This is a genomic window from Pseudoalteromonas agarivorans, assembly GCF_024518735.1.
Classification (GTDB): Bacteria; Pseudomonadota; Gammaproteobacteria; order Enterobacterales; family Alteromonadaceae; genus Pseudoalteromonas; species Pseudoalteromonas atlantica.
Genome location: NZ_JANIGJ010000004.1, coordinates 57,672 through 115,342 on the forward strand (window position 1 = coordinate 57,672; position 57,671 = coordinate 115,342).

Here is a 57,671-nt window from a genome sequence, read left to right on the forward strand (position 1 = left end):
TGTATTCTAACCAACTTACCTTCTGATTTAAGATAAGCATCACCTTTACCATTCAGTACTTCCGCGCCTTGCTCATCGAGTATTACGCGGCTTTCAGTACCATTTTTAACTCGCAATGCGAGCTGTGCAGGGAGGTTAGAACGTAAATTAGTGCTGATTACATCACCGCTTGGTTTTTGCGTGGCAATAATTAAGTGGATACCGGCAGCACGTGCTTTTTGCGCTAAGCGCTTTAGCTCACCTTCAATATCCTTTTTCATATCTTTATCTGATGTTAAATCGGCGTATTCATCAAGCACCAATACCCACCACGGAATACGCTCTTCTGCCGAAACTTTAGCGTTGTAGTCTGGCAGTGAACGTACACCTTGCGCTTTAAATTGCGCATAGCGCGATTGCATTTCAGCTACTGCTTGAGTTAATAGTTCTAGTGCGTCTTCGTCATCAAAACCTATGCGCCCAATTAAATGCGGGTAACGTTCAAAATCGTTAAGTTCAGTCCCTTTGGGGTCTATTAGCATCAGCTTTAATTCACTTTGTGTGTAATGCTCAACCATCCCATATAAGATAGTGTTTAGGGCTTCAGATTTGCCACTACCAGTTGTACCACCAATAAGTAAATGCGGGCAGTTAGAAGATGAAAAGTTAAGTTTTATCACCTCGCCAAAGCGGTCTTCACCTAGCGGCACTTCAAGCGCATTTTGCGGGCGTTGCCAATTTGGCCAAATATCGTTTTGATCTACAAAGTAACGTTGCTCTTGGCTTTTTGGAACATCAATCGTAATGCAGCCTTTATCAATCCCAAAACCTACATCTTGTTCTTGCTCTAGTTTTAACGCGAGCTTAAGTGATTGCGATTTGGCAAATACGCTTTCAGGCTTGTCACCTAAATTTAAGCCAACTCTAAATAAAATAGAGGCAGGGCCTTCAATAAAAGGTTCAACATTATCAGGTTTGAGTAACGTAATGTTATGACTGTAGTAACAATCAATAATTTGCTGATAGATAGCGCTTAAATCGCCCTCACTCATTTTTTTACGTGACGATGGTGCAGCTACAACTAAGTTGTTTGTGCTTGCCTCTTTAACCTCTGTAGGGTTTGTTTGCTCTGCACTTTTACTATTGCTACTAGTTGGTGATATATCATCTAACGCGGTAATTTTTGTACCTTGCGTTTTTGTAAGCTCAGTTTGCTCATCAGCTTTGGCATTTTGTTCAAGTACCACTTTTTGCGTTGTTGCGTTTTTAGTTAAGATATATTGCGCATCAATGTGGTGTAATTTAGCAGGGGTTAAGTCGGCTAATAAATTCTGCATAGGTGTTTTAACCCAGTGAGATAAATTACCTGCTGGTAGCTCTATTTTGAGTATATTGTGCACTTTTAAAAATGATGCTTTGGTAAAGTTATCATCTTCTACATTTACAAATAAGAACCCTGCCGGATAGTCTACAAGCTCTGCAAGTTCATAATCGCCCTGCAGCCACTGCGCACTGCGTTGCTCAATGCTAGTGAAGTAACCCTCTTTATACACTTTATAAAGCTTGTACTTATCAATTTGCATTAATACTTGGCGCATAAATAAGCCTCGATATAAATGCCCTGCAAGTGTTTGCTGCCCAAGAAGTGCTTCAAAGTATTGCTTTAGCTCTTTGGCTTGCTCTACACCTTTGCTATGGGTTTGGCGCTTACCTGTTTTAACTTCAACTGGCAGTAAAATCATTTGTTGGTCTTTAAAGCCTACAAATAAAATATCGTCTGATATAACGCCTTTTTTAAAGCCTTGTGCATGGCGCGATAAGTCGCTATCAGCCATATTTAGGCCTAAGTTACCTGCCACACGAATCACCTCCGCGATAGAAAGTGGTACCCACGTAATATCAGAGTATGCGACTAAACAGTTAACGTATTTATAGGCACAGATAATGCCGCGCTTTTCTTTTCGCTCGTTTTCATTTGCGGTTACAAGGTTTAACAACCACTCACCATTAAACGCATTAAACTCTTCGATAATACCTCCCTCGTCGTTTTCGAGTACTTTATGGTATAGATCGGTTTGTTTAGTGACCGTTATTGCATCGTAATTAACTGAGTTTGTGTAGTTATCAGAATAATGAATAAGCACCATGTTTTTTTGATTTTCAAAAAACTCTAATGTTACTTTAGGATCGATTATTGTGGTCCAGATTGAGTTTTCGTAAGAGCGCTCTAACAACGTTTTAAAGTTTTCTGTAACTACAAGTGCTTGAGATTTAGACTCGCTATACTCTTCATGGTGGCGCTTTGCTGGCTTTATTAATCCGCTATATTTAGCAACTAGCTTTAATTGTGGAGTGCTATCGACATCAATGCCTTTTAAGCCAAACGATGTGTAATAGCTGCCATTTTTGTTTGATGCCGATTCGCCTGGCATTAGACCATGACAAACAACACCGGTTTCTTGTTTTAATAAATCAACGTCTGTTGCTTGCACACGTTCGTTATTTTTAAAAAATGACATGTGTGCATAGTGCTGCTCTTTTTGGCCTTTTTCATGCTCAAATTTACTGTACGTTAAACGTGTTCTTAGTAAATCGATTATGCTATCAGCCTGCTCACGGGCAGCCCCTTTGTTTAACTCACATAGCTCTTTTAAGTCATCATAGCTTGCCATATCAGCAAACTTGTCGAACCAGGTATAACACTGCGCTTCGTCGTATAAATTTACATGAATATTGGTAACTTTATTTTTTTTGAGTTTGATGTAGTCAATTAAGCCTAAAAACAACTCTTTATTTTGCTGATTATTCACAGAGTTAATAATCAGCGTTGTTTTACTACCTGCTACAAATAAATGTTTAAAGGCCGTGGTGAATTTGCCTACTTTGTCTTTTACGAGCGTGCGCACAAAGTCATAGCTACTTTCTTGTTGTGGAACAAGTTTGGACCAGAATACATTTTCTTTTTCGGCGTGATTATATGAAAAGTCATGTACAGGGTCGTACACAAAAGGTAAAAGCCCTTGCGCAGTTAAGCGCTGAATAGTAACTGGTGGTAATTTTTTAAAGCTGCCTGTTGCCTTTTTATCTTTACTTAATACATCTGCCAAATTGCAATTATAAGCAAGTACCAGCGGGTGATATGGCGTAATATAAGTTTGCTCATCAAAATCTGCAAAGCCTATATTTACAAGTAACTTGTGCTGTTCTAAAAGTGGTGCGTGATAGGGTATTTCATCAATAGCAGCCTGATAAGCTTCAACCACCTGAGTGGCAAGCGCTCTAAGTTTTTCGCCCCAGCCCGATAAGCTCAATAACGATTTTGTATGCGCTAAATAATCAAATAAATCACTGTAAGCAAAGTACAAATTAGCATAATTTGCTTCTAAGTCTTGTAGTTTAATATCACTGCTATTAGCAAGTTTAGCTAAGGTTAAGCTATCCAGTAGCTCCGCTTCGTTTTGTAATAACGTGAGCCGCTTGGCTTTAGGTGCTACTTCCTTTCCGTCTATAAGTACTTTATTTTTACTACGATTGAATTGCCCGAAGTATTCATCGTTAAACAAATGATTAAAACGGCCTTGGTCTAGTAATAAAGGTAAGGACAAAGTATCGGTTGATACTTCCCCTTCAACATTAAATGTTAATTGGCTAATCGCACCTTGTACGGTGAAGTTTATTTCATCAGATTCAGTTGCTAGCTTTTTAAAATCAACAATGCCTACTGCATTTGAATCAAATACTTGGTTGTTTTCTGCCAGAACACTAGCATTTGTTAAATCGCTTATTTGTAATGATTGCTCATCAGTTTGCAGCGTTAACCATTGTTTTGCGGGATCAACTAAGTAAGTGTGCTTAAAGCCGTCAATGTAAAAATCGTTTTTACTAATTACTAATACTTTGAAATTGTGAGTTTCTTTTGGTTTGTCGGTTTTAACACGGAAATTAAAGTAGCGAGCTTGTCCGTCAAAACTACTCGTAAGTACTGCCCGACTTCTTATTCCGCCTGGGTTTTTAATTGTTATATCAACATTTGGCAGCTCTTTACTTTGTTGAATTTTACAAAAGCTATCTTTTAACTTTTGATTGATAAAGCAAAGCTCTAATTCGAATGTGTGTTGCTCTGGCTCTAAAACTAATATTAAGTGACGCTCTCTTACACCTGCACCTTTTTCTGACTTTGCTTTTGCAAGTAGCTCAATGTATGGGGCTTTTTCGCTTTCAAGCTCTAACAGGTTAGTACGGTTTTTTTGCTGTTCAGTAAAGCATTCACCTATGTCGAGGCTTTCCTTGTACTTTTCTACATTCCCCTCAGGAAAATGCTCTTTAATAAATTTTTCACTAAAATCTAAAGCGGCTAATTTGTCTTGCAGTTCATTTGGAAAATGATGAGTGATGAAGTCAAGTTTATCGCTTAGCTCTTTATTTTCTTTTAAGCGCAAGCTAATTTGCTCGCCTTCCCAGCCTTCTTGCGAAAGTTGGTCATCGTTTAATAAACCAAGCTCATGGAACTGTAAATCGCCATCTGCAATTGCGTAATATAGTTTTTCAAAGCCAAACATAGTGGCTTCGTCTTCAACTATTTCATCAAAGTGATAGTCGAGTAAACATTCAGAAACTTTCGCTTTTTCATCAGTTTGATCTATTTCTTTATGCAGTAATAATTTTATGTTTTTTGGGTCCCAAACAACGCCAGGCTGCGCTACGTCTTCTGTCGAATTTTTTAACGTATCTAGCATAGAGTTATGGATGATTAATAAAGCTGTGCCTTTTGTTTCACCTTCCATAGCTGAAACAACATCACGTAAATGCGCTATATAGTTTTCTGTAAAGTTTTCACCTTCGTATACAGGAATTAATTCGACATCACCGTACTGCACCGTTTTTAACTCAATACCTTTTACAGTTACGCTATTGTCTGCAATTTTCATAAAGGCTTGATAAAGTGCAAAACCCTTATCACTATCAGGACTTGTGAACTGATAACGAAAACCAACTTTTAACTCTTCAGCTGCCCAAACATTAAAGTGGCTAACTAAAAATTCTTCAAACTGTTTTTCTAACATATACTGCATCTCCGCTATCACTCATTCTTTCTACGTTACCCATTCGCTCATAAAAATCGATTAAAGATTGCTGGCTTTGTTTATCAAAAAACACGCCTCTTGCTTCAAATTCTTTAATAATTTCGTGAAAACGTAATTTATCGCGCTCGCCAATGGCTAGGTTTGTTAGTAGCACTATGTAATCTTGGTTAAACGTAAGCACTTGACCTGCACGGCCTCGTCGCTGAATAAATGGGTCTAAAATATTACTCAAGGTGCCTTTGACCACAGTGTCGTTATATTCAGTTAAGCGGCCCTTTTTATTATCGAACTGCGCATGAGAAAAGCTAAGTAATTGCTGTAATACTTCTTTTTTATCGCTTGAATCTAGCCAGTTTTGCTCGGTGTTGTACCATTTGCGTTGCATTCGGTCGTCTACAAAATCACGGCCGAATTGATTTAATTTAGTTACATCGTTTTCGTTGATAGATTCAAATAGCTGCCAAAGGGGTTTAACTTCACCTTTGGTTTGTATAGCTTCATTCATAAATAAATAAGGAAACAGATATTCTAAGTATTCATGAAGCTGGCTATAGCCAAAGTTTTTAACTTGAGAACGCTCGTCGCTTGCCTTTTCGTTATCAATAATAAAAAAGCAGGGCTTGCTTGATGGAGCCCCATTTGCCCAATTTTTTATATTGAGCGCCATTTGCGAGATATATAAAAACCCATATAACCGAATAACAGAATTAAAGTTGTTGAGTAAGTAGTGAGGCCTTTTATTTAAAAATTGTAAATCTTGTTTAAACAACTCACTTAAAAATGGCAAATAGGCGGGCTCTGTTTTAAGCGCTGTTTTTGATTTTCCTGATACATAAAAACTATCAAATTCAGCCTTTATTTCTTTTTCTAAAAAATTTAAATCGTTAACTGAGGAGCTATCGAGAGTTAAACCATTTAATAGACCAACAAACATGTCACCCAACTTTTTACTGTTGGTATCTACTTCATCTTTAAGGGCTTTAAAAATAAGTAGCTCTGGTGATATTTTAAATAGCTGCTCATTTTCAAAATACATTTTTTCCAATACCGTCCAAAATTCAGGTTCGTCTAATTTTGTTGAAAAGCGCTTTTCACATAAACCTTTGAAATGCTCTATGTCGCCATTTACCAATGACTTTGCGTATAAAACATGTACGAAATAACCTAGTACGGTGTCCCAGCAAAACTTATAGTGCTTGTCTTTTGTTCTTAAGGGTAAAAATGTATTAAATGCATTATTGTTAGGTGGTGTTAAAGTTTCTTTAATCATTTTATAGCCCACTCACTTCAAACTCTTCGTCATCAATATTTTTGATAGTAAAGTGTTTATTTTCTTTGATTATATGTAACGTTGAAACTTGATTTGCCACTTGTGCAATTTCATCTATCAATTCATCTAAGAGTACAACGGTATTTTTATCGTGTTTATTTGGTCGGTAACCATCGGCAATTCTTTTCATCAACCGTAATAAGTTGATGTTTACTGGGATTGCTAGTGAGCGCTCTTGAACTTTAATAAAAGCCGTAAAACTTGCAGATGACTTTGGTAAGAAGTTTGAAATACTCTTTAAATCGGCCTTAATTTCTAACTCTGAAACTAACTGGAAGCCGTTTAGCTCAGATATTAGATAATGACTTTTATCTAGATTAGGCGCGTTACGGTTATTGTATTTTCGAATAGCAGTGCGAAGCGTATTATTGTAAAAGTCTTTAATCTGTCTTTTATGCTCTGTGCTATTGTCAAAATCTCTGTGTAATTGATATACATTTATGTACTGTTCAATCAGGGATTCATTGAAATCTTGTTCGAATTTAGCATGATAATCATTAGAGAAATGACCACCTTTAAGAATATAAAATAAACGTAAGTAAGAAAGACTGCTATCTAACGTCTCTATTCCTAAGCTTTTTAAAGACTCTTTGAACTCTGTAAACTCTTGATCTGGTAAGTGCAGATCATTAGCTAATATAAAACGATCTATTTTTTTTGTTCTTAAATGGGCAGGGTCAAACTCAATTATTTTATTTGCCAACTCATTATCGCCACCGGAAAAAAGGTTATCGAAGAGGTAACCAGGACCAGCCAATAACATGAAAATAAAATCGAGTAACGCACGCGCAGTTAAAAATTGATCCCGCATTAATCGCGCTTTAAACAGAAGTTCAATTATAGTTTTTTGTACTTCAGGGACACTTAAAAGCTCATAATTAGCTTGCAGCCTTTTACTAGCTTGGCTCGTTTGTTCTGATTTTTCTTTATCGAAAATCTGACGAATAATATTGTCATCTTTTGCTGTTAGTTTTTGAAGTAACTTTTGCGCGAACTCAGAAGTATATCCCTCTTTATCTATAAAAAATTTAGGGTAATCTTCAAAATTTATAAAGGTTATGTCTTCAGTTAAACTTTTATTTAATAAATAATTTTTTATTACTTGTTTGAATTTTTCGTTCGAGCCTTCTTCAGCGTAATTTCCTAGCATACCGGTATTAATACCAACGATGAGTGGCATAGTACCTGACTCAAATTCTTCAAACACTTTATCTAAGGTTTGAATCGCATTTTCACGAGGATCAAAGCTGTGCGTTGCATCTAAGTGGAAGTGAGCTCGATTACTAAAACGCTTCTTACAATCAGTCAGTATTTCTGATTTACCATCGCCGCTGCTACCACACAAAAATAACACTTCAGGTTTATTTGATGAAAAACTCGAAATTCTTTTCTCTACATCAATAGCTATTGGCATCTTGATGTACAAATACTCTTTTACATTATCAAGCTGACTTTTATTTTTGCTATCGCGCTCTGTAGATACAGCATAAGGGGATGACTTTGATAAGACGCTGAGGGCTTCTTTCAACCGCATAATAATATTCCCAATACAGAGCGGCTTTATTAAACCGCTCCTTGGTTTGTCTGTTTAAAACTAACTTACCGTTAAGTTAGTATTCATTTAGAAACAATTTACATGATAAAACTTTAAAAATATAGGCTTTTTAGGTAGATACGGTATGAAAATAGTACGCCTATATCATTAATTATTGTGATTGCTCAAATTATCGATAATACGTGCTCATTATTTAAACTTTGTTTATAAACAATAAGCTACTATTGAATATTACCAGTATTATTAGCAGTAGCGCTTTAGCACAGTGCTGTAGTTAGCAATAATTATCTCCTTAAAACCTTTAACCCCTCCTTTTTAGATACATTTTTTTACAACTTTAATGATTCCTTCACCATTATATTATTTTGCTAGGTTATACTGTTTTAATAACGTACAAAAAAGCTTACCTCAGAGACTTAATGAATAAATTAATAACCTTATTATTGTGTGTGTTGTTTAGTACCTCTTGGGGTGTGTTTGCCTGCGAAAGAACGCTTAGCGTTGGCGCACATGATGCTTTTTGGCCGCCGTATGTAATGGGCATTAGCGGCCAGTTACAGGGTAAAGAGGTGGATGCGTTAACTGTTATTTTTAAAGACTCGCCTTTTTGTTTTGAAATAAAAATGCTGCCTAATTCTAAACGGGCTTTTACCGAGCTGCGCCATGGCCGAATAGACATAGGCTGGGCGGCAAGTTACACCAGTGAGCGCGCTAAATATGCTCATTTTACAAAGGCCTACCGCACCGAGGTAATGCGTTTATACGAAAACAAAAACAATCAACACAAGGTTAAAAACTTAGCTGATATTTTTAACCAAGGTTTAACCATAGGCGCTAACTTTGGTAGTTATTACGGCGAAGAGTTTGAGCAGTATAAAAAAAGCCATAAAAAACAAATAGAATACACCAGCGCAACCAGTAAGCGCTTTGAAATGCTTAATAAACAGCGTATAGATTACGCAATAGAAGACGAGCTAGTAGGCAATTATTTAAGTAAGCGTGGTAACAGCTTAATGAAGGCGCCTACCATACCCGCTATTAATAAAGACCAAATACACTTAATGCTGAGCAAAAGAACAGTAACGCCTGATGAGGTTAAAATTATTAACGCGCATATAACTAAAAATAAAGCGGCACTTAAGGCGCTGTTTGAATGAATGTTTTGAGCTGTACGCGTGTGTTTTTATTGATGTGGGTAACGTGTTTGGGGTTATTTAGCGCTAAAGCCCAAGCATGCGATAAAACCATTAATGTAGGCACCAACGAGCGCTACTGGCCGCCGTATGTGGTACTAAAAAACAATACGTTAACGGGCATTGAAATAGATATAATTAAAACCATTTTTAAAGACTCCCCTTTTTGTATAAATTTTACGCTACTCCCTAACTCCTTACGCGCCTTAGAAGAACTAAAACACGGCCGGGTAGATTTAATGTTTGCAGCAAGTAAAACCCGTGAGCGCCAAGCTTACGCCCACTTTAGTTTGCCTTATCGCGAAGAGGTAATGTTGTTGTACAAACATGCTGGCTCGGCAAGTATTAGTTCGTTAGAGCAGTTATTTAAAAAGGGCTTAACAGCCGGCGTTAATCGCGGCAGCTTTTTAGGGCACTCGTTTAAAACGTTAAGTGATAAATATAGCAAGCAAATAGTACTTACCAGCGATGCCGATAAACGCTTTGCTTTATTAAATAAAAAGCGGGTAGATTTTGTAGTAGACGATTCGTTAGTGGCGCACCATTTTGCTAACAAATACACGGCTATTTTACCCGTTGAGCAAGTAGCGCCTATTAACGTAAATAATGTGCATTTTATGATGAGCAAAAAAACGATTTCTTTAGAAGAAGTTAACACTATTAATGCGCATATTGTAAAAAATAAAGCGGCGATTAAGGCGTTATTTAAGTAATAATACCAACCCACATTAATACTTAATCATTTTCAGGGGCTAAATGTGTCGCTATCTGCGTTAAAAAATTCTCATTTAGAACAACTAAATAGCGAATTTTTTGCCTTGCTATCAACACGTTTATCCATCCTCAAAATAGATCACTTAATTATGCGGATTGGTATAAAAGGACGTTTTATGAAGATGTTTCTGTTAGCGCTTATATTTTTGGTGGCGCAATTTAATGTACTGGCATGCACTAAAACATTAAAAATGGGCACCAACGAAACCAACTGGGCGCCCTATTTAATTAAACAAGGCAACGCCTTTGTAGGCGCAGAGGTAGATACGGTTAACGCTGTTTTTAACGATTCGCCTTTTTGTATTGAGTGGGTTTATTTTCCGAGCTTATCGCGGGTTCAGCAAGAGCTAAAAACAGGCCATATTGATATTACCTTTGCGGCAAGTTATACAAAAGAGCGCGCCGAGTACTCTTATTTTACTGATGTTTATCGCGATGAAGTTATGCTGCTTTATAAGCATGAAAACGCCAAAGATGTAATTAACTTAGCGGCGCTTTTTGAACGAGGCTTTATTGTTGGCGTTAACAGAGGCAGCTTTTTTGGCGCTGAGTTTGAAAAAATAAGAAAACACTACCCCAACCAAATAGTACTTACCGCAGATGCAAATACGCGCTTTGGTATGCTTAACAAAAAGCGAGTTGATTACGTGATTGACGACTCTGTTGTCGCAAAATATTTTGCTAAGCGCTACAACACTATTTTGCCGGTAAAAACGGCGCCAGCTATTAATGTTAATGGCGTACATTTTATGATGAGTAAACAGTCGGTCAGGCTTGACGAAGTAGCTGTAATTAATGGCCTTATTAAAAATAATAAAGCGGCCATAGAGCGCATTTACAAACCCTATTAACCCGCGGTTTTACACTTATATAGATTCATAACCCAACGTGCTGCCATTTTAGGTATGTATCTTTTACCTTTCATTACCATGGGGGGATCTGTATAATTCGCCAGCTAATTTACCCTATTGCTTGGTCTTGTTTGTGGCGTTTTGCTGCAGTTGGCCCCTGTCAGTACTCATTCTAGGACTAACTTTTTGATCTCCACCGCAAATATTACGATGCAGTTTGGCGCAGAGCCGTTGTTTGAAAACATTTCAGCTAAATTTGGTAACGGTAACCGTTACGGTTTAATTGGCGCTAACGGCTGTGGTAAGTCGACCTTCATGAAAATTTTAAGCGGTGCGCTTGTGCCAAGTGCGGGTAATGTGTCGATTACGCCAGGGCTTAAAGTAGGTAACCTAAGCCAAGACCAGTTTGCGTTTGAACAATACAGCGTTGTAGATGCCGTAATTATGGGCGACGTAGAGCTTTGGAAAGTAAAGCAAGAGCGCGACCGTATTTACTCATTACCCGAAATGAGCGAAGAAGACGGCATGAAAGTGGCCGACCTTGAAAGCGTTTTTGCCGAAATGGATGGTTACACGGCCGAAAGCCGCGCTGAAGAAATACTATTAGAAGCGGGTATAGATAAAGAGTTTCATTATGGGTTAATGGCAAACGTTGCCCCAGGTTGGAAATTACGTGTGCTTTTAGCGCAGGCGCTGTTTGCAAACCCTGACATACTGCTACTTGATGAGCCAACCAATAACTTGGATATTCATACCATTACGTGGCTTGCTAATGAGCTTAATAAACGTAAATGCACCATGATTATTATTTCCCATGACCGCCACTTTTTAAACTCGGTATGTACACATATGGCCGACATTGATTACGGTGAGCTGCGTATTTACCCAGGTAACTACGAAAAGTTTTTAGAAGCGGCGGGCTTACAGCGCGAGCAATTATTAGCCGAAAATGCTAAAAAGAGCGCCGAGATAGACGAGCTTCAAGACTTTGTTAACCGTTTTGGTGCTAACGCGTCTAAAGCTAAACAAGCCAGTTCGCGTGCTAAAAAAATGGATAAAATTAAGCTTGATGAAGTTAAAGCGTCAAGCCGTATGAGCCCATCGTTAAGTTTTGACGAAGGCAAAAAAATGTACCGCCAAGCGCTTGAAGTTAATAAACTTGGCCACGGTTTTGATGGCGAAACATTATTTAGCGGCGGCGACTTTTTACTAGAAGCAGGCGCTAAGCTTGCGGTTATTGGCGAAAACGGTGTGGGTAAAACCACCTTTTTACGCTGTTTAGTAAACGAGCTTAAAAGTAATGAAGGCGAAATTAAATGGTCAGAAAATGCTAGCTTTGGCTACTGCCCGCAAGACAGCACAAAAGATTTTGATAACGATTTAACGTTATTTGATTGGATGTCGCAATGGCGTACAGCCAAGCATAACGATTTAATGGTTCGCGGCATGTTAGGGCGTTTGTTGTTTACTGCCGACGATTCCAACAAAAAAGCACGTAACTGTTCAGGTGGTGAAAAAAACCGTTTGTTGTTTGGTAAGCTAATGATGCAAGACGTAAACGTACTTGTAATGGACGAGCCAACCAACCACATGGATATGGAAGCCATTGAAGCGCTAAACAATGCACTTAAAGACTTTGCGGGTACGCTTATTTTTGTAAGCCACGACCGCGAGTTTGTATCGTCTTTAGCTACACGCATTATTGATATTAAAGACAAGCAGGTTATTGATTTTCAAGGTACGTTTGACGAATACTTAGCAAGCATAGAAGAGAAAAAAATCGCTTAAGTTGTAGCAGCGATTTTATATCGCGTCTGTTTTAGGTATAAGTTTTTGGGTTTAAGCTTTTAGGTTTCAAAAACTAAAAATAGAGCCTAAGCTGTTTTAAAAAGGCGCTGTTTAGCGTCTTTTTTTGTGGCTGTTTAAATAGGTGGGTGCGCATTGTTTTTGTTTAACAGTGATTATGTCACCACCGAGAAGTGAAGGAGAAGAGCAGGAGAAATGGCTCACCAATCACCGTGTTTACTCTGTGTAGCGCAAAGCGCATTTATGTCCTCGGTGGTGGTATTTAATTTACAATTAATGAAAAGCTGTACATCACCCCTGAAAAAGCTTGGTGCCCACAATGTTAACATTAACACCAGAGCTATACCTTACCTTGTAGACCCTCAGCTTGCTGGCGTAACGAGCGGTAGCGCGTAAATATTAAACCAATACAATCACAAAGAGGTGTAGAGGCGCTTCGCTTTAGAGAAGCAACTAACAACTTGCGCGAGCAAGCTTCGCGCCTACAACTTTCACTCCTCATTTTCTCCTCATTTTTTCTCTTTGTGCTATACATCGTTTGAATAATGAGATGCTTTGCCTTCCGTATGAACAAGCTTCGCGCTTGCAAGCCAAATTAACCACCGAGAAGAACAGAAGAAGTGATTAACCAATCCCCGTCTGTGGTGAAATTAATGAGTAGCAGCGGCTTTATGCCGCGAAAAAATTTAATATAAAACGCGAGGTAAACTCGCTGCTACGTGGTTAGCTCATGCTTTCGTTTAAAAGTGATTATGTCACCACAGAGAAGTGAAGGAGAAGAGCAGGAGAAATTGCTCACCAATCACCGTGTTTTCTCTGTGTAGCGCAAAGCGCATTTATGTCCTCGGTGGTGGTATTTAATTTACAATTAATGAAAAGCTGTACGTCAACCCTGAACAAGCTTGGTGCCCACAATGTTAACATTAACACCAGAGCTATACCTTACCTTGTAGACCCTCAGCTTGCTGGCGTAACGAGCTGTAGCGCGTAAATATTAAACCAATACAATCACAAAGAGGTGTAGAGGCGCTTCGCTTTAGAGAAGCAACTAACAACTTGCGCGAGCAAGCTTCGCGCCTACAACTTTCACTCCTCATTTTTTCTCTTTGTGCAATACATCGTTTGAATAATGAGATGCTTTGCCTTTCGTATGAACAAGCTTCGCGCTTACAAGCCAAATTAACCACCGAGAAGAACAGAAGAAGTGATTAACCAATCCCCGTCTGTGGTTGAATTAATGAGTAGCAGCGGCTTTATGCCGCGAAAAAATTTAATACCAAACGCGAGGTAAGCTCCTGCTACGTGGTTAGTTCATAGTTTTTAGGCGCGCATTGTTTTTGTTTAACAGTGATTATGTCGCCACAGAGAAGTGAAGGAGAAGAGCAGGAGAAATTGCTCACCAATCACCGTGTTTTCTCTGTGTAGCGCAAAGCGCATTTATGTCCTCGGTGGTGGTATTTAATTTACAATTGGTGAAAAGCTGTACATCTACCCTGAGCTAGCCGGAGCACACAATGTTAACATTAACACCAGAGCTATACCTTACCTTGTAGACCCTCAGCTTGCTGGCATAATGAGCGATAGATCGTAAATATTAAACCAATACAATCACAAAGAGGTGTAGAGGCGCTTCGCTTTAGAGAAGCAACTAGCAACTTGCGCGAGCAAGCTTCGCGCCTACAACTTTCACTCCTCATTTTCTCCTCATTTTTTTTCTTTGTGCAATACAACATCGTTTGAATAATGAGATGCTTTGCCTCTCGTATGAACAAGCTTCGCGCTTACAAGCCAAATTAACCACCGAGAAGAACAGAAGAAGTGATTAACCAATCCCCGTGTTTTCTCTGTGTAGCGCGAAGCGCCTCTGTGTCCTCGGGGGTGGTATTTAATTTACAATTAATGAAAAGCTGTACATCACCCCTGAACAAGCTTGGTGCCTACAGGCCACGAACTAAAATTTAGACAATAAAAAAGGGGAGCTATGTTGCTCCCCTTTGTGCCTATAATTTTGATTTATTTAAGATCAAATCTGTCGGCGTTCATTACTTTTACCCATGCATTTACGAAATCATTTACAAAACGTTCGTTGTTGTCGTCTTGTGCGTAAAATTCGCTTAGTGCACGTAATATAGAGTTTGAACCAAACACTAAATCTATACGTGTTGCGGTCCATTTTATGGTGCCTGTTTTACGTTCAACAATGTTGTAAACACCTGGCTCAGACGGTTTCCAGTTATTGGCCATGTCGGTTAAGTTTACAAAAAAGTCGGTAGAAAGCGCACCTACGTTGTCGGTAAATACGCCGTGTTTGCTGCCTGCGTAGTTTGTGCCTAACACGCGCATTCCGCCAAACAGTACGGTCATTTCTGGGGCTGTTAGGCCCATTAACTGGCTACGCTCTAAAAGTAGCTCTTCTGGCGATACGCTAAAGTCGCTTTTAAGGTAGTTTCTAAAGCCGTCGTGTACTGGCTCTAACGGTTCGAACGACTCGGCATCGGTCATTTCGTCGGTTGCATCGCCGCGCCCTGGCGCAAACGGTACTGTTATATTAACACCAGCTTGTTTTGCAGCTTGCTCTATAGCCGCTGTGCCACCTAATACGATTAAATCTGCAATACTGATAGGCTTAGCTAAACCTGCTTTAAATTTTTCAAGGGCGCTAAGTACGCTTGCTAGGCGCTCTGGCTCATTACCTTGCCAATCTTTTTGCGGAGCTAAACGAATACGCGCACCATTTGCACCACCACGGCGGTCTGAGCCGCGGTACGTGCGTGCGCTATCCCATGCTGTAGTAATTAAATCAGTTGCGCTTACGCCACAATCAAGAATTTGTGCTTTTAGCTCGCTAATTTCATCATCAGATAGGGTGTAGTCAACCGCTGGAATTGGGTCTTGCCAAATTAGGTCTTCGCTTGGTACATCTTTACCTAAGTAACACGCTTTAGGGCCTAAGTCGCGGTGCGTAAGTTTAAACCACGCGCGGGCAAACACATCAGAAAAATACTCAAAGTCGTTGTTAAAACGTTCAATAATTTTACGGTAGATTGGGTCTACCTTCATGGCCATATCGGCGTCGGTCATCATTGGGTTTAAACGAATTGATGGGTCTTCTACATCTACCGGCTTGTCTTCTTCTTTAATATTTACAGGCTCCCATTGGTGCGCGCCTGCTGGGCTTTTAGTTAGCTCCCACTCGTAATTTAATAGTAAGTGACAGTAGCCGTTATCCCATTTTGTTGGGTGGGTAGTCCACGCGCCTTCTAGGCCCGACGTTACGGTATTGCGACCAAAGCCGCCTTCTTTAGTGCTGTTCCAGCCTAGGCCTTGCTCGTGTACGTCGGCCGCTTCTGGCTCTGGGCCTAAGTGCTCGGCTTTACCGTTACCGTGGGTTTTACCTACCGTGTGACCGCCTACAGTAAGCGCTGCGGTTTCTTCGTCGTTCATTGCCATGCGAGCAAATGTTTCACGTACGTGCTGCGCGGTTTTTTGCGGATCGGGTATACCATTAACGCCTTCTGGGTTTACGTAAATTAAGCCCATTTGTACCGCAGCTAATGGGTTTTCCATGGTGTCGGGTTTTTCTACGTTGTCGTAACGCTCATCACTCGGTGCTAGCCATTCTTTTTCTGCGCCCCAATAAATGTCTTTTTCTGGATGCCAAATGTCTTCACGGCCACCTGCAAAGCCATAAATTTTTAAGCCCATTGATTCGTATGCCATGTTACCGGCTAAAATAAATAGGTCGGCCCACGATAGTTTGTTCCCGTATTTTTTCTTGATTGGCCATAATAGGCGGCGCGCTTTGTCTAGGCTTGCGTTGTCTGGCCACGAATTTAGCGGCGAAAAACGCTGGTTACCGGTGCTTGCTCCACCACGGCCGTCTGATAATCGGTACGTACCCGCAGAGTGCCATGCCATACGGATCATTAAGCCGCCGTAATGACCCCAATCGGCTGGCCACCAATCTTGGCTATCGGTCATAAAGGTTTTTAGGTCTGCTTTTACTGCGTCTAAATCGAGAGATTTGAATGCTTCGGCGTAGTCAAAGTCTGTGCCGTAGGGGTTTGATTTTGTGTCGTGCTGATGAAGAATGTCTAAATTTAGAGTATTTGGCCACCAATCTGTGTTTACTTTAGAAATAACTGAGTTACTACCGTGCATTACGGGACATTGACCCGATTTAGTGCTGCTCATTTTCAGCTCCTTACTTTAAATGAAGAGTTTAACTATTTTACTCAAGCCCCAGCGCTTACATTTAAAGTAACACGCTAAGGTTTATTAATTTTGTGCATAATTTTTATTTACTGCTCAAACAATATAGACCCCTAATATTACATTCGCCAGCGTATTAACTTGAATTAAATCGATTGAAACCATTGGTTTAATGAATACAGTTTAAACTCCACAATTAGTGTGATCGGATTAAATAGATAACGCGTAATGGTATGTGAAGGGTTTGAAAGTGGCTTTTAATTGAGCGCACATTGGAATACCCCCCCTTCACCATGAAATTAAAGTTGTTTATAAAGGTGCATTACTAAGCCCAATGCACCTTTACTTTATAACTTATTGAAATCTATTTTGAATAATTAAGTAAATGTTCAGATTAACTTGATTATTATGACCACTCACTCCTGTTATTTCCCTGCGACAATTTATTGTTGTTTTAAGCAGTTTTGCCAGCCCACATTGGGCTGGTTTTTTTTTGCCTAGAATTTAGAATCCTTTAAGGCTGTGTGAACAGTTGTATGATTTTGTTAAGTTGTTTAATGTTCAAAGCAAACACGCCCTAGTGCCAATAAGCCTTGCATGTTAAAGTGCGATTAGTCACTAATAATTAACTAGGCGTACCCATGCGTTTTTATATAACTATTCTATTTGTTTGTTTTGTTTCGCTTTTAAATACTGTTAATGCCCAAGAATCTGCTGCACCAACAGAAGAGCAACAGCAACAAGCGTTAGCACAATTAAATGAGCCCATGTATAAACCGCTTTTAGAACGCTATATTCTTGATGAGTTAAAAGCCGTTCGCCAAGACCAACAACAATTACGCGAAGATGTGACAAAACAAGTTACACACGCCCAGTTAGACACCGCCGACAGAGCGCTTATATACACCACCGACACTATTAATAACGTGTTTTTTATTATTACTGCTACGGCCTCTATTTTGGTTTTAGTAGGCTGGAACTCGCTGCGCGATGTTAAAAATAAAGTAGAAGATATAGTAAATACGCGTGTCAGTGTGATCACTGACGAGTACGAAGATCGCTTAAAAATTCTTGAAGAAAAACTGCGTGTACGCTCAGAAGAAATACTCAGTAACCAAGAGCGTATATCGGTCACTAACGAGGTGCACTCGTTATGGATGCGCGCAAACCTAGAAAGCGACTTTGCAAACAAAATAGAAATATTTGACGAAATTTTAAAACGTAAGCCAGAAGATGTAGAAGCCATTGCCTACAAAGCCGATGCATTATTAGAGCTAAACGAAACCGCCAAAGCCATTGAGTTATGTAACCAAGCTATTGATATAGATAGCGACTACGGCTATGCCTACTGGCAGCGTGCGTGTGCGTATGCACTTACACACAAACATGCCGATGCATTAGCCGATATAAAAATGGCCCTTGAATACTCGCCAAACTTACGTAATGAGCTACTACACGAAAGTGCATTTGCCAGCCTACACGACAACGACAGCTTTAATACCATAGTAGCGGGTAGCTAGAGTTTTGTAGGCGCGTTTTTAGCGTAAAGTGCGAAGCCCACAATAGCAGTAGCAGCGGCTTTATGCCGCGAAAAAATTCAATATAAAACGCGAGGTAAACTCGCTGCTACGTGGTTAGCCCATGCTTTCGTTTAAAAGTGATTATCTCTGTAGTGAAGGAGGAGAGCAGGAGAAAAACTGAAGAAATAAATCACCATCTGTGTAGCGCGAAGCGCCTCTGTGTCCTCTGTGGTGAAATTAATGAGTAGCAGCTGCTTTATGCCGCGAAAAAATTCAATATAAAACGCGAGGTAAACTCGCTGCTACGTAGTTAGCTCATGCTTTCGTTTAAAAGTGATTATCTCACCACCGAGAAGTGAAGGAGGAGAGCAGGAGAAAAACTGGAGAAATAAATCACCAATACCTGTGCTTTCTCTGTGTAGCGCGAAGCGCCTCTGTGCCCTCTGTGGTGCAATTAATGAGTAGCAGCGGCTTTATGCCGCGAAAAAGTTTAATATAAAACGCGAGGTAAACTCGCTGCTACACGATAAACCCTATTCTGTAGACACGTCTTAAAAGTGATTATCTCACCACAAAGAAGTAACTCACCAATGCCTGTTTTCTCTGTGTAGCGCGAAGCGCCTCTGTGCCCTCTGTGGTGAAATTAATGAGTAGCAGCGGCTTTATGCCGCGAAAAAAATTCAATATAAAACGCGAGGTAAACTCGCTGCTACGTAGTTAGCTCATGCTTTCGTTTAAAAGCGATTATCTCACCACCGAGAAGTGAAGGAGGAGAGCAAGAGAAATTACTCACCAACCCCCATTGTTTCCTCTGTGTCTCTGTGTCCTCTGTGGTGAAATTAATGAGTAGCAGCGGCTTTATGCCGCGAAAAAATTCAATATAAAACGCGAGGTAAACTTGCTGCTACGTGGTTAGCTCATGCTTTCGTTTAAAAGTGATTATGTCACCACCGAGAAGTGAAGGAGGAGAGCAAGAGAAAAACTGGAGAAATAAATCACCAATACCTGTGTTTTCCCTGTGTAGCGCGAAGCGCCTCTGTGCCCTCTGTGGGGCAATTAATGAGTAGCAGCGGCTTTATGCCGCGAAAAAGTTTAATATAAAACGCGAGGTAAACTTGCTGCTACGTGGTTAGCTCATGCTTTCGTTTAAAAGTGATTATGTGACCACCGAGAAGTGAAGGAGGAGAACAGGAAAAAACTGGAGAAATAAATCACCAATACCTGTGTTTTCTCTGTGTAGCGCGAAGCGCCTCTGTGCCCTCTGTGGTGAAATTAATGAGTAGCAGCGGCTTTATGCCGCGAAAAAAATTCAATATAAAACGCGAGGTAAACTCGCTGCTACACGATAAACCCTATTCTGTAGACACGTCTTAAAAGTGATTATCTCACCACAAAGAAGTAACTCACCAATGCCTGTTTTCTCTGTTTAGCGCGAAATGCCCTCTGTGGGGCAATTAATGAGAAAATACGCATCCCCCTGAGCAAACTAGGCGTCTACAGGCAAAATTAGCTACAGGGTAAAACTTGTATTCAGGCGTTTATAATTATCGTTTAAAGTATAAATCGATGGCTTTGGTGAGGAGTTCGTCGAGTTGCTCTTCGAAGGTATCTATATCAATTTCAAAATGGTTTAAATAGGCTTTGGCTTGCACTCGCGATAGGTTGCGGTTTTTTACGCTGTATTGACGCTCATCTTTTTGTTTGTCAAAACGTGGTAAAAACAAAAATTGCCCGTAATAAGGTGATTTAATATGCTTATTAGCATAACGACAAAAGTCTTCTATGTGATCTGCGCCCTGCGGCCCTAAACACCCTGGCTCAACGCGATACATTAAGCGAATTTTTTTGTCGTCTGCTAACTGCATAGTATGCCTTTTATAATTATCTAAAAAATAATACGCGGATTATTTTTCCGTCTTTTATTTGGTAGCTCGATACTAACTCAGAGCGTTTATCTACCACGTTTTCGTCTGTTGAACAGGTTTCTGATAGCTCGTGGTCTATTACTATGTCGCCGTGCACAATACGCTTTATTGGCGAGCTATTAATACACTTTAATTTTTTAAACATTAAGCCATAACGGGCTATTAGTTTTTCTTTTCCTTTAAATAATAGCTCATTAGGAAAAATATAAAACTCTACATCTTCATCGTACATACGAATAAATTGTTCAATATTACGTGCGTTATAGGCTTCAACTAATTGCTCTACAACAGCAAGCGACTCGCGAGATTGCTTAGCTTTAGCTTGCTGCTTAGCGGTTAATGCCTCTTTGGCTTGCGTTACCGCTTTTTCTGCCTCGGCCACAGCTGCTGCTTTTTCTACTTTGTTTTTTGGTTTTTCTACCGGTTTTGGGGTTTCGCTACCCAGTACTTTTGAATCGTCAGGTTTAGTAGTATCTACTGTTGGCGTTTTAAGCTCTGGGGCTTGGTACTCAAGCGTGTTTAACTTTTCATCTTTTGCTTTTGTTGGTGAATTGCTGGCTTGAGTAGAGCTTGACGCTTGCTCGGTACTTTTTTGCTCTTCTTGAGTCTCTTCGGTTTGCTCTGCTGCATAACTGATCAGGGCAACAGTGGCAATAAGCGAGGCAAAAATAATAGATAACGATTTCATAACTTTCCTAATATGAACATATAACGCTGTTAATGCTGCAACATAACAAATTTGAGCGTTTTCGGGTAGCAATTAAATGATTGTTATACACTTTACCAATACTGCTCAACCGTTATGTGCCCTGGGTCTCTGCGACGATTTCGTTTAAAGTTTTTGTCTAAAAGTAACTGTGTGGTGTCTTTTACCATTTGTGGGTTACCGCAAATCATAAATTGCGAATTACTCGGGCTTGGGGTTTTAGAGGCTTTACTAAATAGCTCGCCGTTTTGAATTGCTGTAGTTATACGCCCTTTCAGGCCTTGCTGTGGCTCCTCACGGCTTACAACCGGAATGTAGTTAAGTTGTGTAGGGTGTGCGTTTATTAGGGCGTGTATTAGATTTTGATAGCTTAAATCGGCATTAAAACGTACGCCGTGCACTAAATTAATCTGTGTGTATTTTTGCCATACCTCTTGTTGCTGCAAAATAGATAAAAACGGCCCTATTGCAGTGCCTGTACTTAGCATCCATAACTGCTCGCTTGGCGGTATTTCGTCTAAGGTAAAAAAGCCTGTGGCACGTTGCTCTATTAATACAGTGTCGCCTGATTTTAATTGCGCCAACCTAGGCGATAATAAGCCGCCCTCTACATTGATAAGGTAAAATTCTAAATCGGGGTTATTAGGCGCGTTTACATAAGAGTATGCCCGAGCAATTCGTTTATCGCCCTCCATAATCGAGAGCTTAGTAAACTGCCCTGCCTTAAATGGCTCTACGCTTGCGTTTACTACCAGGCTAAAAAGTGTATCGCTCCACCATGTTACTTTTTTTACGGTTGCATCTACCCAGTTAGACATAGTCAACTCCATAGCTTAACGGTTAAACAACAAAAACAATAAAAACAATAAATGGTTGTAATTTATACACTAGCATTAACTTAGTAAGAGTGACACTGGGTGTAGTGACTTTTTAAACGTAGTGCTTTTACTTTGGGTAACATTGGTTTGTTTAAAAAAGATGAGTAGCAGCGGCTTTATGCCGCGAAAAAAATTAATACCAAACGCGAGGAGAACTCGCTGCTAAGCGGTTAGCTCGTGCTGTACAGACGTGCAGCTTGCTGGCGCTTTAAAAGCAGCACTTTTATAGGTATAAAAAAAGCCGCATAAAATGCGGCTTTGGGGGTTTAGTCTCACTTCACTTTGGGCGTGTCTCCAAAACTTAGTGAATACGTTACCAAGGAACTGTTTGCTAATTTAATAAAATTGCCTTTATTAAATAGACTCTAAAGCAATTTTAACCATTTCGTTAAATGTGCTTTGGCGCTCATCTGCAGGTGTTGCTTCACCGGTGATCACGTGGTCACTTACGGTAAATAGTGCCATTGCGTTAGCACCATACTCTGCAGCTACACCGTATAAACCTGCTGTTTCCATATCTACAGCTAGTACACCTAGTTTATCTAGGTCTTTGTAGAATGTGTCGTCAGCTTGGTAGAAGGTATCGGTAGTAAATACGTTACCTACTTTTGCTTTAATGCCTAGGTCTTTAGCGGCATTAACACCGTTTAAAAGTAGGTCAAAGTTAGCAATTGCTGAAAAATCATAACCACGAACGCGTGCACGGTTTACGTTTGAGTCGGTGCTTGCGCCTTGTGCAAAAATTACGTCGCGAATTTTAATATCTGTACCAATACCACCACAGGTACCAATACGAATAATATTTTTAACGCCAAAGCTTACAATTAACTCACGCGCATAAATAGACATAGATGGTATGCCCATGCCCGAACCCATAATACTTACAGGTTTACCTTTGTATGTGCCTGTAAAGCCGTACATGTTACGTACGCCTGTTACTTGTACTGCATCATCTAAAAAGTTTTCAGCAATGTATTGTGCACGAAGCGGATCGCCCGGCATTAATACTGTTTCAGCGAAGTCACCAACGTTTGCACTAATATGCGGAGTACTCATTAATTGTTTTCCTTTTTATTTAGGCGCGTTTAGCTTATTTAAAAAGCCGTCACCGTATTCAAGTGCAGGTAAGTTAAACCACTGTGCAAGGGTTTGGCCTATATCTGCAAAGCTATTGCGCTCGCCAAGCGGGGTATTTTGCATGCCCGGTTGATAAGCTATAACTGGTACATATTCGCGGGTGTGCTCTGAACCTGGAAAGGTTGGGTCACAGCCGTGATCTGCAGTGATCATTAACACGTCATCTGCATTTAACTGGTTTAGTATAGTTGGTAAGTAATCGTCAAATTCTTTTAACGCTTTTGCATAACCAACTGGGTTGCGACGGTGGCCAAACTTTTCGTCAAAATCAACTAAATTGGTAAAAATTAAGCTGTTATCTGGCGCACTTGCTAATACTTCGCTGCTTTTTTCAAGCAAATTCATCAGCCCTGGGGCTTTGTGTTTTTGAGTAATGCCTTGGTGTGCATATATATCTGCAATTTTACCAATGCTTATTACTTCACCACCGTGTTTAGATAGCACATCTAATAGGGTCGGTGCTGGCGGCAATACTGAATAATCGCGACGATTACCAGTACGGGCAAAATCTGCGCTGCTTGTGCCTAAAAATGGCCTAGCAATAACACGGCCTATATTTAGTTTATCAAGTAATTCGCGGGCAATTTCGCACACTTCGTAAAGGCGCTCGAGGCCAAAAGACTCTTCGTGTGCGGCAATTTGAAACACGCTATCTGCTGAGGTGTAACAAATTGGTTTGCCTGATTTTACATGCTCTTCGCCTAGCTGCTCTAATATGGTGGTGCCTGACGCATGGCAGTTGCCTAAAATGCCAGGTATACCGGTAGCGGCTATAAATTCGTCTACAAATTCTTGTGGAAAACTCGGCTGTGTTTTAGGGAAGTAGCCCCAATCAAATAACACAGGTACGCCGGCCATTTCCCAGTGCCCTGATGGCGTATCTTTACCGCTTGAAAGCTCTTTTGCATAACCCCATGCACCTTGCGATGCTTGACGCTCAGAAACTAAACACGTTTCACCGCCCGCGGCTTCACAGGCATCGATTAAACCTAATTTAGATAAATTAGGTAACGATAACGCTTTACCCGTTTCGTCGTGGTATGCTTTTAATAAGTGGGCGAGTGTATTTGCTCCAACATCACCAAATTTGTCTGCATCGGGTGCTGCGCCTATACCTAGGCTGTCTGCCATTAAGATGATTGCTCTTGCCATGTTGACCTCACTTTGCTTCTAGGTGGTTACTTTATCCGCTGATCGAATTTTCCGTACAGGACATAAGTCCTGTTTCATAAAAGCTAAACATTATAAATTTGCGTTCTTAAGCAAAGCAAAAGAGATTATTCGTGTCTTTTTTGCTATTGTGATCAACCAAACAACTTTTCCTTTCTGTGTGGGTGAGAACTTTAGTGACACGAACTATTATAGCTATTGCTGGCGCATCAGCGTCGGGCAAATCTCTTTTTAGCCAAACTATTTACAATGAGTTGGTTAATGAGCTTGAACCAGGCGCTATCGCCATTATTGAAGAAGATGCTTATTACAAGGATCAGTCGCATTTGCCTATGGAACACCGTACGCAAACTAACTACGACCATCCTGATGCATTTGAACATGAGTTAATGCTTGAACATTTAACTCAACTTCGTAGTGGTAACTCTGTCGAAGTACCTACTTATGATTATGCACAACACACACGAAGCGATGAAACTCGTCGCGTTGCTGCAGCTAAAATTTTAATAGTAGAAGGTATTTTATTATTAAGTGATAAAGCACTTAATAAAGAATTTGATATTAAGGTATTTATAGATACACCCCTTGATATTTGCTTAATGCGTCGTATGCAACGAGACATGGAAAAAAGAGGCAGAACATTACAATCTGTTGTTGAGCAATATCAAGCAACTGTTAGACCGATGTTTTATCAATTTATTGAGCCTTCAAAGCATAACGCTGATTTGGTTGTGACTCGAGGCGGAATGAACCGCGTTGCGATTGATATTATTAAAAGTAAAATTAAGTATTTACTACAAGAATAATAACGGGAAACATCTGTATGACAACATTTATGAGCTTAGTAGGCATGTTTGTACTACTAAGTATTGCTTTTGCGGCTTCGACTAATCGTAAAGCAATAAACTTACGCACCGTAGCGATAGCCTTTGCTATGCAAGTAGTTATTGGTGGGTTTGTACTGTTTTTTGAAGCAGGTAAAAATGTGTTAGCAAGTATGTCTAGTGCCGTCTCTTCGGTAATTAGCTTTGCAAACGACGGGATCGGGTTTTTATTTGGCCCACTTGCATCGCAAGATACACTCGGTTTTATTTTTGCTATTCAAGTTTTACCGGTCATTGTGTTTTTCTCAGCTCTTGTTGCTGTGCTTTACCACATTGGCATTATGGATTGGATAATTAAAATTCTGGGCGGCGGTTTACAAAAACTATTGAAAACCTCGCGCACAGAATCGCTCTCAGCAACGGCTAATATATTTGTAGGCCAAACTGAAGCACCCTTAATAGTTAAGCCGTTTATAGCAACCATGACTAAGTCTGAGTTGTTTGCAGTAATGGTAGGTGGTTTAGCCACGGTAGCAGGCTCTGTAATGGCAGGTTACGTAATTATTGGTGTAGAGCTTAAGTATTTAATTGCCGCCAGCTTTATGGCTGCACCAGGTGGGTTTTTAATGGCCAAAATGATTGTGCCAGAGACCGAAACACCTAAAGATACGCTTGCTGATTTAGACACCGATGAAGACAAGCCAGTTAATGTTATTGATGCAGCAGCATCAGGCGCAGCTAACGGCATGCATTTAGCGCTAAATGTGGGCGCAATGCTATTAGCTTTCGTAGCATTAATAGCGTTATTAAACGGTTTACTAGGCGGTATTGGTGGGTGGTTTGATTACCCTACTTTAACGCTACAAGAAATTTTAGGTTATGTATTTGCCCCTGTTGCATGGTTACTTGGCGTACCATGGGATGAGGCAATCATAGCAGGTAGTTTTATTGGTCAAAAGTTAGTAGTAAATGAGTTTGTTGCTTACTTAGACTTTATAAATTATCGCGATACGTTAAGTGCGCACACTCAAGCAATTGTAACATTTGCGTTATGTGGGTTTGCTAATCTATCGTCGATAGCTATTTTACTAGGTGGATTAGGCGGTATGGCGCCTAGTCGGCGAAAGGATATCGCACGCTTAGGGCTCAGAGCAGTGTTAGCAGGATCTATGGCTAACCTTATGAGCGCAGCAATTGCTGGGTTTTTCCTCTCGCTAGCTTAGAAACTTAATGAGATGAACACCGGTGTTGCAAAACAAGAAGATAGTACTTTAAGGGGTTAAAGCACTATTTGACTTGAACGATACTTCACCAAGGGCCGCAAGGCCCTTTTATCGTTTTAGGGCCCTTATAAACATTCTTCCTTTTAATAACAACTTTTTCTTTCTTACCTTTAAGTACATATACGCGCATGGCTTTTTATATTTTTGCGATAAATTTGTATTATTGAAAAGTGGTAAATTATAAATTTTAGGCCACACTTAGGTTTATCCTAATGTAACCTACTGTTTTATTGATGTTCTACCTTTAAGCACACTCATAAAATAGCCGCTGTTGATAAGTCGATTTATATAAATGCGTAAACTTTTATTAGTATTGTTGTTTGTTTTTTTTAATAGCTACGCAAGCTCAGACCCTCTTTTAGTTGTCACGGAACTCTCGCCGCCCGATCAAATACTTGTTGATGGAAAAGTGACAGGCAAAGGCACTGAGTTTATAAGGGCTATTTTTGCAAAGGCGAACCTAACGCCCGACATACAAATGTATCCATGGGCGCGAGCATTTAGACTTGCCAGCACTATTCAAAACACCTTTATTTACAGCATAGCGCGCACCAAAGGGCGAGAAAACGACTTTCATTGGATAGGCCCAGTTTCGCATTTTGAGCTTGCTTTTGTTGCGCTTAAAGAGCGTGACGACATAATTATTAACAATACTGAGGAGGCAAAAAAATACAAAATAGCGATGCAACGTAACGACTTTTCTACTGATATATTAACCAACTTGGGGTTTGAGGTTGTGCTAACCACCGATATACAAAAATCGTATGCGTTACTGGTTGCCAAAAAAGTAGACTTAATTGTTGATGACCCCGAACTAATACACCAAATTAGTCAGTATTTGCCCACCCCTGACGCTGAATTTAAAGCCATATATAATGTAGAAGAACTCAAGGTAGATGCCTATTTGGCAGCAAATAAAAACACCGATATGCGCTATATAAACGCGCTACAAAAAGCCTTTTACACACTTAAAAATACCCAAGGGCTGCCCTAGCCCCTAAGCTAAACCTTGCTTTTTTAAGCGCAACTTTAACGCTTAGTTACGTTAATTAGTACCTAAGTAATGAAGTCTAAAATAGGGGCTTAGTGATTAATTATTGCTATATGGCGCTATGAACGAATCGAGACTGCGCTCTTGTTTTAGCACTTTAAAGGCACGTTGAAAGCGATCTACTATGTGCTGCGGCACCGCTTTATTAAACGCTAAATAATTATCTTTAAGGTCGTTACTTACAGGTAGTTCAGTAAGTTGCTCTACATCAAGTAAGCTCACGTTATAAGGCTTTAATTGGTTATAAATAACGTGCTCGGAGCCTAAAATAAGATCTATTTTATTGTTTATAAAAAGCTGAATATATTGTTGCTCTTCACCAAACGTCATTAAGTTTTGCCCGTTTACAAACCCTATTTTTTTGACCAATGATTGATATATATCTCCCCTTACCATGCCTAACGAATAAAGAGTGGTGTCGTTAAGGGTGTTTACAGTGACATCAGGACGGCTTTTTAACTTATAAAAATAAGTTCGTGCAGTAGTTAACGGGCCAAGCCAATTAAATAAAGGAATTCGGTTAGTATGTTGCGCCATTGAAAAAATGGCTGAATAAGGCTTTTTATGCACAAGCATTGCGGCACGCTTCCAAGGCATGACTTTAAAGTCGCACTCTACTTCTGCTTTAATACACAGTGCGTTGACTATATCGTAGTTAGCACCAACAAGTTGGCCGTGCTCGTTTATAAAATTGTAAGGTGCAAACTGATCTGTATAAATAACTAACTTAAAATGGTTTGCATAAGTAAACGTGCTTAAGAAGAAACAAGCAATAAAAGGAAAGAGTTTTAGAATAACCGCACCACTACATTAATTTATATTATTAAATGATAGATGGCGCTATTTAACAGTCAAATTTTAGGCACAAAAAAAGCGCCTTAAGCGCTTTTTTTTATTTTTACTTTAAAAGTAAAAATTATAACGGAGTGATGTTATCCGCTTGAGGACCTTTTTGACCTTGTGAAAGAGTGAACTCTACACGTTGGCCTTCAGCTAAAGTTTTGAAACCTTCGCTTTTGATTGCTGAGAAATGTGCGAAAACGTCTGGGCCGTTTTCTTGCTCGATGAAACCAAAACCTTTAGACTCGTTGAACCACTTAACTGTACCTGATACGATGTTAGACATTGTAATATCCTGATATAAAAATAAAAAATATGCTCATAAGAGCGGGTGTAGCAAAAAATGAGATGGTACTTAAAAACTTCAGGACGGTACTACAAGTATTACTTATACAACAACGAAATAAAGATTTATAAACTATCATGCTTTCTTTCTAGCTGCGGCCTACTATATAGAGTTAACTATATATGTCAAGCCTTTATAGTAATGCAGGCAATAAATAGTGTTTGTGCTTAGCCTTTAATAACTCCCGTGGCTAGCCTATAGCTTAACCCCTACACGGCTTTAACAGTTAACTGGCCAATTAAAACAATGAACTATTTAATCTTTAGTTTTTAAAAGCGGTGGCAGTGAGTACAGCTAATTTAAGGCCTACTCACCATTTAGATAAAACGTATTCAGCCATGATACACGCCTTACAATTTACCCTGTGTATACAAACAGCTGCACTTTGCAGTTGTACACAAAAATAGATAAGCTACTGCCACTTATCTATTTAGCGTTGGAGTGTGTTTTGCTAAATAAATGCTTTATTTCGTCTGTTGTTTTTTTATCTGGGTGTTTAATGCCATTACAATCTTCTTTTGCTAAGCCTACACTGTCTCTTGAACAACAATTGGGGCAAAAACTAATTCTCGATTTACGCTATTTTTGTCAGCAAGGATCAAGCAAACAATGCAGAACACCGGTTACTACCCTACCTGATGAACTAGCAGCGGCCATTGCTAAGCATAATATTGGTGGTGTAATTTTATTTTCTGAAAACACCCAATCTATTGAGCAAACCATTACCCTTAATAGCCAATTACAAGCTGCGGCGAGTAAATCAAGTTCAAAGCTGCCGTTATTTATTTCGATAGACCAAGAAGGCGGCCGAGTAGCGCGTTTACCACGCGATGTTGCCACTTCATTTACTGGTAATATGTCTATTGGTGCAACCTATAAAAAGTATGGCACTCAATACGCAACCCAAACTGCCACTGTTATAGCTAAAGAGCTTAATTCGTTAGGTATTAATGTTAACTATGCCCCTACGGTAGATGTAAACATGAACCCCGATAACCCGGTAATTAATGTTCGCTCGTTTGGTGAAAACCCAGCGCTTGTCAGTAAATTAGGCGCAGCACAAGTGGCAGGATTTGAGAGCAACGGCGTTATTACATCGTTAAAGCACTTCCCAGGGCACGGCGATACCAACGTAGACAGCCACACAGGGTTACCACAAGTAAATCACTCCAAAGAAGACATATACCAACAAGACTTAGCTCCCTTTAAACACATAATTGCCACGCAAAACCCAGGTATGATTATGACGGCGCATATTCAATACCCACAACTCGATAACAGTACGTTTGTAAGTGTTGATGGCAAAAGCATGATAAAACCCGCCACTATGTCGCGTACCATAATTACTGACATTTTAAGAGGGGAGTTAAATTATCAAGGTGTGGTGGTAACCGACGCTTTAGATATGGCCGGCATTAGTCATTTTTTCACCCCAACCCAAGCGGTAATCAATACCTTTTCAGCAGGCGTTGACCTAGCGCTTATGCCAATAGAGATCAGAACACCAGCTGATTTAAACGCACTCGACAAACTAATGGATGAATTAGTCGCATCTGTTAATAATAAACAACTCAGTAAAGAAGAAGTGGCTCAATCGGCTGCGCGTATAACCGCTTTAAAAAATAAATTTAAATTAACCACTCAGCTAGACCCATTAAGCACTTTGGCTAAAGCAAAAGATATTATTGGCTCTCAAGCACATCGCAAAATAGAAACTGAGCTTGCCGTAAATGCTATTACTGAGGTTAAAAATAACAATAATGCATTGCCTCTTAATTTAAGCAAAGGGCAACACATCCATATTATTATGCCCGATACCCGAAAATGCATGGCTATGCAGCAAGCGCTTAGCGCTATAAGTAATGCGGCGCTTAAATATAGTTGCAGTAGTTTACAAGGGTTTGACCCTTTAAAGGCGCATAGCTTAATTAAAAATGCAGATGTTGTTATTGCAGGCAACGCTACGCCTAATCAAAGCGCTGTAGAGATTGGCGGAATGGATGATTTAAAAGACGACCCGCGCTTTGCACTCAATACCGCTGAGCAACCAAAAGCGCTGTCATCATTACTGGATATAGCTGCATCAGCGAATAAAAAAACAATATTTATAAGTTTGCGTGCCCCCTACGACATAGCGCAGTTTGGCAGCAGAGCTAATGCAGTTCTTGCTTCTTATGCGTATAATATAGATACAGATAAAAACAATGCTGTTGCAGGGCCTGCGTTTACAGCGCTTGCTAAGGTATTGTTAGGCAATGCACACGCTCATGGCGTACTGCCAGTTACCATAAAATAATAATAACAAGGGATAAAACATGAAACTTAATTGCGATTTAGGCGAAAGCTTTGGCGCATGGAAAATGGGGTTAGATGATGAGGTAATGCCTCATATTGATATGGCAAATATTGCGTGTGGTTTTCATGGTGGAGACCCAGATGTAATAGCCGATACGTTGTATTTAGCAAAGCAGCACAATGTACAAATAGGTGCGCACCCAAGTTACCCCGACCAACAAGGCTTTGGCAGGCGCTCTATGGCGCTTAGCACACAAGAACTGACCAATTGCTTACATTACCAAATTGCCGCCCTTGATGGCATGGCTAAAGTACAAGGCTTAACACTTAGCTATGTTAAGCCACATGGTGCTTTATATAACGACATGATGAAAAACGACCATATTTTACAAACAGTTATTACTGCTATAGCGCACTACCCTGCACCATTAAAGCTTATGCTATTAGCCACAAAAGACTCTGCAAAACACACCTTTGCCGCCAATAGTTTAGGTGTAGATCTTATTTTAGAAGCCTTTGCTGATAGGCAATATACAGACGAAGGGCATTTAGTATCTCGCCACCTTGATGGCAGCGTTCACGACAAGCCAGCACTTTTAGCACAAGTAAAACAGCTATTAACCGAGGGTTGTGTAACCACTCGCTCAGGAAACACCTTAAACTTAAATGCCAACAGTTTGTGCGTACATGGCGATAACGCAGCCGGTATTGCACTTATTAAAGAAATTAAATCACTGTGTGCATCAGCAACCTAACCTTGCTTTTAGCTCGTTATTAAGCCTCAAGCTACAAAACGCATGTTTGCTTTACTTTAAAAACTATTTAGCTGTAAAGGGGCTTTACAGCTATAACCTCCATTAAGTTCAATCACGTAAAACCTAATATTGCTTTAAAAATGCGCAACAACACAGCACAGTAACAAAGCATAAGTAACACAGCGCTGAAATACATGGCGCTGCATATAAAAAATTTAACGCAGTAAGCCCGCTATTTATTATTCTAAAGTAACCATGTTTTACTTAAACAGGTATTAAATTACAGATTCACCGCATCGCGCTTTTCATCCCTTCCCTACTGACATATAACTACATATACAAAAACCACAACAGGGAATACAAATGAAGACGCTTTTAGCACTTAGTTTAAGTAGCAGTTTATTACTTGGTAGTAGCCAGTTAGCTTTTGCAAAGGACAACATATTACAGCTACAAGATGTGTTTAATCTTGAATACGCCAATCAAATTGATATAACAGACGATGGTAAAACGGTGTACTTTGTACGTAACCGTATGGATATAAAAACGGACCGTAAAGTCAGTAATATTTGGTCAGTTGATTATAAAACTAAACAACTGCAACCGCTTACCTCGGGCGTGCATATGGATCACTCCCCGGTACTATCGCCAGATGGGCAACGCCTTGCATTTATATCTAACCGCGATGGCAGCAGCCAAATTTATATGAAGTGGCTTAAAACAGGTGCTGTAGCAAAAATTAGTAACCTAACCAGCAGCCCACGCGCAATTACCTGGCATCCCGACTCTCAGCAGCTTATTTTTAGTATGTTTGTACCAAGTAGCAGTGCACCACCTGTTAACTTACCTGGCAAGCCTAAAGGCGCTACATGGGCAGAGCCAGCAAAATTTATAGACGATGTATACTACCGTGCCGACGGAGGCGGTTATAGCCAAAAAGGATTTAGTCAATTATTTGCAATAGATGCAAATGGCGGCAATGCAAAGCAGCTCACACACGATGAGTTTAATAACGCCGGCGAAGTAAGCTTTAGTAAAAACGGCAACAGCCTTTATTTTTCGGCCAATCGGCATGAGCAAAATCAACTAAAGCCCACTAATAGTGAAATATACCAGCTTAATTTAAGCACCTTAAAAATTGCTGCCATTACCAATAGAAACGGCCCTGACCAACAACCTAAAGTATCTCCCGATGGGCGTTACCTAGCCTTTACAGGGTATGATGATAAACGCACCAATTACGAAAACACGCAGCTTTATATTCGTGATTTAAAAACGGGCGATACAAAAAGCCTAACCCCTAATTTTGATAGAAGTGTGGGGCAAATTAAATGGAGTGCCAATTCAAAAGGAGTTTACTTTAGCTACGCAGACGAAGGCCAAACCGCCCTTGCCTACCAACCACGCAGTGGTAAGCGTAAAGTGCTCACCGAGCAAATAGGTAGCGTTGCGTTTGGTCGTCCTTATTCGGGCGGCGATTTTGATGTAAGCGAAGATGGCGAAATTGCTTTTACACTTGCCGATACTCAGCGCCCTGCAGATATAGCCACTATAAAACGAGGCAAAGCTCGTCGCCTTACTACACTCAATGCCGATGCGTTAGACGATAAAGAACTTGCCAACGTAGAAGAAATTTGGCTTAAATCGAGCCACGACCAGCTGCCAATTCAAGGTTGGATTGCATACCCACCTGGGTTTGATAAATCAAAAAAATACCCTCTTGTTTTAGAAATTCATGGCGGCCCTGTGGCCAATTATGGTCCTCACTTTAGTACCGAGGTGCAATTGTTTGCAGCCAAAGGGAATGTGGTTTTATACATGAACCCACGAGGCAGTGACTCATACGGTAAAACGTTTGCCCAAACAATTCATCATAATTATCCAAGTAACGATTTTGACGATTTAATGACCGGCGTTGATGCACTAATAGCGAAAGGCTTTATTGATGAGTCTAAATTATTTGTAACCGGTGGCTCGGGCGGTGGTGTATTAACCGCATGGATTGTAGGGCACACCGACAGGTTTGCAGCAGCAGTGGTGGCTAAACCCGTTATTAATTGGATCAGCTTTGTACTAACTGCCGATTTTTATCCATTTTTTGCCGATTACTGGTTCCCTGGTAAACCTTGGGACCATATTGAGCACTATATGAAACGCTCACCTATTAGCTATGTAGGTAACGTAACAACGCCCACTATGCTTTTAACAGGGGAGGCAGATTACCGTACCCCTATTTATGAAACCGAGCAGTTTTACCAAGCCCTTAAGCTGCAAGGTGTTGATACCGCCATGGTGCGTATTCCTAATGCATCACACGGTATTACGGCGCGCCCTTCTAACTTAATGACCAAGGTTGCCTACATTCAATGGTGGTTTGATAAACACTCAAACAAAAAATAAGCTCCGTGTTTAGGTTTAAAAATAGCCACACCTAAGTGGCTATTTTTGTAATTACCAACGCTTAGGTTAATTAATGCCAAACTGTAAACCCCCTTTACAGTTTTGAGTTTTTCCATATCGGACTTAGGCGTTTTTCAGTTAGTAAAATTTCGGTTTATTGTAATTTTAATCGTTTGAGTTGGTAAAAAATCGGTTTGAGCCACTGTTTATAAGCACTCAGTTAGTAAAAAATTGTTTTATAAAGGCACCAGGTTAGTAAAATTTCGGTTTATTATTTTACTTATACTTAGTACAACAGCTAAAAATAGCCTTTTATAAGGCGGATTTTGCACTTTAAAGCGGCTTTACAGTAAAAAAGCTGCCATATAACTGCACTTAATATCTACCTAGTTAAATTGTGATCCAAACTAAATTCAACCGAGTCTGATTTATATTAATACAATAAAAAAAGGGCCTTACGGCCCTTGAGTAACACTATCTAGAAAAGTTAAAACTGGTTCATGGTGTTATCTTCACCACCGGCTTTAAGTGCGTTTTCACCAGAGAAGTACTCTTTGTGCGTATCACCAATATTAGACCCAGCTAAATCTTGGTGCTTAACTGAGGCTTGTTCGCGGCGAATTTCTTGGCGTTGTACATCACGTACATATGCAAGCATGCCCATATCACCAAAGTAACCTTCTGATAAAATATCGGTGCTTAGTGCAGCCGTATGGTATGTAGGCAGTGTTATTAAGTGATGGAAAATACCCGCTTCACGTGCACCATCGCGCTGGAAGTTTTGCACTAATACATCCGCTTCGGCAGCAAGCTCTGTATCGTCCATTTCTGGCGCCATTAGGCCTTTATTATCACCTAGGCTTGGGTAAGCGCTCAAATCGCGACCCGCTTCTTGCCACTCTTGGTACACTTGCTCACGGAACTTAAGCGTCCAGTTGAATGACGGCGAATTGTTATAAACAAGCTTAGCATCAGGTACTTGCTCTTTAACGCGGTTTACTAGCTCTGCAATTTGCTTAACATGTGGTTTTTCGGTTTCAATCCACAATAAATCAGCGCCCGATTGTAAGCTTGTTACACAATCAAGTACTACGCGGTCTTTTTCAGTGCCTTCGCGGAACTGGTATAAACCGTTTTCTAAACGCGTTGGTTTACATAATTGGCCATTAATTTTCATTGCCGTATCACCTTCGTTTAAATCATCTACACCGTTAATAGGTGTGGTTTCTAAAAACGCGTTGTACTGGCTAGCTAAGTCTCCTGGCGTTTGAGACACAGGCACTTTTTGCGTAAGGCTTGCACCTAATGAGTCGGTACGCGCAACAATAATACCGTTATCAATACCGAGTTCTAAAAATGCGTAACGTACAGCATTAATTTTTGCTAAAAAATCTTCGTGCGGTACAGTTACTTTACCTGCTTGGTGGCCACATTGTTTAGCATCAGACACTTGGTTTTCTATTTGAATGGCACACGCACCTGCTTCAATCATCTTTTTAGCAAGTAGGTAGGTTGCTTCTTCGTTACCAAAACCAGCATCAATATCGGCAATAATAGGCACTACATGTGTCTCAAAATTATCAATTTTATCAAGCACCGCTTGCACATCGCCGCCATTGGCTTTCGCTTCGTCTAGATCATTAAATAAGTGGTCTAGTTCACGGGCATCGGCTTGTTTTAAAAACGTATAAATCTCTTCAATAAGCGCAGGCACTGAGGTTTTTTCGTGCATGCTTTGATCCGGTAACGGGCCAAATGCAGAGCGAAGTGCAGCAACCATCCAACCACTTAAGTAAACATAACTGCGCTTAGTTGTTTTTTGATGACGCTTTATTGCCATCATCATTTGTTGCGCAGTAAAACCATGCCAACAACCTAAAGACTGTGTGTATTGGCTGGTGTCTTTATCGTAAGCGGCCATATCTTCACGCATTACATCTGCGGTGTATTGTGCAATTTCAATCCCTGTACGAAAGCGGTTTTGTAAACGCATGCGGCTTGCATATTCAGGGTTAATGGCTTTCCATGCGCTACCTTGAGATTGGCAAAGTGTTGCTAGAGTATCGGTTTCACGTGTGTATGTTGTCATAATAAAATCCTTCGAACGGGTCTATAAATTATTTAAATTATTGTGAGAGTGGCTAGGAGTGTGTGCTCCGTATCGCTTAATTCAACATTAGGCTTATTTTTTAGATTTAGTAAATTTATAGTTGTTATTGCCGCTATATTTTTTGTGAATGGCTAAAAAGCACGCACTGAGCCTTTTTTGCGTTATTGTTGTTTTAACGCACACAACAACACCGCGACCGTTTAAGGAAGGTAAATATGGCACACACTCTCACACACTCAGGGCTAAGCGTAGATACACAGCTGGCCAACTTTGTAAAAACACAGCTACTCCCAGGCACTCATTTATCTGAGCAGCAATTTTGGCAAAGCTTTGCAAACATAGTACAAACGCTTACCCCGCAAAATAACGCTCTTTTAGCTAAGCGCGAGCAGCTACAACAACAAATAGATGACTACCATAAAACAAATAAAACGTGGGATAGCGCGCAGTACCAAGCGTTTTTAACAGACATTGGCTACCTAGTACCAGAGCCTGCAGACTTTGCCATTGAAACGCAAAATGTAGAGCCCGAAATAGCACTCAGCGCAGGCCCTCAGCTTGTTGTGCCTGTTAGCAACGCACGTTTTGCGCTTAATGCGGCTAACGCGCGCTGGGGTTCGTTATACGATGCGCTGTACGGCACCGACGTATTAAGTGAAGACGACGGCGCTGAAAAAGGCACTACGTATAATCCAGTTCGTGGTTTTAAAGTAATGGCGTATGCGCGCCAGTTTTTAGATAAGGCCCTGCCCCTTAAAAATGGCTCACACATAGAAAGCACCAACTACTCAATTGTTGAAGGCGCCTTGTCTATCACCCTAAGAGACAGCTCGCATACTCAATTAAAAAACCCTGAGCAACTTATTGGCTACCAAGGCGAAGCGCAAAACCCAAGTGCTATTTTATTAAAAAACAATGGCCTGCATGTAGAGCTGCAAATAGACCATCACCACCCTATTGGCCAAGCCGACAAAGCAGGATTAAAAGATGTTTTGCTTGAAGCTGCACTAACAACCATTATGGATTGCGAAGACTCTGTTGCCGCAGTAGATGCCGAGGATAAAGTACAAGTTTACAAAAACTGGCTGGGTTTAATGCAAGGTAACTTGGTTGAATCGTTTAAAAAAGGCGATAAAACCATAGAGCGTACTTTACAAAGCGATAGGCAATATACAGCCCTTGATGGCAGTAGCCTTACGCTTAAAGGCCGCAGCATGATGTTTGTCCGTAATGTAGGCCACTTAATGACAAACCCTGCTATTACCGACATTTACGGCCAACCCGTATTTGAAGGCATTATGGATGCGATGTTTAGCGCAACCGCAGCCCTGCACGATTTAAATAAAAAAACAGGCATTAAAAATACCAGTGCGCAAAGCATCAATATTGTAAAACCCAAAATGCATGGCCCTGAAGAAGTTGCTTTTACAAATACGCTTTTTAGCATGGTAGAAGAAGCGCTTAGCTTGCCAAAAAACACCCTAAAAATGGGAATTATGGATGAAGAGCGCCGTACTTCTGTAAACTTAAAAGCCTGTATACACGCAGCCAAAGCGCGCGCGGTGTTTATAAATACTGGCTTTTTAGACCGCACGGGCGATGAAATTCATACCTCTATGCACGCAGGGGTCGCTTTGCCAAAAGCCGCTATTAAAGCTCAGCCGTGGATCAAAGCATACGAAGACCGTAACGTTGATACAGGCCTTGCCTGCGGCCTAAGCGGTAAAGCACAAATAGGTAAAGGTATGTGGCCAATGCCAGATAAAATGGCACTTATGATGGAGCAAAAGCTTGCTCATGTGCAATCTGGCGCTAATACCGCGTGGGTGCCCTCGCCTACCGCAGCCACTTTGCACGCTATGCATTATCACGATGTAGATGTATTTACCGAGCAAAAAGAAATTGCCAAACGAGGTATGGCAAGCCTTACTGATTTACTTACACCGCCTTTAATGGCTCAGCCGCAAACGCTCAGTAAAGAAGATATTCAAAGTGAGCTTGAGAACAATGCACAAGGCATTTTAGGCTACGTAGTACGCTGGATAGACCAAGGTATTGGCTGCTCAAAAGTGCCTGATATTAACCACATAGGCTTAATGGAAGACAGAGCAACCTTGCGTATTTCAAGTCAACATATGGCAAATTGGCTACAGCATGGGGTGTGTACTCAACAACAAATAGAGTCGATCATGGCTAAAATGGCTAAAGTGGTTGATGGCCAAAATGAGCACGACAGTGCGTATAAGCCAATGGCACAAAGCGACGAGTCACTTAAAAATAGTATTGCTTATCAAGCCGCTTTAGCACTTGTATTAGAAGGTGCTAAGCAGCCAAGTGGCTACACCGAGCCCCTATTACACAGTTACCGCTTAAAATATAAAGCAAAACACCATAACCTAGCTGAATAGTTAACATTAGTTTAACAGCAAAAAAGCGCGTTTTGCCTACACAAAACGCGCTTTTTGTTTATTAAGGCGTGTTGATCTTTACAGATTGAAATTTGTTCAACCTAGGGGCGATCAAGTTGCGGCGCGAGGTTTGTAACCTAGTGGGCTAAGTAAAAACCGAGCAAAGCTTCCGCGTCCTGCTCACGCCCCTTACCTACATCCATGTAGGCAACAAAGAGTTTATCGCCCCTAGGCAGAACCCAAAAGGGCAGCGTATGTTTGGCATTTATGCTACGTTATCGCCTATTTATGGGGAATAACCACACTTCATAGGCTCTGCCTTGCCTAAAAACCAAACATACTGCTGCAAATTCAAGCGCCAAAGGTCAACACGCCCTAGTACCGTTATTTATTTAGTGCTCACTGAACCTAGCGCTAAATTAATTTTTAATTATTGCATTGTGATACACGTTTTGAACGTCATCACAGTCTTCAAGCATGTTGATGAACTTGTCAAAATTAGCAATAACTTCTTCATCTTCAATCTCTACATGCACTTGCGGAACAAACGTAATTTCATCTACTTCAAAGTTAATCCCTTCAAAGTTTTCCTCAAGTGCTGTTTTCGCTTTATAGTACTCAGTATGGGGTGCAAATACCGACACTTTACCATTTTCAACTTCAACGTCGGTTACATCAACATCGGCCATCATTAGTGCTTCAAGGACCACTTCGTCATCGTCACCGGAAAAACCAAGTACAGCAAGGTGATCAAACATATGTGCAACACAGCCCGGAGTACCAATTTTTGAATCTGTTTTGGTAAACGGTAAACGTACATCTTTAATTGTACGGTTTGGGTTGTCGGTTAAGCAATCAACAATAACCATGCAGTTACCCGGGCCATAGCCTTCGTAACGTGCGGGAGAATAATCTTCCCCTGCCCCACCGGCTGCTTTTTCAATTGCTTTTTCTATTACGTGAGCAGGAACCTGGTCTTTTTTTGCTTTTTCAATTAGACGACGCAGTGATTGATTGACATCGGGGTCTGGTTCGCCATTTTTAGCGGCAACATAAATTTCTTTACCGTACTTTGAGTTAACTTTAGTTTTTGCGTTGGCTGTTTTAGCCATCGAGCTCTTACGGACTTCAAATGCTCTGCCCATCTTGTGCCTCTAATCAATACGTTAATTTTGCCATATTTTACCAATTCAAACCCTATTGGGCTAGGGTCTGTTGAACTTTACAAACTGAATTTAAAACAACCTATTTGATAAATAAATAAGGACGAGCCTATGCAAATAATACAGGAGTAATTACACAAAAATAAAAGTTAAGCGCTATTTAACATAACTCTACTTTTTGTGAGTAACTTTCGACTAAAGTAACTAACTCGGTAAATTCACGTAAAACGTAATCAGCTTGGTCGGCATAAATGGGCACCGCATTTGGCGCGTACAAACATGCGCGCATATTTGCATTATGCGCTGCTTGAATGTCGTATAAAAAATCCCCTACGTATAACAAGTTGCTGGCGTTTATATTCCAAAGCGTGGCAATAGCATTTAAGGCACTGGGATCGGGTTTGGCTGGGGCATCGCTACGGGTTAATACCGTTTCGATAGGTAGTGGGTTATTTTGTAGCTTTATGGCTGCCGCTTTATCAAAATTGCGGGTAACAATAGCCATAGGAATATTTTTAACTTTTAGGGCGTTAACGGCTTCGGTTACGCCTGGCAATATAGTAGCAAACTGAGCGTCTTGCAGCTCGTGCTGATGCACTATATTCATCGCTTCTTCACGCATGTAGGGCGATGGAAGCTGGGCAATATAATCAAGTAGGTCTTGCTCGCATGGGCAACCTATTTGTGCTTTTATAAGAGAGAAATCTAACTCAGACGATACTAACGTGCCATCTAAATCAAATATAACTCCTTGAATAGCCTCTACTTGAGCTTTCATATCATTCCTTGAATGGGGTAAAAATCAATACAACATGTGTACACATAATGACTCTACTTCATGAGAATAATTTAGCAAATGTTTATCAAACAAATTATTAGAAAAGTATTCACTTATCTATTACTTAGCCTTATAAACACCAATTAATTACTAAAATTCTACGAACAGCTAGTAGTAACAGATCAAAAATGAACACAGCATAAACAACAGGAGAATACGCGCACATAAACTGCAGTGCGCGTAGGTTGGGGAAGTACTTATTGCTCGAACTTAGCCTCGAGCCAAGTATCGTTTTGGGTAAAGTGAAGGGTTTTAATCTTGCCTTTACCTTCTACGTTTACCATATTTACTTGAGAAAGCCATAAGTCACGCAGTGCGCCGTTACTCATTTTTATGCCTTCAATCCCTTTTGGGATAGGAGCTTCTTGATACACCCAAAAAAACTTTCCATCAATTTGCGCACCTACTTGGCTAAGCGTTAATGGCTTACCCTTTAAGGTTTGCAGCGCAACATGCGACTCAACATACTCTACAAAACGTTGTTGGTCGGCCTTGTTGCTAATGATATCGGCTTTTCCATTAAATAAATGCGCTACAGCATGCTCAGTATCATGTAAATAAAAGCGATGCATAAGCTCAATATTGTTAGTGCGTTTATTAAAAAGCACCGTAGTAACCGATGACTTTAGTTGATGCGCCATACTTGGCGCAGCAACTAAAAGGCAAACAATAATAAGCAAAAAGCGCATTATTGTTGCTCCTCACCATCTTTTTTCTCGTCTTTTTTAAGCTCAGTTTTAATGTCTTGCATAATATCTCGACTTACTTTCGCTTTACTCTTTTTCTTTTTATACACTTCAATACGTGAAGGAATAATACGACGAGGGTAGTTGTTGTTCTCAACATCTACATCAGCTGTTTCCCAGCGAGGGTCAACGCTTACCGATACCAATGGCTTATTTTTATCTGTAACAATAAGCTTTTGTACATTTTTGTGATTACGGCGCCAAATTTCAGCCGGAATGTAACGCTCTTCGGTTGTGCCATCTTCATAAGTTAGCTCTAATAAAATAGGCATTACCAAGCCACCTAGATTTGAAAACTCCATAACATAGTAGTTTTTATCTTCTTCAAGCGCGCGATCTAGCGTTTTACGTTCCCACGGCTCTAAGCCTTTTAAAAACTTGTTGTACGCGTTACGTTCTTTATTGGTAACAGTAAAGCGGTCGTTTTCGTCGTAAAAGTCGGTAATATCTGGGTTTTTTTCAACCCAAGTTTGCTTACCTTCTTCACGGTTGCGCTTAACAAATAGTGATGTTGGTTTATCTGCTTCTATATCGCGTAAGCGTTTAAAGTCAATATCAGGGTTTTTAGTATCTAAACGTAATTGATACACTTTATCTAACGAGATATCTACATGGTCGGTGCTGTAAAACCAGCCGCGCCAAAACCAATCTAAATCAACACCCGAGGCTTCTTCCATGGTACGGAAAAAATCTGCTGGAGTAGGGCGCTTGTATTTCCAGCGCTGTGCGTACTCTTTAAAAGCAAAATCGAATAAGTCACGGCCTAAAATAACTTCACGTAATATATTAAGTGCCGCGGCTGGTTTAGTATAAGCATTAGGGCCTAAACGTAGTACGCTGTCTGACTGCGTCATAATAGGTACTTGGTTTTGCGATTTCATGTAGCTCACAATATCGCGCGGCTCAACACCCCACGGTATAGTTGGGTCCCATTCACGCCCTGCAACACCATCTAAAAAGCTATTTAAACCTTCATCCATCCAGGTCCATTGGCGCTCATCAGAGTTTACAATCATAGGGAAGTAAATATGGCCAACTTCATGAATAACCACGCCAATTAAAAAGCGTTTTTCAGCTTGAGAATAAGTACGCGAGCCATCATCTTGCAGCTCTGTACGGGGGCCATTAAAAGTGATCATTGGGTATTCCATACCACCTACAGGGCCATTCACCGATTGCGCTACAGGGTATGGGTAATCAAATGAATAGCGAGAGTACACTTCCATCGTATGTACTACAGATTCAGTTGAATACTTTTTCCATAAATCGCCACCCTCTTTAGGGTAAAACGACATAGCCATCACTAAAGGTTGTTCATCGCCACCTTGCTGATAGCCCTTTGCATCCCACATAAATTTACGCGACGACGCCCACGCAAAGTCACGCACATTTTCTGCTTTAAAGTGCCATGTTTTTGTTTTATCGGTACCTTGTTTTTCGTTTTCTAACGCTTCTTCTTCAGTAACAATAAATACAGGGCGTTTTGCTGTTTCAGCTTTTTCTAAGCGGTTACGCTGCGTGCGAGTAAGCACTTTGCTTGCGTTATCTAACTTACCTGTTGCCGATACAATATGATCAGCAGGTACAGTAATTTCTACATCATAATCACCAAACTCAAGCGTAAACTCACCACGGCCTAAAAACGGCTTGTTTGTCCATGCTTCGTAATCGGTGTACGCTGCTAAACGCGGAAACCACTGCGCAAGTAAAAATATATCGTTGCCATCTTCTTCAAAGTGCTCGTAACCAGAACGCGCACCTACGGCATCTTCTTCAACAATGTTAAAAGCAAAGTTCATACTAAACTCAGCTTCTTTGCCTGGTTTTAACGGCTCGTTTAAATCTATACGCATTAGCGTATCAACAACAGTAACGCGCAGTTCATCGCCATTGTCATCTTTTACATTGCTAATTGTATAGCCTAGCTCGTTGTCGCTCATAAATTGTTGACGACGTAGCTCACCTAAACTTAATTTAGCCGGCTTTTGCGCAGGTAAACTATTTAGCGTGCTTTTAAACGTTTTTGTGGTTTCGGCAATTGAGTCGCTTTTAAAAATATTTTGATCTAACTGTAACCACAAATATTTAAGTGTATGCGGCGAGTTATTTTTATACTCAATGCTTTGGCTTGCTGTTAAGCGGCGCTTTTTTTCATCAAGCTTTACATCTATGTCGTAATTAACACGTTGCTGCCAGTATTTTTCGCCAGGCTCACCGGCGGCACTACGATAAACATTTGGGGTAGGAAGCGCTTCGTCTAACTGGCGAAACTTATCAACGAATGAGCCTTTAGTTTGCTCAACGGATGACGCTAACACAGCGCTCGACATTGCCAAAGGCAACACAAACGCGCTTAGCGTAAGAACTGTTTTTTTCATTATGAGTCCTAGTGGAATTTTGTGAGCGTACTTTGACAAAGTTACTATTTTTGTTCAATTAATTAGCGACCAACCGCCCATTAAACACGGTAATATTCACGTTGTTTTAACATGGTTTTTGAATCAGTAAATTAAGCCGCTTTTAAAACTGTAAAGGGGGTTTACACTTTACAGCTAGTTGATGTGTATTAATTAAGGTACAAACACAGTATTTATAAGGGTTCAGGCCTAATTCATGCCATTAGCTTAGGATTAAATTAAGGTGCAAAAATATGTTGTTTAAATTGAGCTTAAATTTATAGCGTTAGCAGTGTTTACACGGTTTTAATGCGCTCAGGTTCAATACAAATTAAGCAGCATATTTAAACTAAAGGAGCCCGATATGAAATTTTACATTGTAAAAAAAGATCATCAGCTCGAAGCTATCCCTGCTGATAAAGACTTACTAGAGCGCTACGAATCAAACCAATATTCGTATGTTAATGTGGTGTCGGCATGCAATAAGCAAGATGCACTAAAACGCCTATCTACTGAACAAAAACACAGTAAAAAGTGGCTAATAATTGGCGCAAATATTGCCGTGATCTCACTAATATTAACTATTTATACGATAAATTAAAAATAGTGAAATTTTAGGTTGATATTTAGTGCATTTTATATTTAAAATCGCCCACTTTTTTTTATTTGAGCATAATAAAATCGTTACAATTATTCTCAAATATGTACTTATTACCAGTAAGCAATGTGGTGGGTGTATGGATTTTTATATCCTAAAAAAACAACAAGAGCTAATAGCCATTCCAGCAAATCAGCAAAGTTGTAAGCAGTATCTAGACTCAGGTTATTTTTATATTGATAAAGTAGCCGCCTGTAACGAAACGAATGCCATAAAAGCATTGCAAGCAAAGCAAACTAAAAGTTTAAAAATGCCGCTAGGTATGGCTTTGTTAGCGCTTCCTGTCATTATTATTGCTATATATAGTTTTACCTAAACTAAAGCCCTCCCGAGGCTTGCATCTTTACTTGCCTTGGGTATATTGGCGCTCTTATGGTTTTTTAAGAGCGCGATATGAAAGTTCTCCACACCTCAGATTGGCACCTAGGCCAACAATTTTATGAACATGACCGCCGTGATGAGCACGCTGCATTTTTTACTTGGCTACTTAGCACCCTTGTAGAGCAACACATAGATATACTTTTAGTTGCAGGCGACATTTATCATACAGCCACACCCAGTGCCAGCGCCGAAAACCAACTTTATCAATTTATAAAAGATGCTAAAAAGCGTTGCCCGCAATTGCACGTTGTTATTATTGCCGGTAACCACGACTCAGCAAATCGTATATTAGCGGCGCAGCCCTTACTTGCTCAGTTTGATACCCATGTAGTGGGGCGCTTTGAAGTAACCGACCCAGCCAATACCGTGATTGAAATAAATACGCAAAATAAACGCGCTGTAATCGTCGCTATGCCTTTTTTACGAACCAGCGATATAAGTTCACTTAGTCATACTAAAAACGGCCCTAGTTACGCACAAGGCGTTGAAAAAGCCTATCAGCTTGCACTTGATCACGCCTTTAGCATTAACGCGCAAAATTCGCCGTTAATTGTAATGGGGCACTTACATGCCAAAGGCGGTGATATTTCAAGTGACTCAGAACGTAATTTAGTGATTGGTGGGGAGGAGTCTATTTCGGCCAATGTATTTGGTAACAAGGCAGACTACGTAGCACTGGGGCATTTACACAAAGCGCAGCAAGTCGCTAAAAAAGACGTTATTCGTTACAGCGGTACGCCTATTCCTATGTCGTTTTCAGAGCGTAAGTACACACACCAAGTTAATGTAGTAGAATTTAAAAGTGATGAAAAACCAACTATTAGCACCTCTGTAAACCCCCTTTACATTCCACGTTCTGCTGAAGTAATTATTTTACCAAAAGGGGAGTGCGTGCCATTAAGCGAGTTATGCGAGCAAATTAAAGCGCTCGATACATCACAACATACTATTGCCCCTTATTTACGCGTAAAACTTAAATCAAGTGATACCGACACCACCTTTAGAGAACAAATAGAGCAAGCACTTGAGGGTAAACACGTAAAATTTTGCGGCATTGAGCGGGTACGAGAACAAACCATAGCAAGCGATAACAGCGCCGTATTTGAAGATTTAAGCGAAATTGAAATGCTCAACCCATTAAACTTATTAGAACAAGCCTTTGCAAACGACAAAGATATGGCCGGCCAAGCTGTACCAGATGAGCTAAAAACACTGTTAAACGATGTAATAAGTGAGCTGACGGAGCAAGAGCAACTATGAAAATAACCGCAGTTCGTATTCATAATTTAGCCTCAATAGTCGATGCCGAAATCGACTTTACTCAAGCTCCACTAAAAGACGCTGGTTTATTTGCAATAACTGGCGACACAGGCGCAGGTAAAAGCACTTTTTTAGATGCTATTTGTTTAGCGCTTTATACTAAAACAGCACGCTTAAAAGGCGATAAAGGCAATTTAATTGATTTTAACGGCGACAGTATAAAGCTAAACGATGCGCGTAACTTACTGCGCAGAGGCAAATGGGAAGGCTTTGCTGAGGTTGATTTTGTAGGCCAAGATAAACAATTATACCGCGCACGCTACGTTATTACCCGCACCCACAAAAAGGCAACAGGCAAGTTAAAAGTGGCTGAGCATACGTTACTAACCTTGCCCGATGAAACCCTAATAGCCGATAAAAGCCAAACTATAAAAGAAGTAGAAAACAAAATAGGGCTAAGCTTTGATCAGTTTTCGCGTGCGGTATTATTAGCACAGCACGAGTTTGCAGCCTTTTTAAAAGCCACAGGCGATGAACGCGCACAACTTTTAGAATGTTTAACTGGCACCGATAAATTTAGCTTAATAGGTAAACGTATTTTTGAGCGTAATAAAGCGCTAAAAGATAAATATGAATTACTTAATGCAAGCCTTGCAAGCTACACCTTGTTGAGCGATGACGAATTAAGTGCTAAGCAAACCCTGCGCGATGAGTTACTTAAAAAAATTGAGCAAACTAAAAAAACGCATGCAGCAACAGAGCAAAACTTAAATTGGTATAAGCAAGCAGCTAGCTTATCGCAGGCACTAGAACACGCAATAAAGCAGCAACAACACGCACAACAACAGCTTGATGCAATAGCAAAGCAAAGTGAGCAAGCTAAACAAGCACAAAGCGCCCTTGAAATAAAAGACAACCGCAAACGTCATGAGTACTTAACGGCGCAAAACAACGCACTTAGTACGCAAATAAGCGATTTAAAAGCGATTGACCATGCTGCGCTTATAAAAGAGCAGGCCGCAACACTTACAACAAAGCAAAGCGAGTTAAAAACAGCGCAAGAGCAAAAGCAAACGGCAGAGCCAATTATTGCAAAAGCCCGCGAGCTCGACAGCCAACTTGCTATACACGCACAAACTATTACAAGCCTGACTCAGCAAAGCGAAAAAGAGCAGCAGCAACTTAGCGAATTACAAACGCAGTACACGCAAAGCCAACATGCACTCGATGAGGCAACAAAACTCAGCACTGGGCATCAAACGTGGCTAAACGAGTACACGCAGCTTAAACCATTGGCTAATGATTGGAATTATTACCAACATAGCTTTAATACGTATTTAAGTGCCAATGAGCAAATAAAGGCAACCGCTTCGCAAAACCAACAGCTGTTAGAAGAGCAAACTAAACAAGCGGCGCTGTTAGCAGAGCAAACTAAAAAAGTAGAGCTGCAAGAGCAACAACTTGCGCATCAACAAAAAGATCTTAACCAGCTAAGTGAGCAACAACGCCAATTTAATATTGAACAATGCGATAGCAAACTTAAAAATATTGAATATTTAAAAGATCAGCGTTTGCGCTACCAACAGTTTAATCAAGAAATAAAACACAGCACACAACAACAAGCGGCGGTTGCGGCCAAGCTTGTACACAGTGAGCAAACGCAAACAACATTGCAACAAAGCTTAGCCTCGTGCGAGCAAGCACTTAAACACAGTGAATACGCATTAAACCAAGCTCGCCTGCGTGCCAGCGAAAACGTAGAGCATTTACGCACGCAGCTTACCCCTAACGAGCCATGTGTAGTGTGCGGGGCAAAAGAGCACCCGTATGCAAGCAGCCAAAACCCGCAATTAAATAACCTAATAGCCGATTTTGAAGCAAGTTATAACCAAGTTAAGCAGCAACACGATAGCGCCCAAGCTAAGCTGCATCAGCATCAAACTCAACATGCTGTACTTGTCACTGAGCACGCCCAATACAGCCAAGCCATACAGAGCGCACAGGCAAAGCAGCTAGAAATTAAAACAACAATGCAAGGGGCACGTACAGAGCTTAACGACTTAACAGCACAGCAGCTTGATGAAACATACGCCCAGCTCAGCAGTCAAAAGTCGCACTATTTTGAATCGCAAAAACAGCAAACAGCCCTGCAAGAAAAAGTAAATCAACTAATAAGTAACTTAAAAACCGAGCAACATACACAGCAGCAATTGCATAATCAGCATGTTGAATTAACCAATAAGCTTGGCCAAATAAACACTAAACATGCAGAGCTAAATACGCAAGTTAACGAGCTTACCAGCACCCTTAATGCACAGTTTGAGCACAGTGACTTTTGGCAGCAATTGCAAAACAACACGCTTAATATGAGCGATTTAAGCCAGCAGGTTGAGCAGTTCCAGCAAACACAGGTTCAGCTTGAACAAAGTCAAAAACAAATAGACAGCGCTAATCAGCAATTACAGCAACTCACACCGTTAATTGCTAAAAGTGAGCAAGCGCTTAAAGTTTTAAAAGACGATTTAGCCAAAGCGAAACAACTGCAAAACACCACACGCACAGAGCGCCTTGCTTTATTTAACAACGAGCCATTAAGTGCCGATGATTACCAAGCAAAACTTAATGCGCAGCTTGAGCAATGCCAAAAGGCGTTACATACAAGCCAACAAGCCCACGACAGCGCAATTAAAAAACGCGATGAACACGCTATAACACTCAAAAACATTGAGCAGCGCTTGGCAGAGCAAATTCAAGAGCAAAGTACACTTGAAGAGCGCTATAATGCCTGGTTTAACGACTTTAAAGCGCAATATAGCGAGGTAAATCACGAACAGATCGCTATTTTACTAACTCTGACTAGTGAGCAAATAAAAGAGCAATTAATGCAGTTTGAGCAGCGTTTAGCAGCACTTACAGACGCAAATGCAGCGCTTAAGCAACAGCAAAAGGCGCAAACAGATCACCAAAATACTAACAAGCCCGAAAAAAGCGAAAGCCAATTAGCAGAGCAAGAAACGACCTTAGCCAATGAGCAAACTGAGCTACAAAATAGTTTGCTTGGCACTAATACCGCGCTTGAGCAACACAATCAAAACGCCAAAGCACTTAAAGGCAAACACGCTGAACTTGCTACCCTTAAAAAGCAGGTAGAGCAGTGGCACGTGCTTAATAAAGTATTAGGGGATGCAACCGGTAAAACCATGCGTAATTTAGCGCAAACACAAACCCTTAAAATATTGCTGCATTATGCTAACAGCCATTTAAAAACCCTCAATAAACGCTACGAGCTTACTGCCATTGCGCAATCGCTCGATATAGCCATTATTGACCGCGATATGGCCGACGAACAACGCTCGGTTAATACGCTCTCTGGTGGTGAATCTTTTTTAGTATCACTAGCACTGGCATTAGGGCTTGCATCGCTTTCTTCAAATAAAGTGCAAATCAACTCTTTGTTTATTGACGAAGGGTTTGGTACGTTAGATAGCGAAACACTCAGCGTTGCTATGGACGCACTCGACTCATTACAAGCACAAGGCCGTAAAGTAGGGGTTATATCGCATGTGAGTGAAATGAGTGAACGCGTAGCCACGCAAGTACATGTAAGTAAAAAAAGTGGTGGATACTCCACTGTTGAAGTCTTATAAAGGAGTTAAAAAATGCCAACATTCACAGGCGAGCAAGCAACGCATTACAACGACCGCATTACCCGTTTAGTCCCAGGTTATGAGCTATTGCACCAACTTACTAATGCTCAACTTAAAGCAACCCTTAAAGATAACGCACATATTTTAGTCGTGGGCGCAGGCACAGGCAAAGAAATACTCGCCCTTGCCGCACTTAACCCCACTTGGCAATTTACCGCGCAAGATACCTCAAGTGATATGCTCGCAATTGCTAAACACGCGTTTGAAGAGCACGGCATAGCAAAGCGCGTTAATGTTATTGAAGGCGAGCTTGATAAGCTATCTACCAAGGCCGATGCGGCGCTATGCCTACTCGTAATGCACTTTTTAAAAGACGACGGCAGCAAAAAGCAGCTATTAAAAAATATTAAAGCTAATTTAAATAAAGGCGCAAACTTATTTATTAGCGATTTAATGAAACCCGAAACCGACTTTGAGCGCGAAGCACAAATTTCTGTGTGTGCCGATTTAGGCTTAAGTGATGCAGGGCAAACCTACACAGCTCAAAACTTAGACAGTGAATTTTACCCACTTGATAGAATGCGCTTTAGCGAGTTACTTAACGAGTGCAAATACGGTATTCCTAAGCTTTATTTTAAAGCGCTTGGTTTTAGCGGATACGTTGTTTAATAGTATAAAATTTAAATAACATAACCCAAAACACCGAGTATGCATACTCGGTGTTTTATTTTATACACATCCTTACATTTCCTGACAGCAACAAACAAACTTCTTACATCTTTTATATGCGTTGCTACTTATTATTTCCCTATTAAATATTAACAGGGACTCAACATGAAAAAGTATCTTATCGCAGTATTACTACTCTCAGGCTGTGCATCGCAAGGGGTAGATCGAAACAATCAAAACCAAATAATTAAACGTTACTACGCATCGGTAGAATCAATGCAACCCGTCACACTTTCATCTGAAGTAGGCACAGGCATAGCAGCTGGCGCCGGGTTTGGCTTTGTCGATAACTTAGATGGCAACAGCGAAGAAATGCTCGGCGGAGCAATAATTGGTGGGTTAGTGGGAGGGTTATTTACCGCATTATTTGAAGGCGGTAACGATGCCTATCAATACAATTTATACGCAGCTAACGAAGGCGAATTTACTATTATTCAAAAGCAAAAACTCGATAAAAACACGCAATGCGTGATAGTAAATGCAGGCGATACAGTAAAAATTGAGCCTGTAGCGCACCACTTTTGCAATCAAAACTAATTAATACCAAAAGCCGATACTGCAATATCGGCTTTGTGTTTTACATAAGCATAGGGCGCATCCCACTAAATACGTGTTACTCAGATCAGGTTTATATCAACTACCTTTAACCAATCTCACCAAGTGCTTTCATCGCAGCCTGCGCTTTATCGGTTTGTATAAAAATATGGTCGTGATAAAACGCAGCTACTACGTTAGCGCTAATATTATGCTCGGTTAATTTGGCCGATACCGCAGCGGTTAACCCAACAGCCTCAAGGCTTGAATGCACATTAAGGGTAATTAAATTATATTTAGCTTCATAAGTAATACCGGCTTTATCTGCGGTATCTGCATTTAAAATAAGGGTTAGGCCTTCTTCTTCAACGTAACTGGCAAGCGGGTTTAAATGAACGTAGTCAGCAAGGTTGCCTGCTAAACAACAAAATATGTATTCACCTTGTTTAAGCTCGGGGTTCATTGATTTTAATAACGTATTTAGCTCTAAAATTCCCGCCATGTTGAGTCCTTACATTTTTAATTAGATGTTTTAAGCTTGGCAACTAGCTCGCTTAATCGGGCTATTTTAATATTACTTAACTGCCGGTAATCAAAGTACGGGCACACGATAATGTTATTCGTTGTATCAATTGCAAACTCATCGTCTAACCAATTAAATTGCGCATTAAGCTTACCTTGCTGTAATAAGTTTTTAGCATGGGTCCGCCCAGCAATAATATGCAGTTGATTTTTATTTGTGGCGTTAATAATGGGGGCACTAAATAACAGCGCTGTTTTACTGTTTTTTTGCAGTAAAAATGTATCGCGATATGCTTGCCAGCTAGCGGCTTGTTTAGCAAAGCTGTAATGCTCACTCGGTAGCGCAAACAACACTTTAGCGTATACGTTAAACACTTTACGCCAGCCATTCCCGCAGTGCTGGTTTATGGTATTTATTTGCTCGTTTATTACAGGCTCAACACTGTGTAGGGTTGCAAAGTAAGGCATAGGCGGCGCTTTTGCCACATAAACGCCTACGCTAAAGGCTTGCTCACCTAAGCCAATTAGTTGCTCACTCACACTAGCTCGCCTTTTTTTGCGCTAAAATACGGTCGAGGTTATTGGCAAAATTTTGGCGGTCGGTTTGGCTAAGCGGTGGTGCCCCGCCACTCATTTCTACGCCGCTTGAGCGCATGGTATCCATAAAGTCGCGCACGTTTAATAACGAGCGAATATTCTCTGGCGTGTAAAGCTCACCACGCGGGTTAAGTGCTTGGCCGCCGTTATCTATAACTTCACTGGCTAGCGGTATGTCGCCAGTAATAACTAAATCGCCTTTTTCTACGCGTTTTACTATTTCGTTATCGGCCACATCAAACCCGCTCGAAACCTGTACGCGGCTTATAAATTTTGAAGGCGGAATACGCATTGCATGGTTAGCTACTAAAATGGTTGGTGTTTGCGTGCGCTCAGCGGCTCTAAAAAGTATTTCTTTTATTACCACAGGGCATGCGTCGGCATCTACCCATATTTTCATGCTTAAATCTTTTAATTGCTCTAGTATTTAGCTGATCCTATAGCAATTTATTTTAATCGGCTAGCAAACTTTATTGGCTTAGAGCCGTATAAACAACATCACTTTTAAAAAGGAGCTTTCATGAAGGCCATTACGACTATTTTACTCATTACAGGGTTATTTTTACTCACCGCCTGCACAAGCGCACCAGAGGGCATTACTCCGGTTAAAAACTTTGACTTAGATCAGTACAAAGGTAAGTGGTACGAAATTGCCCGCCTTGATCACTCATTCGAAGAGGGTATGGAGCAAGTAACCGCGACTTACACCGTAAATGACGATGGCACTGTAAAAGTGCTCAACAAAGGTTTCATAACTAAAGAGCAAAAGTGGGATGAAGCACAGGGCTTAGCTAAATTTGTAGAAGGGACTGACACAGGCCATTTTAAAGTCTCGTTTTTTGGCCCATTTTATGGTGCTTACGTTATTTTTGAATTAGACCATGACGACTACCAATATGCGTTTATTACAAGTTATAACCGCGACTTTTTATGGTTTTTATCGCGTACACCTACCGTTAGTGACAAACTTAAACAACATTTTATAGCTAAAGCAAACAAACTAGGCTTTGCTACAGAGCAAATTATTTGGGTTAAACAGTAGGTTATTTAGCTATGTAAAGGGGCTTTACAGTTGTTGAGCAAATGATTGTTACAGCTGTAATAAAACGATCACTTCACTGTAAGGTAAGTTAAATATGTTCGGGCTATATTAGCTGCACTTGCAACGAGACATGCAAGTGTTGGACATACTGAATATCCCCCTATTGTTGGCAAGCTTTATAGCTTGCCATTTTTTTTGCCTAAAATTAATGGCTTACTTTGGATCAGATTTTTACTAACTAAAGTTAATTTACTACCAGTAATAGCCCTGATAAGCCAATCAGTAACATATTTAAAAAGCTAAATGGCTTAATCAACTTTTCTATAAAATTATAAAAAATCGTTATAATTAATACACTTAGCCCCATAAAGCCACAAAAAAGTAAAGCACCGTATCCCTGCTGCGTAACCACACAGAACAATAAACTTAGTAAAATACTGATCCAGGCAACTATTAGCAGCAAATTACTTTGCAGCTTAGAGGGACGCTTTGTAAACACCGTTTTAAAATGCGCTGGTTTTGCCAAAGCAAAACCATTAAAAGCAAACAAACAGAGGCTAAAGCTAAGTAAATCAATCATGCTTTTTGCCTCTTTTTATTATTGGCTAGGTTATTAGCTGTTTTTTTAGATGCACTAGAAGCAGTACGTAATTTTTCGGTTTGTACTAAAAACAGTATGCTAAACAGTAAAAATACCGCATCGAAAATAAACAAGGCCCATTGTTTATTAAGTAAGTAGCTCACTATATTGCCCTGTGTGGTGAACGCATTTATTGCCGGTACACTCAAACACGCGAGGGCATTTATGGCTGCCATTACACGCCATTGCAGCCTATCACGCTTTAAAAGTGCCATAACGGCAACCACTAACCATGCTAAAAAGAACGCTGTAACTTCTTTTTCACTACGTCCTGCTACGGTCGGGCTAAGTAACCTATTGGCAATAAAAAAGGCGCAAGTAGCCAGTGGTAAGCCCATAATGGTGGCAAGGTTTAAACCTTCGACTAACTGTAAGCCAAATGAGGCTTTACCCTTATTACGCTCGCGTATGCGTTTAGCCCACATTATGCAGCCAGAGCCAATCATTACGCAGCCTGCAATTCCGCCAAGTACGTATAACCAGCGCAGTAAAGGCGTAGCAAAGCGCCCTGTATGCATAGAGTTAAGTGATTCATAAAGTGCTTTACTACTGCTAAGTTCGTCATCAGTTTGTGCAACTAACTCGCCCGTAGCACCACTAAACAAAAGCCGTGGAGATTGATCGCGAAGCGCCTTTGCAGGGCTTACCAATACCGTTACTGTTGAAGCGGCCATATTCGGTTTACTAACCTGAACACGCGTAATATCTGCACTAGGCCACTTAGTATAAACTTGATCCAAAATAGTGTTTATAGGGAGCAATTCTGCACTGCCTTGGGCGTTATTAGTCACGTTATTGCTAGGTGTTGCATCGTTAAAAAAGCCACGCATGCCCTTGTCGTACGTCGTTAACGCAGGGTAGGGGAACAACATAAATATAAGCGTAATAATGCCTGTGTAGGTAATCATTAAATGAAACGGTAGGGCAAGTACCGAGCTTAAATTATGCGCATCTAACCAGCTACGAGTCCCTTTATTGCGCCTAAAAGTAAACATATCTTTAAATATGCGCTTATGAATAACCACGCCCGAAATTATTGCCAGTAGCATAAAAAAGCTGGCAAAACACACTACCCAGCGCCCTGTTATGGCATCTAAATAATAAAGCTGATAATGCAACCGATAAAAAAAGTTACCGCCTTTACTTTCAACAAAAGGAGGCAGCGCTTGCATGGTGTTTGGGTTTAATTGGGTATTTACAAACTGGCTGCGGCGCTGCCCTGGCTCTTTAGGTTTTGCATAGCCATATACCAAATACGGTATTCGCTCTTCGGGCAAGGTAATACGCCAACTAGGGGAATTTTCAGCGTGCTGATTTAAATATTCAAAGCCATTAATAATTTGCTGCCTTTGCGCGGCCACTCTGTCGGTTTGGGCTTGCACATTGTGTATAGCCGGCTGATTCCACAAGTTTATTTCGTCTCTAAAAAAGCTCGCTGTGCCTGCAAAAAATATTACGTAAATAATCCAACAGGTAAGTAAGCCCACCCAGGTATGTAGCCAGGTCATCGACCTAAAAAAACTGTCTTTCATAGCCAACCCTTCAGTAATGCCAATATAGCAACAAAAAAACCTGTACTTAGTAAAATACTGATCCAAACAGTTTTTAACGACTTAACCGAAAACGCATAAATAAACACTGCGGCGTAAATTAAAATACTGATAGACACACACAGTAATACGGCATCTTGCTTAGGAATGGGCAGCAGTACACTTAATAATGAAATACACGCTGAGGTAAATGCATAGCCACCCACTATGGCAATAATAAAACGCAAAAATACTAACACTCTATAGCTTTGGGCCACTTTTAAAAGCGCAGCTAGGTTAGTTCTTGTAAAAGGTGCTATGTGCAGAGGTGCCTGCATAATTAACAAATCCCTTATTCAAATACGAGGATAAAAATAAGGCGTTATTATAAAGCTTACAAATACAAAAGATAGCGATTCTCATTTGTATATTCTAGTTAATTTAACATTAGTGCCTAGCATGTTAGTAAAATACTGATCTCTGCTATTTTAGGGTTATTGCTTAGCTAATAACGAAGGTTTACAGTGGTCAATACTGGCAAGCCAATGAGTAAATTTAAAATGAGCAACCACGAAAAACTAAATTATGTAGAGTTTCCCGCGTGCGATTTAACAGCTACAAAAAGCTTTTTTACTAACGTGTTTAACTGGCAATTTACCGACTATGGCCCAGAGTATACGGCATTTAGCGGCCAGGGGCTTGATGGTGGCTTTTTTAAAGCACCGCTTAAATCACTTACTCAACATGGGGCCGCACTGTTGGTGTTTTACAGTAACGACATTCACGCTACCTATAAAAAAGTAGCGCAATATGGCGGCAAAATAGTAAAACCTATTTTTGAGTTCCCCGGTGGCTGCCGATTTCACTTTACCGAGCCCAGTGGTAACGAATTTGCCGTATGGTCAGAAAAACAATAAATATATCAAATAATTAGTTGTTATTTTCAAGTGAGATCACGATTTTACCAACTAATAACTAATTTGAGTAAAATAAACCGATTTTTTACCAACTCATTAGGTCTAAATGGCCATTTAGAACAAAACTTAAGCATTTAAGGCCAGATTTATATGGATCCGATCAATTTAATTGAGCAAGTTAGTAAATGCGTGATCTGTGAACCTCATTTACCGTTAGGTGCTCGCCCCGTTATACAATTTAATGCCAATGCGCGTATTTTAATTGCCGGCCAAGCACCGGGCATAAAAGTACACGAAACTGGCAAGCCCTTTAACGATGCCAGCGGAAACCGCCTACGCGAATGGCTTGGGCTAAGTGTTGATGAGTTTTATGATCCGCAAAAAATAGCTATTTTACCTATGGGCTTTTGTTACCCTGGTAAAGGTAAGTCGGGCGACTTACCCCCGCGTAAAGAATGTGCACCTGCTTGGAGAGCGCAATTACTGGCCGCTCTGCCAAATTTAGAGCTTACAATCGTGCTTGGTAAATACGCGCAGGCTTATCATTTACCGCATACTAAAAACAGGCCCTTAACCGAGTTAGTAAAATCGTGGCGTGAGTATTGGCCGGAGCATTTGGTGCTACCACACCCAAGCCCACGCAATAATATTTGGCTTAAAAAGAATCCATGGTTTGCACAAGATGTACTGCCAGAACTTGCTGAACGTGTTGCTGCAATATTAAATAAAGAACCACAATGAACAACTATAAATCAAACGGTTATATGCTTGTAAAGGGGCTTTACAGCACCGAAGAGCTAAATAAAATTAAGCTCCTAGTTAATGCCTTTCATACACAGTGGAAAACTAATAACCGTGAGTTTTATCAATCCCGTGCAATTAATAGCTCGGGCATAACAAATAGTGAGTATTTAACGGCGCAGCAAAACGAAGCCTTATTTAGTTTAATAGCTGATAACAAATTAATTAAGCGTGTAAAAAAGGCGATTAGTGAGCCACTGTTTTTAAATACTCAGTTATTTTTTAATCCCGTTAATGTTACACAAAAAAATTATTGGCATCGCGATATGCAATACCATTTAAATGTGCAAGAGCAACAAGCTGCGTTAAACGGGCCCGACGTAGTGCACTGCCGGTTAGCCCTTGAAGACGAACCAGGTATAGAGCTTGTGCCCCACTCGCATAAAAATTGGGATACACTAGAGGAGCTAAATGTACGTCTTGCAAAAAATAATAAGCTGCCAAGCGATAACTTAACTACAGGCAAAACAATTAAACTAAATGCAGGAGACTTACTGTTGTTTTCAGCCAATATGATTCACCGAGGCTTATACGGCAAAAACCGTTTAGCACTGGATATTATTTTTTGCGAAAATGCACCACAGCTTACTGCCTTTATCAATGCAGCAAACACCCCAAACTCGGCAATCGCAAATAAAACCGCTAATCCACAGATATTTTTTAACCCACTTTAAACCCGTTATAACCCCTCTTTTAAACGACACTTTTTCGCTTAACTATAAATATTATTAATAGTGTTGAATAAATAAACATCACTGTTATTTATTTTAAGACTCGTCAGTATGAAATAGACGCAAAATTATCCAATAAAAATAACCTCTATAATGGAGTTGCAGCCA

The 57,671-nt window shown here is 40.4% G+C and carries 46 protein-coding genes (2 of these 46 cut by a window edge); 24 read left to right on the forward strand and 22 right to left on the reverse strand.

Annotated features, from left to right (window positions below):
- The 3 genes in view from dptH to dptF are tightly spaced (at most 1 nt apart) and all read right to left on the reverse strand, a layout consistent with a single transcriptional unit that may run on beyond the window.
- Positions 1-5,042 carry the 5' portion of a DNA phosphorothioation-dependent restriction protein DptH gene (gene dptH / locus NQT65_RS08805; RefSeq protein ID WP_256850984.1) on the reverse strand. Its footprint begins 19 nt before the window's first position, so the window shows 5,042 of its 5,061 coding nt (coding positions 1-5,042); its start codon is at positions 5,040-5,042; its stop codon lies off the left edge, out of view.
- Positions 5,023-6,333, reverse strand: a complete 1,311-nt coding sequence (gene dptG / locus NQT65_RS08810; protein ID WP_256850985.1) for a DNA phosphorothioation-dependent restriction protein DptG — start codon at positions 6,331-6,333, stop codon at positions 5,023-5,025. Before dptG ends, dptH begins: the two co-directional genes overlap by 20 nt.
- Position 6,334: 1 nt before the next feature.
- Positions 6,335-7,927 (reverse strand): DNA phosphorothioation-dependent restriction protein DptF, encoded by a 1,593-nt coding sequence (gene dptF, locus NQT65_RS08815; protein ID WP_256850986.1) that lies wholly within the window; start codon positions 7,925-7,927, stop codon positions 6,335-6,337.
- 440 nt (positions 7,928-8,367) lie between these two features.
- Between dptF and NQT65_RS08820 the strand changes: the two genes are divergently transcribed.
- The 5 genes from NQT65_RS08820 to NQT65_RS08840 all read left to right on the forward strand — a co-directional run bounded on the left by NQT65_RS08820 (position 8,368) and on the right by NQT65_RS08840 (position 12,968).
- Entirely contained in the window at positions 8,368-9,105 is a 738-nt protein-coding gene (locus NQT65_RS08820; RefSeq protein WP_256846577.1) for a substrate-binding periplasmic protein, read from the forward strand.
- Positions 9,102-9,854, forward strand: a complete 753-nt coding sequence (locus NQT65_RS08825) for a substrate-binding periplasmic protein (RefSeq protein WP_256846578.1) — start codon at positions 9,102-9,104, stop codon at positions 9,852-9,854. Before NQT65_RS08820 ends, NQT65_RS08825 begins: the two co-directional genes overlap by 4 nt.
- A 177-nt stretch (positions 9,855-10,031) precedes the next feature.
- Entirely contained in the window at positions 10,032-10,766 is a 735-nt protein-coding gene (locus NQT65_RS08830; protein ID WP_256850987.1) for a substrate-binding periplasmic protein, read from the forward strand.
- A 186-nt stretch (positions 10,767-10,952) separates the two neighbouring features.
- Positions 10,953-12,554: an ABC-F family ATPase gene (locus NQT65_RS08835; RefSeq protein WP_128581571.1), complete on the forward strand. Its 1,602-nt coding sequence runs from the start codon at positions 10,953-10,955 to the stop codon at positions 12,552-12,554.
- A gap of 213 nt (positions 12,555-12,767) precedes the next feature.
- Positions 12,768-12,968: a hypothetical protein gene (locus NQT65_RS08840; protein ID WP_256850988.1), complete on the forward strand. Its 201-nt coding sequence runs from the start codon at positions 12,768-12,770 to the stop codon at positions 12,966-12,968.
- 1,617 nt (positions 12,969-14,585) lie between these two features.
- On the opposite strand, the gene katG is transcribed toward NQT65_RS08840, so the two are convergent.
- The gene (katG, locus tag NQT65_RS08845) at positions 14,586-16,766 is read right to left on the reverse strand and encodes a catalase/peroxidase HPI (protein ID WP_256850989.1); all 2,181 of its coding nucleotides are present in this window, start codon (positions 16,764-16,766) and stop codon (positions 14,586-14,588) included.
- A gap of 659 nt (positions 16,767-17,425) precedes the next feature.
- On the opposite strand from katG, the gene NQT65_RS08850 reads away from it, so the two are divergent.
- Positions 17,426-18,304 (forward strand): tetratricopeptide repeat protein, encoded by an 879-nt coding sequence (locus tag NQT65_RS08850; RefSeq protein ID WP_024032988.1) that lies wholly within the window; start codon positions 17,426-17,428, stop codon positions 18,302-18,304.
- Positions 18,305-19,848: 1,544 nt separating this feature from the next.
- Here the strand turns inward: NQT65_RS08850 and NQT65_RS08855 are convergent.
- From NQT65_RS08855 to NQT65_RS08875, 5 genes are all read right to left on the reverse strand, one after another.
- Positions 19,849-20,169 (reverse strand): hypothetical protein, encoded by a 321-nt coding sequence (locus NQT65_RS08855; RefSeq protein ID WP_004589283.1) that lies wholly within the window; start codon positions 20,167-20,169, stop codon positions 19,849-19,851.
- A 16-nt stretch (positions 20,170-20,185) separates the two neighbouring features.
- Positions 20,186-20,917, reverse strand: coding sequence for a nuclear transport factor 2 family protein (locus tag NQT65_RS08860; RefSeq protein WP_029773547.1), 732 nt, complete (start codon positions 20,915-20,917; stop codon positions 20,186-20,188).
- 92 nt (positions 20,918-21,009) lie between these two features.
- Positions 21,010-21,753: a ferredoxin--NADP reductase gene (locus NQT65_RS08865; protein WP_138685461.1), complete on the reverse strand. Its 744-nt coding sequence runs from the start codon at positions 21,751-21,753 to the stop codon at positions 21,010-21,012.
- A gap of 414 nt (positions 21,754-22,167) precedes the next feature.
- Positions 22,168-22,869, reverse strand: a complete 702-nt coding sequence (gene deoD / locus NQT65_RS08870; RefSeq protein WP_004587192.1) for a purine-nucleoside phosphorylase — start codon at positions 22,867-22,869, stop codon at positions 22,168-22,170.
- A gap of 15 nt (positions 22,870-22,884) precedes the next feature.
- Positions 22,885-24,102, reverse strand: coding sequence for a phosphopentomutase (locus NQT65_RS08875; RefSeq protein ID WP_121638629.1), 1,218 nt, complete (start codon positions 24,100-24,102; stop codon positions 22,885-22,887).
- Between the two features lie 194 nt (positions 24,103-24,296).
- Between NQT65_RS08875 and udk the strand changes: the two genes are divergently transcribed.
- The 3 genes from udk to NQT65_RS08890 all read left to right on the forward strand — a co-directional run bounded on the left by udk (position 24,297) and on the right by NQT65_RS08890 (position 27,221).
- On the forward strand, positions 24,297-24,926 hold the full coding sequence (gene udk, locus NQT65_RS08880; RefSeq protein ID WP_004587190.1) for a uridine kinase: 630 nt from the start codon (positions 24,297-24,299) through the stop codon (positions 24,924-24,926).
- A 17-nt stretch (positions 24,927-24,943) separates the two neighbouring features.
- Positions 24,944-26,167, forward strand: a complete 1,224-nt coding sequence (locus NQT65_RS08885; protein ID WP_004587189.1) for a NupC/NupG family nucleoside CNT transporter — start codon at positions 24,944-24,946, stop codon at positions 26,165-26,167.
- Between the two features lie 352 nt (positions 26,168-26,519).
- Entirely contained in the window at positions 26,520-27,221 is a 702-nt protein-coding gene (locus tag NQT65_RS08890) for a substrate-binding periplasmic protein (protein WP_256850990.1), read from the forward strand.
- Between the two features lie 96 nt (positions 27,222-27,317).
- On the opposite strand, the gene NQT65_RS08895 is transcribed toward NQT65_RS08890, so the two are convergent.
- Both NQT65_RS08895 and NQT65_RS08900 read right to left on the reverse strand, forming a co-directional pair.
- Complete coding sequence (locus NQT65_RS08895; RefSeq protein ID WP_337944438.1) at positions 27,318-28,073, reverse strand: substrate-binding periplasmic protein; 756 nt, start codon at positions 28,071-28,073, stop codon at positions 27,318-27,320.
- Positions 28,074-28,194: 121 nt separating this feature from the next.
- Positions 28,195-28,404 carry a cold-shock protein gene (locus NQT65_RS08900; protein ID WP_004587186.1) on the reverse strand — a complete coding sequence of 70 codons (210 nt, stop codon included), beginning with the start codon at positions 28,402-28,404 and terminating at the stop codon, positions 28,195-28,197.
- Positions 28,405-28,963: 559 nt separating this feature from the next.
- Between NQT65_RS08900 and NQT65_RS08905 the strand changes: the two genes are divergently transcribed.
- From NQT65_RS08905 to NQT65_RS08915, 3 genes are all read left to right on the forward strand, one after another.
- Positions 28,964-30,760 carry a glycoside hydrolase family 3 protein gene (locus tag NQT65_RS08905; protein WP_126009590.1) on the forward strand — a complete coding sequence of 599 codons (1,797 nt, stop codon included), beginning with the start codon at positions 28,964-28,966 and terminating at the stop codon, positions 30,758-30,760.
- Between the two features lie 19 nt (positions 30,761-30,779).
- Complete coding sequence (locus NQT65_RS08910) at positions 30,780-31,514, forward strand: 5-oxoprolinase subunit PxpA (RefSeq protein WP_256846583.1); 735 nt, start codon at positions 30,780-30,782, stop codon at positions 31,512-31,514.
- 363 nt (positions 31,515-31,877) lie between these two features.
- Complete coding sequence (locus NQT65_RS08915) at positions 31,878-33,914, forward strand: S9 family peptidase (protein WP_256850991.1); 2,037 nt, start codon at positions 31,878-31,880, stop codon at positions 33,912-33,914.
- 487 nt (positions 33,915-34,401) lie between these two features.
- Here NQT65_RS08915 and NQT65_RS08920 read toward each other — a convergent pair whose 3' ends face one another.
- A complete protein-coding gene (locus NQT65_RS08920; protein WP_004587182.1) occupies positions 34,402-36,003 on the reverse strand; it encodes an isocitrate lyase in 1,602 nt (533 codons plus the stop codon).
- Positions 36,004-36,239: 236 nt separating this feature from the next.
- On the opposite strand from NQT65_RS08920, the gene NQT65_RS08925 reads away from it, so the two are divergent.
- Entirely contained in the window at positions 36,240-38,432 is a 2,193-nt protein-coding gene (locus tag NQT65_RS08925) for a malate synthase G (RefSeq protein WP_256850992.1), read from the forward strand.
- Between the two features lie 419 nt (positions 38,433-38,851).
- Here NQT65_RS08925 and NQT65_RS08930 read toward each other — a convergent pair whose 3' ends face one another.
- The 4 genes from NQT65_RS08930 to NQT65_RS08945 all read right to left on the reverse strand — a co-directional run bounded on the left by NQT65_RS08930 (position 38,852) and on the right by NQT65_RS08945 (position 43,557).
- On the reverse strand, positions 38,852-39,577 hold the full coding sequence (locus tag NQT65_RS08930; protein WP_138685455.1) for a YebC/PmpR family DNA-binding transcriptional regulator: 726 nt from the start codon (positions 39,575-39,577) through the stop codon (positions 38,852-38,854).
- Positions 39,578-39,755: 178 nt separating this feature from the next.
- The gene (locus NQT65_RS08935; RefSeq protein ID WP_004588262.1) at positions 39,756-40,373 is read right to left on the reverse strand and encodes an HAD family hydrolase; all 618 of its coding nucleotides are present in this window, start codon (positions 40,371-40,373) and stop codon (positions 39,756-39,758) included.
- A 257-nt stretch (positions 40,374-40,630) separates the two neighbouring features.
- Positions 40,631-41,122 (reverse strand): DUF6702 family protein, encoded by a 492-nt coding sequence (locus NQT65_RS08940; RefSeq protein ID WP_256850993.1) that lies wholly within the window; start codon positions 41,120-41,122, stop codon positions 40,631-40,633.
- On the reverse strand, positions 41,122-43,557 hold the full coding sequence (locus NQT65_RS08945; protein WP_024032997.1) for a M1 family metallopeptidase: 2,436 nt from the start codon (positions 43,555-43,557) through the stop codon (positions 41,122-41,124). Before NQT65_RS08945 ends, NQT65_RS08940 begins: the two co-directional genes overlap by 1 nt.
- 382 nt (positions 43,558-43,939) lie before the next feature.
- Between NQT65_RS08945 and NQT65_RS08950 the strand changes: the two genes are divergently transcribed.
- From NQT65_RS08950 to NQT65_RS08975, 6 genes are all read left to right on the forward strand, one after another.
- The gene (locus NQT65_RS08950; protein WP_004588265.1) at positions 43,940-44,176 is read left to right on the forward strand and encodes a hypothetical protein; all 237 of its coding nucleotides are present in this window, start codon (positions 43,940-43,942) and stop codon (positions 44,174-44,176) included.
- A gap of 136 nt (positions 44,177-44,312) precedes the next feature.
- Entirely contained in the window at positions 44,313-44,549 is a 237-nt protein-coding gene (locus tag NQT65_RS08955; protein ID WP_004588266.1) for a hypothetical protein, read from the forward strand.
- Positions 44,550-44,626: 77 nt separating this feature from the next.
- Positions 44,627-45,874 carry an exonuclease SbcCD subunit D C-terminal domain-containing protein gene (locus NQT65_RS08960; RefSeq protein ID WP_256850994.1) on the forward strand — a complete coding sequence of 416 codons (1,248 nt, stop codon included), beginning with the start codon at positions 44,627-44,629 and terminating at the stop codon, positions 45,872-45,874.
- Positions 45,871-49,521 carry an SbcC/MukB-like Walker B domain-containing protein gene (locus tag NQT65_RS08965; protein WP_256850995.1) on the forward strand — a complete coding sequence of 1,217 codons (3,651 nt, stop codon included), beginning with the start codon at positions 45,871-45,873 and terminating at the stop codon, positions 49,519-49,521. The genes NQT65_RS08960 and NQT65_RS08965 overlap by 4 nt, the downstream gene beginning before the upstream one ends.
- A gap of 12 nt (positions 49,522-49,533) precedes the next feature.
- Positions 49,534-50,190, forward strand: coding sequence for a class I SAM-dependent methyltransferase (locus NQT65_RS08970; protein WP_256850996.1), 657 nt, complete (start codon positions 49,534-49,536; stop codon positions 50,188-50,190).
- Between the two features lie 165 nt (positions 50,191-50,355).
- On the forward strand, positions 50,356-50,787 hold the full coding sequence (locus NQT65_RS08975; protein ID WP_256850997.1) for a hypothetical protein: 432 nt from the start codon (positions 50,356-50,358) through the stop codon (positions 50,785-50,787).
- 106 nt (positions 50,788-50,893) lie between these two features.
- Here NQT65_RS08975 and NQT65_RS08980 read toward each other — a convergent pair whose 3' ends face one another.
- The 3 genes from NQT65_RS08980 to NQT65_RS08990 are packed head-to-tail and all read right to left on the reverse strand — an operon-like array spanning position 50,894 to position 52,303.
- Positions 50,894-51,286, reverse strand: a complete 393-nt coding sequence (locus NQT65_RS08980) for an ACT domain-containing protein (RefSeq protein ID WP_126009604.1) — start codon at positions 51,284-51,286, stop codon at positions 50,894-50,896.
- A gap of 17 nt (positions 51,287-51,303) precedes the next feature.
- Positions 51,304-51,846, reverse strand: coding sequence for a DUF6942 family protein (locus NQT65_RS08985; protein ID WP_126009606.1), 543 nt, complete (start codon positions 51,844-51,846; stop codon positions 51,304-51,306).
- A 1-nt stretch (position 51,847) separates the two neighbouring features.
- A complete protein-coding gene (locus NQT65_RS08990; protein ID WP_256850998.1) occupies positions 51,848-52,303 on the reverse strand; it encodes a YaiI/YqxD family protein in 456 nt (151 codons plus the stop codon).
- 120 nt (positions 52,304-52,423) lie between these two features.
- Between NQT65_RS08990 and NQT65_RS08995 the strand changes: the two genes are divergently transcribed.
- On the forward strand, positions 52,424-52,945 hold the full coding sequence (locus NQT65_RS08995) for a lipocalin family protein (RefSeq protein WP_256850999.1): 522 nt from the start codon (positions 52,424-52,426) through the stop codon (positions 52,943-52,945).
- Positions 52,946-53,189: 244 nt separating this feature from the next.
- Here the strand turns inward: NQT65_RS08995 and NQT65_RS09000 are convergent, their stop codons facing one another.
- Genes NQT65_RS09000 through NQT65_RS09010 form a run of 3 tightly spaced genes read right to left on the reverse strand, consistent with a single transcriptional unit; the run spans position 53,190 to position 55,452 of the window.
- Positions 53,190-53,525, reverse strand: a complete 336-nt coding sequence (locus tag NQT65_RS09000; protein ID WP_256851000.1) for a DUF3325 domain-containing protein — start codon at positions 53,523-53,525, stop codon at positions 53,190-53,192.
- On the reverse strand, positions 53,522-55,117 hold the full coding sequence (locus NQT65_RS09005; protein ID WP_138685446.1) for a PepSY-associated TM helix domain-containing protein: 1,596 nt from the start codon (positions 55,115-55,117) through the stop codon (positions 53,522-53,524). The genes NQT65_RS09000 and NQT65_RS09005 overlap by 4 nt, the downstream gene beginning before the upstream one ends.
- On the reverse strand, positions 55,114-55,452 hold the full coding sequence (locus tag NQT65_RS09010) for a hypothetical protein (protein WP_126009613.1): 339 nt from the start codon (positions 55,450-55,452) through the stop codon (positions 55,114-55,116). The genes NQT65_RS09005 and NQT65_RS09010 overlap by 4 nt, the downstream gene beginning before the upstream one ends.
- Before the next feature lie 222 nt (positions 55,453-55,674).
- Here NQT65_RS09010 and NQT65_RS09015 point away from each other — a divergent pair, with 222 nt between their 5' ends.
- From NQT65_RS09015 to NQT65_RS09030, 4 genes are all read left to right on the forward strand, one after another.
- Complete coding sequence (locus tag NQT65_RS09015) at positions 55,675-56,031, forward strand: VOC family protein (protein WP_006793291.1); 357 nt, start codon at positions 55,675-55,677, stop codon at positions 56,029-56,031.
- A 150-nt stretch (positions 56,032-56,181) separates the two neighbouring features.
- Positions 56,182-56,772 (forward strand): uracil-DNA glycosylase family protein, encoded by a 591-nt coding sequence (locus NQT65_RS09020; protein ID WP_024033006.1) that lies wholly within the window; start codon positions 56,182-56,184, stop codon positions 56,770-56,772.
- Positions 56,769-57,506 (forward strand): phytanoyl-CoA dioxygenase family protein, encoded by a 738-nt coding sequence (locus tag NQT65_RS09025; protein WP_256851001.1) that lies wholly within the window; start codon positions 56,769-56,771, stop codon positions 57,504-57,506. The genes NQT65_RS09020 and NQT65_RS09025 overlap by 4 nt, the downstream gene beginning before the upstream one ends.
- A gap of 164 nt (positions 57,507-57,670) precedes the next feature.
- A protein-coding gene (locus tag NQT65_RS09030; RefSeq protein ID WP_256851002.1) for a TonB-dependent receptor crosses the window boundary here: on the forward strand, position 57,671 shows a 1-nt sliver of it. 2,384 nt of this gene lie beyond the right edge of the window; only 1 of the gene's 2,385 nt is visible here; only part of the start codon is in view: it crosses the right edge, with 1 base visible at position 57,671; the stop codon falls past the right edge of the window.

Coding starts and splice junctions, on each gene's coding strand:
- dptG (WP_256850985.1), bottom strand. CDS start 6,333: ATGATTAAAGAAACTTTAACACCACCTAACAATAATGCATTTAATACA.
- dptF (WP_256850986.1), bottom strand. CDS start 7,927: ATGCGGTTGAAAGAAGCCCTCAGCGTCTTATCAAAGTCATCCCCTTAT.
- NQT65_RS08820 (WP_256846577.1), top strand. CDS start 8,368: ATGAATAAATTAATAACCTTATTATTGTGTGTGTTGTTTAGTACCTCT.
- NQT65_RS08825 (WP_256846578.1), top strand. CDS start 9,102: ATGAATGTTTTGAGCTGTACGCGTGTGTTTTTATTGATGTGGGTAACG.
- NQT65_RS08830 (WP_256850987.1), top strand. CDS start 10,032: ATGAAGATGTTTCTGTTAGCGCTTATATTTTTGGTGGCGCAATTTAAT.
- NQT65_RS08840 (WP_256850988.1), top strand. CDS start 12,768: ATGGCTCACCAATCACCGTGTTTACTCTGTGTAGCGCAAAGCGCATTT.
- katG (WP_256850989.1), bottom strand. CDS start 16,766: ATGAGCAGCACTAAATCGGGTCAATGTCCCGTAATGCACGGTAGTAAC.
- NQT65_RS08850 (WP_024032988.1), top strand. CDS start 17,426: ATGCGTTTTTATATAACTATTCTATTTGTTTGTTTTGTTTCGCTTTTA.
- NQT65_RS08855 (WP_004589283.1), bottom strand. CDS start 20,169: ATGCAGTTAGCAGACGACAAAAAAATTCGCTTAATGTATCGCGTTGAG.
- NQT65_RS08860 (WP_029773547.1), bottom strand. CDS start 20,917: ATGAAATCGTTATCTATTATTTTTGCCTCGCTTATTGCCACTGTTGCC.
- NQT65_RS08865 (WP_138685461.1), bottom strand. CDS start 21,753: ATGTCTAACTGGGTAGATGCAACCGTAAAAAAAGTAACATGGTGGAGC.
- deoD (WP_004587192.1), bottom strand. CDS start 22,869: ATGAGTACTCCGCATATTAGTGCAAACGTTGGTGACTTCGCTGAAACA.
- NQT65_RS08875 (WP_121638629.1), bottom strand. CDS start 24,102: ATGGCAAGAGCAATCATCTTAATGGCAGACAGCCTAGGTATAGGCGCA.
- NQT65_RS08885 (WP_004587189.1), top strand. CDS start 24,944: ATGACAACATTTATGAGCTTAGTAGGCATGTTTGTACTACTAAGTATT.
- NQT65_RS08890 (WP_256850990.1), top strand. CDS start 26,520: ATGCGTAAACTTTTATTAGTATTGTTGTTTGTTTTTTTTAATAGCTAC.
- NQT65_RS08900 (WP_004587186.1), bottom strand. CDS start 28,404: ATGTCTAACATCGTATCAGGTACAGTTAAGTGGTTCAACGAGTCTAAA.
- NQT65_RS08905 (WP_126009590.1), top strand. CDS start 28,964: ATGCCATTACAATCTTCTTTTGCTAAGCCTACACTGTCTCTTGAACAA.
- NQT65_RS08910 (WP_256846583.1), top strand. CDS start 30,780: ATGAAACTTAATTGCGATTTAGGCGAAAGCTTTGGCGCATGGAAAATG.
- NQT65_RS08915 (WP_256850991.1), top strand. CDS start 31,878: ATGAAGACGCTTTTAGCACTTAGTTTAAGTAGCAGTTTATTACTTGGT.
- NQT65_RS08920 (WP_004587182.1), bottom strand. CDS start 36,003: ATGACAACATACACACGTGAAACCGATACTCTAGCAACACTTTGCCAA.
- NQT65_RS08925 (WP_256850992.1), top strand. CDS start 36,240: ATGGCACACACTCTCACACACTCAGGGCTAAGCGTAGATACACAGCTG.
- NQT65_RS08930 (WP_138685455.1), bottom strand. CDS start 39,577: ATGGGCAGAGCATTTGAAGTCCGTAAGAGCTCGATGGCTAAAACAGCC.
- NQT65_RS08935 (WP_004588262.1), bottom strand. CDS start 40,373: ATGAAAGCTCAAGTAGAGGCTATTCAAGGAGTTATATTTGATTTAGAT.
- NQT65_RS08940 (WP_256850993.1), bottom strand. CDS start 41,122: ATGCGCTTTTTGCTTATTATTGTTTGCCTTTTAGTTGCTGCGCCAAGT.
- NQT65_RS08945 (WP_024032997.1), bottom strand. CDS start 43,557: ATGAAAAAAACAGTTCTTACGCTAAGCGCGTTTGTGTTGCCTTTGGCA.
- NQT65_RS08950 (WP_004588265.1), top strand. CDS start 43,940: ATGAAATTTTACATTGTAAAAAAAGATCATCAGCTCGAAGCTATCCCT.
- NQT65_RS08955 (WP_004588266.1), top strand. CDS start 44,313: ATGGATTTTTATATCCTAAAAAAACAACAAGAGCTAATAGCCATTCCA.
- NQT65_RS08960 (WP_256850994.1), top strand. CDS start 44,627: ATGAAAGTTCTCCACACCTCAGATTGGCACCTAGGCCAACAATTTTAT.
- NQT65_RS08965 (WP_256850995.1), top strand. CDS start 45,871: ATGAAAATAACCGCAGTTCGTATTCATAATTTAGCCTCAATAGTCGAT.
- NQT65_RS08970 (WP_256850996.1), top strand. CDS start 49,534: ATGCCAACATTCACAGGCGAGCAAGCAACGCATTACAACGACCGCATT.
- NQT65_RS08975 (WP_256850997.1), top strand. CDS start 50,356: ATGAAAAAGTATCTTATCGCAGTATTACTACTCTCAGGCTGTGCATCG.
- NQT65_RS08980 (WP_126009604.1), bottom strand. CDS start 51,286: ATGGCGGGAATTTTAGAGCTAAATACGTTATTAAAATCAATGAACCCC.
- NQT65_RS08990 (WP_256850998.1), bottom strand. CDS start 52,303: ATGAAAATATGGGTAGATGCCGACGCATGCCCTGTGGTAATAAAAGAA.
- NQT65_RS08995 (WP_256850999.1), top strand. CDS start 52,424: ATGAAGGCCATTACGACTATTTTACTCATTACAGGGTTATTTTTACTC.
- NQT65_RS09000 (WP_256851000.1), bottom strand. CDS start 53,525: ATGATTGATTTACTTAGCTTTAGCCTCTGTTTGTTTGCTTTTAATGGT.
- NQT65_RS09005 (WP_138685446.1), bottom strand. CDS start 55,117: ATGAAAGACAGTTTTTTTAGGTCGATGACCTGGCTACATACCTGGGTG.
- NQT65_RS09010 (WP_126009613.1), bottom strand. CDS start 55,452: ATGCAGGCACCTCTGCACATAGCACCTTTTACAAGAACTAACCTAGCT.
- NQT65_RS09015 (WP_006793291.1), top strand. CDS start 55,675: ATGAGCAACCACGAAAAACTAAATTATGTAGAGTTTCCCGCGTGCGAT.
- NQT65_RS09020 (WP_024033006.1), top strand. CDS start 56,182: ATGGATCCGATCAATTTAATTGAGCAAGTTAGTAAATGCGTGATCTGT.
- NQT65_RS09025 (WP_256851001.1), top strand. CDS start 56,769: ATGAACAACTATAAATCAAACGGTTATATGCTTGTAAAGGGGCTTTAC.